The organism is Pseudomonas mercuritolerans (assembly GCF_025706525.1).
In the GTDB taxonomy this organism is placed as follows: Bacteria; Pseudomonadota; Gammaproteobacteria; order Pseudomonadales; family Pseudomonadaceae; genus Aquipseudomonas; species Aquipseudomonas mercuritolerans.
Window position 1 is genome coordinate 173015 of sequence record NZ_JAMSHA010000011.1, and the last position, 57671, is coordinate 230685.

The 57671-nt window shown below is 59.2% G+C and carries 44 protein-coding genes, 1 tRNA gene and 2 pseudogenes (2 of these 47 running past the window's edge); 17 read left to right on the forward strand and 30 right to left on the reverse strand.

Annotation, left to right across the window (positions count from 1 at the left end):
* The 9 genes and pseudogenes from ND528_RS26355 to ND528_RS26395 form a co-directional block, all read right to left on the reverse strand.
* Nucleotides 1-1441 carry the 5' portion of a putative bifunctional diguanylate cyclase/phosphodiesterase gene (locus ND528_RS26355; RefSeq protein ID WP_263471573.1) on the reverse strand. It extends 641 nt beyond the left edge of the window, so only the first 1441 of its 2082 coding nucleotides appear in the window; it begins with the start codon at nucleotides 1439-1441; its stop codon lies beyond the left edge, outside the window.
* A gap of 1636 nt (nucleotides 1442-3077) precedes the next feature.
* Entirely contained in the window at nucleotides 3078-4547 is a 1470-nt protein-coding gene (locus tag ND528_RS26360) for an efflux transporter outer membrane subunit (RefSeq protein ID WP_263471574.1), read from the reverse strand.
* A complete protein-coding gene (locus ND528_RS26365) occupies nucleotides 4544-7651 on the reverse strand; it encodes an efflux RND transporter permease subunit (protein WP_263471575.1) in 3108 nt (1035 codons plus the stop codon). Before ND528_RS26365 ends, ND528_RS26360 begins: the two co-directional genes overlap by 4 nt.
* Before the next feature lie 136 nt (nucleotides 7652-7787).
* On the reverse strand, nucleotides 7788-10889 hold the full coding sequence (locus ND528_RS26370) for an MdtB/MuxB family multidrug efflux RND transporter permease subunit (protein WP_263471576.1): 3102 nt from the start codon (nucleotides 10887-10889) through the stop codon (nucleotides 7788-7790).
* Nucleotides 10886-12190 (reverse strand): MdtA/MuxA family multidrug efflux RND transporter periplasmic adaptor subunit, encoded by a 1305-nt coding sequence (locus tag ND528_RS26375; RefSeq protein WP_133337943.1) that lies wholly within the window; start codon nucleotides 12188-12190, stop codon nucleotides 10886-10888. The genes ND528_RS26370 and ND528_RS26375 overlap by 4 nt, the downstream gene beginning before the upstream one ends.
* A 174-nt stretch (nucleotides 12191-12364) precedes the next feature.
* The gene (gene tpx, locus ND528_RS26380; protein ID WP_016774621.1) at nucleotides 12365-12865 is read right to left on the reverse strand and encodes a thiol peroxidase; all 501 of its coding nucleotides are present in this window, start codon (nucleotides 12863-12865) and stop codon (nucleotides 12365-12367) included.
* Between the two features lie 288 nt (nucleotides 12866-13153).
* The gene (locus ND528_RS26385) at nucleotides 13154-13831 is read right to left on the reverse strand and encodes a DUF3313 domain-containing protein (RefSeq protein WP_076563101.1); all 678 of its coding nucleotides are present in this window, start codon (nucleotides 13829-13831) and stop codon (nucleotides 13154-13156) included.
* A 129-nt stretch (nucleotides 13832-13960) separates the two neighbouring features.
* Nucleotides 13961-14935, reverse strand: a complete 975-nt coding sequence (locus tag ND528_RS26390; RefSeq protein ID WP_137213506.1) for a hypothetical protein — start codon at nucleotides 14933-14935, stop codon at nucleotides 13961-13963.
* Between the two features lie 429 nt (nucleotides 14936-15364).
* Nucleotides 15365-15857, reverse strand: a pseudogene (locus tag ND528_RS26395) (hypothetical protein).
* Between the two features lie 197 nt (nucleotides 15858-16054).
* Between ND528_RS26395 and ND528_RS26400 the strand changes: the two are divergent.
* Nucleotides 16055-16747, forward strand: a complete 693-nt coding sequence (locus tag ND528_RS26400) for an aspartate/glutamate racemase family protein (RefSeq protein ID WP_263471577.1) — start codon at nucleotides 16055-16057, stop codon at nucleotides 16745-16747.
* A gap of 1 nt (nucleotide 16748) precedes the next feature.
* On the opposite strand, the gene ND528_RS26405 is transcribed toward ND528_RS26400, so the two are convergent.
* On the reverse strand, nucleotides 16749-17267 hold the full coding sequence (locus ND528_RS26405) for a GNAT family N-acetyltransferase (RefSeq protein WP_263471578.1): 519 nt from the start codon (nucleotides 17265-17267) through the stop codon (nucleotides 16749-16751).
* A gap of 303 nt (nucleotides 17268-17570) precedes the next feature.
* Between ND528_RS26405 and ND528_RS26410 the strand changes: the two genes are divergently transcribed.
* A complete protein-coding gene (locus ND528_RS26410; RefSeq protein ID WP_263471579.1) occupies nucleotides 17571-19601 on the forward strand; it encodes an Ig-like domain-containing protein in 2031 nt (676 codons plus the stop codon).
* A gap of 653 nt (nucleotides 19602-20254) precedes the next feature.
* Nucleotides 20255-20614, forward strand: a complete 360-nt coding sequence (locus tag ND528_RS26415; RefSeq protein ID WP_129999035.1) for a DUF6124 family protein — start codon at nucleotides 20255-20257, stop codon at nucleotides 20612-20614.
* A gap of 285 nt (nucleotides 20615-20899) precedes the next feature.
* Here the strand turns inward: ND528_RS26415 and ND528_RS26420 are convergent, their stop codons facing one another.
* The 10 genes from ND528_RS26420 to ND528_RS26465 form a co-directional block, all read right to left on the reverse strand.
* Entirely contained in the window at nucleotides 20900-21880 is a 981-nt protein-coding gene (locus tag ND528_RS26420; protein WP_263471580.1) for a LysR family transcriptional regulator, read from the reverse strand.
* Between the two features lie 439 nt (nucleotides 21881-22319).
* Entirely contained in the window at nucleotides 22320-23261 is a 942-nt protein-coding gene (locus tag ND528_RS26425; RefSeq protein WP_263471581.1) for a peptidylprolyl isomerase, read from the reverse strand.
* The gene (locus ND528_RS26430; protein WP_263471582.1) at nucleotides 23258-23728 is read right to left on the reverse strand and encodes a YbjN domain-containing protein; all 471 of its coding nucleotides are present in this window, start codon (nucleotides 23726-23728) and stop codon (nucleotides 23258-23260) included. The genes ND528_RS26425 and ND528_RS26430 overlap by 4 nt, the downstream gene beginning before the upstream one ends.
* 17 nt (nucleotides 23729-23745) lie before the next feature.
* A complete protein-coding gene (locus tag ND528_RS26435; protein ID WP_110599522.1) occupies nucleotides 23746-24375 on the reverse strand; it encodes a DNA repair protein in 630 nt (209 codons plus the stop codon).
* Nucleotides 24376-24392: 17 nt separating this feature from the next.
* Nucleotides 24393-26090, reverse strand: coding sequence for a putative porin (locus tag ND528_RS26440; protein ID WP_122704456.1), 1698 nt, complete (start codon nucleotides 26088-26090; stop codon nucleotides 24393-24395).
* Nucleotides 26091-26129: 39 nt separating this feature from the next.
* Nucleotides 26130-26834, reverse strand: a complete 705-nt coding sequence (locus tag ND528_RS26445) for an energy transducer TonB family protein (RefSeq protein WP_263471583.1) — start codon at nucleotides 26832-26834, stop codon at nucleotides 26130-26132.
* A 3-nt stretch (nucleotides 26835-26837) separates the two neighbouring features.
* A complete protein-coding gene (locus ND528_RS26450; protein WP_003201710.1) occupies nucleotides 26838-27263 on the reverse strand; it encodes an ExbD/TolR family protein in 426 nt (141 codons plus the stop codon).
* Between the two features lie 11 nt (nucleotides 27264-27274).
* Complete coding sequence (locus ND528_RS26455) at nucleotides 27275-29074, reverse strand: DUF2341 domain-containing protein (protein WP_263471584.1); 1800 nt, start codon at nucleotides 29072-29074, stop codon at nucleotides 27275-27277.
* Between the two features lie 12 nt (nucleotides 29075-29086).
* On the reverse strand, nucleotides 29087-30685 hold the full coding sequence (locus tag ND528_RS26460) for a ShlB/FhaC/HecB family hemolysin secretion/activation protein (RefSeq protein WP_122704462.1): 1599 nt from the start codon (nucleotides 30683-30685) through the stop codon (nucleotides 29087-29089).
* Nucleotides 30686-30739: 54 nt separating this feature from the next.
* Nucleotides 30740-31342, reverse strand: coding sequence for a transposase (locus ND528_RS26465; protein ID WP_408005066.1), 603 nt, complete (start codon nucleotides 31340-31342; stop codon nucleotides 30740-30742).
* Between the two features lie 385 nt (nucleotides 31343-31727).
* On the opposite strand from ND528_RS26465, the pseudogene ND528_RS26470 reads away from it, so the two are divergent.
* The 4 genes and pseudogenes from ND528_RS26470 (at nucleotide 31728) to ND528_RS26485 (ending at nucleotide 35871) form a co-directional block, all read left to right on the forward strand.
* Nucleotides 31728-33352 (forward strand): annotated as a pseudogene (locus ND528_RS26470) (NADP-dependent glyceraldehyde-3-phosphate dehydrogenase).
* 102 nt (nucleotides 33353-33454) lie between these two features.
* A complete protein-coding gene (locus ND528_RS26475) occupies nucleotides 33455-33811 on the forward strand; it encodes a DUF3302 domain-containing protein (protein ID WP_130912428.1) in 357 nt (118 codons plus the stop codon).
* A gap of 2 nt (nucleotides 33812-33813) precedes the next feature.
* The gene (locus tag ND528_RS26480) at nucleotides 33814-34773 is read left to right on the forward strand and encodes an HlyD family secretion protein (protein ID WP_263471585.1); all 960 of its coding nucleotides are present in this window, start codon (nucleotides 33814-33816) and stop codon (nucleotides 34771-34773) included.
* A 57-nt stretch (nucleotides 34774-34830) separates the two neighbouring features.
* Complete coding sequence (locus tag ND528_RS26485; RefSeq protein WP_263471618.1) at nucleotides 34831-35871, forward strand: FUSC family protein; 1041 nt, start codon at nucleotides 34831-34833, stop codon at nucleotides 35869-35871.
* A 3-nt stretch (nucleotides 35872-35874) separates the two neighbouring features.
* Here the strand turns inward: ND528_RS26485 and ND528_RS26490 are convergent, their stop codons facing one another.
* A complete protein-coding gene (locus ND528_RS26490) occupies nucleotides 35875-36768 on the reverse strand; it encodes a DMT family transporter (protein WP_263471586.1) in 894 nt (297 codons plus the stop codon).
* A 148-nt stretch (nucleotides 36769-36916) separates the two neighbouring features.
* Here ND528_RS26490 and ND528_RS26495 point away from each other — a divergent pair, with 148 nt between their 5' ends.
* On the forward strand, nucleotides 36917-37354 hold the full coding sequence (locus ND528_RS26495) for an Lrp/AsnC family transcriptional regulator (RefSeq protein ID WP_263471587.1): 438 nt from the start codon (nucleotides 36917-36919) through the stop codon (nucleotides 37352-37354).
* A 57-nt stretch (nucleotides 37355-37411) separates the two neighbouring features.
* A complete protein-coding gene (locus ND528_RS26500) occupies nucleotides 37412-37741 on the forward strand; it encodes a YceK/YidQ family lipoprotein (RefSeq protein ID WP_129998645.1) in 330 nt (109 codons plus the stop codon).
* 65 nt (nucleotides 37742-37806) lie between these two features.
* On the opposite strand, the gene ND528_RS26505 is transcribed toward ND528_RS26500, so the two are convergent.
* Nucleotides 37807-38478, reverse strand: a complete 672-nt coding sequence (locus ND528_RS26505; RefSeq protein ID WP_008006561.1) for a Bax inhibitor-1/YccA family protein — start codon at nucleotides 38476-38478, stop codon at nucleotides 37807-37809.
* Between the two features lie 123 nt (nucleotides 38479-38601).
* Between ND528_RS26505 and ND528_RS26510 the strand changes: the two genes are divergently transcribed.
* The 3 genes from ND528_RS26510 to ND528_RS26520 all read left to right on the forward strand — a co-directional run bounded on the left by ND528_RS26510 (nucleotide 38602) and on the right by ND528_RS26520 (nucleotide 40742).
* Nucleotides 38602-38689: transfer RNA gene (locus ND528_RS26510), tRNA-Ser, on the forward strand.
* Nucleotides 38690-38919: 230 nt separating this feature from the next.
* Entirely contained in the window at nucleotides 38920-40359 is a 1440-nt protein-coding gene (locus ND528_RS26515) for an ATPase domain-containing protein (RefSeq protein WP_263471619.1), read from the forward strand.
* A gap of 23 nt (nucleotides 40360-40382) precedes the next feature.
* Nucleotides 40383-40742, forward strand: coding sequence for a response regulator (locus ND528_RS26520; protein WP_016774585.1), 360 nt, complete (start codon nucleotides 40383-40385; stop codon nucleotides 40740-40742).
* Here ND528_RS26520 and ND528_RS26525 read toward each other — a convergent pair.
* Nucleotides 40737-41693, reverse strand: coding sequence for a fimbrial protein (locus ND528_RS26525; RefSeq protein ID WP_130909798.1), 957 nt, complete (start codon nucleotides 41691-41693; stop codon nucleotides 40737-40739). The genes ND528_RS26520 and ND528_RS26525 overlap by 6 nt on opposite strands.
* 329 nt (nucleotides 41694-42022) lie before the next feature.
* On the opposite strand from ND528_RS26525, the gene ND528_RS26530 reads away from it, so the two are divergent.
* Nucleotides 42023-42607: a hypothetical protein gene (locus ND528_RS26530; RefSeq protein ID WP_056785683.1), complete on the forward strand. Its 585-nt coding sequence runs from the start codon at nucleotides 42023-42025 to the stop codon at nucleotides 42605-42607.
* 38 nt (nucleotides 42608-42645) lie between these two features.
* Here the strand turns inward: ND528_RS26530 and ND528_RS26535 are convergent, their stop codons facing one another.
* The 6 genes from ND528_RS26535 to ND528_RS26560 form a co-directional block, all read right to left on the reverse strand.
* A complete protein-coding gene (locus ND528_RS26535; RefSeq protein WP_263471588.1) occupies nucleotides 42646-44274 on the reverse strand; it encodes a methyl-accepting chemotaxis protein in 1629 nt (542 codons plus the stop codon).
* Nucleotides 44275-44388: 114 nt separating this feature from the next.
* A complete protein-coding gene (locus ND528_RS26540) occupies nucleotides 44389-44850 on the reverse strand; it encodes a hypothetical protein (RefSeq protein WP_073474637.1) in 462 nt (153 codons plus the stop codon).
* A gap of 308 nt (nucleotides 44851-45158) precedes the next feature.
* Nucleotides 45159-45536, reverse strand: coding sequence for a type 1 fimbrial protein (locus ND528_RS26545; RefSeq protein ID WP_016774580.1), 378 nt, complete (start codon nucleotides 45534-45536; stop codon nucleotides 45159-45161).
* Between the two features lie 102 nt (nucleotides 45537-45638).
* Entirely contained in the window at nucleotides 45639-49271 is a 3633-nt protein-coding gene (locus tag ND528_RS26550; RefSeq protein ID WP_122507243.1) for a transporter substrate-binding domain-containing protein, read from the reverse strand.
* 7 nt (nucleotides 49272-49278) lie between these two features.
* Nucleotides 49279-49986, reverse strand: coding sequence for a response regulator transcription factor (locus tag ND528_RS26555; protein WP_122603605.1), 708 nt, complete (start codon nucleotides 49984-49986; stop codon nucleotides 49279-49281).
* Nucleotides 49987-50159: 173 nt separating this feature from the next.
* The gene (locus ND528_RS26560) at nucleotides 50160-51380 is read right to left on the reverse strand and encodes an EAL domain-containing response regulator (RefSeq protein ID WP_263471589.1); all 1221 of its coding nucleotides are present in this window, start codon (nucleotides 51378-51380) and stop codon (nucleotides 50160-50162) included.
* A gap of 320 nt (nucleotides 51381-51700) precedes the next feature.
* Here ND528_RS26560 and ND528_RS26565 point away from each other — a divergent pair, with 320 nt between their 5' ends.
* The 3 genes from ND528_RS26565 (at nucleotide 51701) to ND528_RS26575 (ending at nucleotide 55778) form a co-directional block, all read left to right on the forward strand.
* Nucleotides 51701-52303: a fimbrial protein gene (locus ND528_RS26565; protein WP_101159472.1), complete on the forward strand. Its 603-nt coding sequence runs from the start codon at nucleotides 51701-51703 to the stop codon at nucleotides 52301-52303.
* 68 nt (nucleotides 52304-52371) lie between these two features.
* Entirely contained in the window at nucleotides 52372-53121 is a 750-nt protein-coding gene (locus tag ND528_RS26570) for a fimbrial biogenesis chaperone (protein ID WP_263471590.1), read from the forward strand.
* A gap of 197 nt (nucleotides 53122-53318) precedes the next feature.
* Complete coding sequence (locus ND528_RS26575; protein ID WP_263471591.1) at nucleotides 53319-55778, forward strand: fimbria/pilus outer membrane usher protein; 2460 nt, start codon at nucleotides 53319-53321, stop codon at nucleotides 55776-55778.
* A 140-nt stretch (nucleotides 55779-55918) separates the two neighbouring features.
* Here the strand turns inward: ND528_RS26575 and ND528_RS26580 are convergent, their stop codons facing one another.
* A complete protein-coding gene (locus ND528_RS26580; RefSeq protein ID WP_130909794.1) occupies nucleotides 55919-56824 on the reverse strand; it encodes a LysR family transcriptional regulator in 906 nt (301 codons plus the stop codon).
* 118 nt (nucleotides 56825-56942) lie between these two features.
* Between ND528_RS26580 and ND528_RS26585 the strand changes: the two genes are divergently transcribed.
* A protein-coding gene (locus tag ND528_RS26585) for an alpha/beta hydrolase (protein ID WP_263471592.1) crosses the window boundary here: on the forward strand, nucleotides 56943-57671 show its 5' portion. 198 nt of this gene lie beyond the right edge of the window; only the first 729 of its 927 coding nucleotides appear in the window; its start codon is at nucleotides 56943-56945; its stop codon lies beyond the right edge, outside the window.

A 57671-nucleotide genomic window follows, 5' to 3' on the forward strand; every position in this document is an offset into this window, starting at 1 on the left:
TGCCATGCAGCGGATGCTTCCAACGCAGCAGCGCTTCGGCACCGACCGGACGGCCATTGGCGGCGTCGAATTTGGGCTGGTAATGCAGGCAGAACTGGTTGTGCTCGATGGCCGCGCGCAGGTCCTGCAACAGTTGCAATTGCTTGCGCGCGTTGGTGTTCATCGATGCATCGAAGAAGCTGTAGCCGTTCTTGCCGCCGCCCTTGGCGTGGTACATCGCGGCGTCGGCGTTCATCAGCAGTTCCTGGGCGTTGGCGCCGTTGCCTGGATACAGGGCGATGCCGACGCTGGCGGAAATCTGCAGGTCATGCTCGGCGACGCGGAACGTGCGACCGATCAGGCCGACCTGACGCGCGGCCAGGCTCAAGGCGTCATTGGGCTCGCTCAAGCGCACCAGCAGAACGAATTCATCGCCACCGATCCGCGCCAGGGTGTCCTGGCTGCGCAAATCCTCACGCAGACGCGCGCCGACTTCGCGCAGCAATTGGTCGCCCATGTGATGGCCGAATGCGTCGTTGACCGGTTTGAAGCCGTCGAGGTCGATGAACATCAAGGCGAAGCAGCCGCCCTGCTCTTCAACTTTTCTGATTGCCTGATTGATGCGGTCGTCGAGCAACATGCGATTGGGCAGGCTGGTCAGCGGATCGTGCAAGGCCAATTGGGTGAGTTCGCGATTGGCCACCGTCAGCGAGTGCGCCAGATCAGCCGTGCGCGCTTCGAGGCGGGCGTCGAGGATCGAGGTCAACAGGGCAATCGACAGCACCGCCAGCGTGGTGACCACGACCAGACTGTCGAGGCCATTGCCCTTCAAGCCATTGAGTGTCGCGCCGCAGAAACTGCCGTCAGGAAACTGCGCCGCCGCCATGCCGGTGTAATGCATGCCGACAATCGCCACACCCATGATCACCGCCGCGCCGGCACGAATCAGCCGCACATAGGGCGAATGCTGGCGCAGGCGAAAGGCGATCCACAATGCCGCTGCCGACGCGCCGACGGCAATCAGCAAGGAGGCGCTGAACAATGTCGGGTCGTAATCTATGCCCGGGGTCATGCGCAGCGCAGCCATGCCGGTGTAGTGCATGGCGCTGATGCCTGCTCCCATGATCAACGCACCGAAGGCCAGTTGCACCAGTGGCAACTTCGGTTGGCTGACCAGCCACAAGGCAAAGCCGCAGGACAGCACCGCGATCAGCAGCGACAGCGCAGTGAGGGCGAAGTCATAGCCCAGGTCGATCGGCAGTTTGAAGGCGAGCATGCCGATGAAATGCATCGACCAGACGCCAACGCCCATCGCCAACGCCCCGCCCGCCGTCCAGAAATGCACAGCCCGGCCTTTCGCCGTGGCGATGCGCCCAGTCAGGTCGAGCGCCGTGTAGGAGGCCAGAATGGCCACGCACAACGAAATCAAAACCAGAGTGAAGGAGTAGCTGCCGATGAGCATGGACGTTCTCGTGACAAGCCGAAACCGTACTGCTTCCATTCTCGGTCGGGCAAATGCGGCGATTGTACTGATTGCGCGGAAGAACGCACTGACAAAGTAATCAAATTGCCATCAAGCCGATGAAACGCTTGTTCGATCGTCCTACAAGGCTCTGCGGTGGGCTTTAAGCACACCTTGTGAAAGTGTCTCACGCCAGACACAAATCCATGTGGGAGCGAGCCTGCTCGCGAAGGCGCAGGTACAGCCACCATCGTAGTTGCCTGACCCACCGCTTTCGCGAGCAGGCTCGCTCGCACAATTTTCAGCGTCCAGCCACCCTTCACCCTTCGAACGCGAATCCCTGTGGGAGCGAGCCTGCTCGCGAAGGCGTCGGCACAGCCACCATCGTAGTTGCCTGACCCACCGCTTTCGCGAGCAAGCTCGCTCCCACAATTTTCAGCGTCCAGCCACCCTTCATCATTCGAACGCGAATCCCTGTGGGAGCGAGCCTGCTCGCGAAGGCGCAGGTACAGCCACCATCTTAGTTGCCTGACCCACCGCTTTCGCGAGCAAGCTCGCTCCCACAATTTTCAGCGTCCAGCCACCCTTCACCCTTCGAACGCGAATCCCTGTGGGAGCGAGCCTGCTCGCGAAGGCGCAGGTACAGCCACCATCGTAGTTGCCTGACCCACCGCTTTCGCGAGCAGGCTCGCTCCCACAATTTTCAGCGTCCAGCCACCCTTCACCCTTCGAACGCGAATCCCTGTGGGAGCGAGCTTGCTCGCGAAGGCGCAGGTACAGCCACCATCGTAGTTGCCTGACCCACCGCTTTCGCGAGCAGGCTCGCTCCCACAATTTTCAGCGTCCAGCCACCCTTCACCCTTCGAACGCGAATCCCTGTGGGAGCGAGCTTGCTCGCGAAGGCGCCGGCACAGCCACCATCGTAGTTGCCTGACCCACCGCTTTCGCGAGCAGGCTCGCTCGCACAATTTTCAGCGTCCAGCCACCCTTCACCATTCGAACGCGAATCCCTGTGGGAGCGAGCCTGCTCGCGAAGGCGCCGGCACAGCCACCATCGAGTTGCCTGACCCACCGCTTTCGCGAGCAGGCTCGCTCCCACAATTTTCAGCGTCCAGCCACCCTTCATCATACGAACGCGAATCCCTGTGGGAGCGAGCCTGCTCGCGAAGGCGCCGGCACAGCCACCATCGTAGTTGCCTGCCCCACCGCTTTCGCGAGCAGGCTCGCTCGCACAATTTTCAGCGTCCAGCCACACTTCACCCTTCGAACGCGAATCCCTGTGGGAGCGAGCTTGCTCGCGAATGCGTCGGCACAGCCACCATCGTAGTTGCCTGACCCACCGCTTTCGCGAGCAAGCTCGCTCGCACAATTTTCAGCGTCCAGCCACCCTTCACCCTTCGAACGCGAATCCCTGTGGGAGCGAGCCTGCGCGAAGGCGTCGGCACAGCCACCATCGAGTTGCCTGACCCACCGCTTTCGCGAGCAAGCTCGCTCCCACAATTTTCAGCGTCCAGCCACCCTTCACCCTTCGAACGCGAATCCCTGTGGGAGCGAGCTTGCTCGCGAATGCGTCGGCACATTCAACATCTCGCTCGACTGACCCACCGCTTTCGCGAGCAAGCGCGCTCCCACAGGTTCAGCGATTATCACTGACGTCCAGTTGCCCATCCCAGCCGCCGCCCAGTGCGGCGATCAGTTGCACGCTGGCAATCAATCGACTCTGCAGAATATTAAGCACACTACGTTCGTTACTCAGCGCCGTGGCCTGCACCACCACCACGTCGATATAGGCAATCAGCCCGGCCTTGTACTGGTTTTCCGTCAGGCGCAGGGAATCGCGGGCGGCATCCAGCGCTTCCTGGCGTACCGCCGCTTCGTCTTCATAGACCTTGAGCTGGACCAGGTAGTTTTCCACCTCGCGGAATCCGTCGAGCACGGTCTGCCGGTAGCGGGCTACGGTTTCGTCGTAGGCCGCCTCGCTGCGGTCGACCTCGGCCGAACGGATGCCACCGTCGAACAGCGGCAACGACAGCTGTGGGCCGACCGACCAGAAACGGTTCGGCAGGCTGATCAGGTTTTTCGAGGTACTGCTGCTGTAGCCGCCGCTCAGGCTCAGGGTCAGGTCCGGGTAATACGCGGCTTTCGCCACGCCGATGTTGGCGTTGGCGGCGATCACAGAGCGCTCTGCCGAAGCGATGTCAGGACGGCGTTCGAGCAATTGCGAAGGCAGGCTCAACGGCACTTGCGGCAGATTCGGGATGTTCTGGGTTTCGGCGATGCTGAAGTTGGCCGGGGCTTCGCCAGTGAGCACGGCAATGGCGTTTTCAAACTGTGCGCGCTGCCAGATCAGGTCGACCAGATCGGCCTGGGTGCTTTTCAACTGGGTTTGCGCCTGCGCCACCGCATCACGCCCGGAAACTCCGGCGCGGTACTGGTTCTGGGTCATTTTCAGCGAGCGTTCATAAGCGGCAACGGTGGCCTCGAGCAAACGCTTCTGCTGATCGATGACCCGCAGTTGCAGGTAGTTCTGCACCAGTTCCGACTGCTGGCTCAAGCGCATCGCCGCCAGATCGGCAAAACTCGCCTGGGCGCTGGCCTCGTCGGCCTCCAGGCCACGGCGCAGTTTGCCCCAGACATCGGCTTCCCAACTGACGCCCAGTTGCGCGTTGTAGGTGTCGCGGATGCCGCTTGAGGAACTGCTCAGGCTCGAACTGCTGCTACCGGTGCCCTGGCTGGAGCGGGTCTTGCCCAGACTCAGGTCGACGCTGGGGTAAAACGCCCCACGCGCGCTGCGCACCAAAGCCTGCGCCTGACGAAACTGCGCTTCGGACTGGGCGACGGTCTGGTTGGAGCTGTTGAGTTTTTCGATCAAGGCGTTGAGCTGTTGGTCGCCGTACAACTCCCACCAGGCGCCACGGGCCAGCGAGTCGCTGGGATTGGCCTGACGCCAGCCCTCGGCTTCTTTGAACTGAGCGATTTCGGCAGTTTGCGGACGCTGATAGTCCGGGCCGACTGCGCAAGCGCTGAGCAGCGCCACGCACAGCGACAGGCTCAACAGGCGCGAGCCGCGGACGGTGGCCAATTGGATAAGCGAACGGTCAGTCATAGCGGAGTTTCCAGAGCGGCGTCAGTGCGCACGCCACGCCATTTATTGAAACGATGGCGCAGCTTGTCGAGATAGAGGTAAACCACCGGGGTGGTGTAAAGGGTCAGGACCTGGCTGAACACCAGGCCGCCAATGATGGTCAGGCCCAGCGGCTGGCGCATTTCCGCACCCTCGGCGCGGCCGAGCAGCAACGGCAAAGCGCCGAGGATCGCCGCCAGCGTGGTCATCAGAATCGGCCGCAGGCGTTGCAGGCAGGCGCTGCGGATCGACTCCAGCGGCGACAGGCCCTCATGCCGCTCCAGTTGCAGCGCCAGATCAATCATCAGAATGGCGTTCTTTTTCACCACGCCGATCAGCAGGAATATCCCCAGCAGGGAAATCAGGCTGAACTCGCCGCCCAGTGCATAGATCGACAGCAATGCGCCAACCCCGGCCGAGGGCAAGGTCGAGAGAATGGTCAGCGGGTGGATGTAGCTTTCATACAGCACACCGAGCACCAGATACACCGCAAGCAATGCACCGAGGATCATGAACGGCTGGCTCTTCTGCGTGGCGGCGAAGGCGTCAGCGGTGCCGGCCATTTTCGCGATCACATCCTCCGGCAAACCGACCTTGGCGATCGCTCGTTCGATGGCGGCACTGCCCTGCTCCACGGTCACGCCTTCAGCCATGTCAAAGGAAATGCTTTCGGACGCGAACTGGCCTTCATGACTGACCCGGTCGTTTTCCAGACTGTTTTCGTAATGGGCGAATGTCGACAGCGGCACCCGCGCACCGTCAGCGGTGATCACCTCGACCTGCTTGAGCGTCACCGGATCCTGGGCGTATTTCGGATTGACCTCCATCACCACCTGGTACTGGTTGAGGCTGTCGTAGATCGTCGAAATCTGCCGCTGGCTATAGGCGTTGTTGAGCACGGCGGTGACCATGTTCATGTCGACCCCCAGGCGTTTGGCCTGATCCCGGTCGACAATCAGCGTCACCTGCTGCGCCCCGGCACCTTCGCGGGCGTCGATGGCAGTCAGCTCTGGCAACGCACGCAGCGCGGTCACCACTTTGGGGAACCACTTGCGCAGCTCGGCAAGATCGCCGCTTTGCAAGATGTAGGTGTATTGCGAACTGGTCTGCTCGCGACCTCCGCCAAACTGCAGGTCTTGGTCGGCCATCAGCATCAACTGCGCCCCTGGCACCTTGGGCATTTCCTTGCGCAGGCGTTCGATGACTTTCTGCGCCGACAGCTGGCGTTGCTTGATCGGTTTCAGGCGCACGATCATGAACGCGTTGTTGGTGCCGTTGTTGCCGCCGATGAACCCGGCCACGCTTTCCACCGCTTCGTCCTTGAGCACGGCGCGGCGGAAGGTTTCCATTTTCGGCTGCATGACGTTGAACGACAGACCGTCGTCGCCACGCACGAAACCGATCAACTGGCCGGTGTCCTGCTGCGGCAGGAAGGTTTTCGGCACCACCACATACAGCGCAATGTTGACGCCAACGGTGAGCAGCAGACTGAGCAAGGTCAGACGTCGATGACGCAATACCCAGTCGAGGCTGGTGGCGTATTTGCCGACCATCCAGTCGTTGGTCTTGTGGCTCCAGCGTTGCAGGCGGTTTTCCTGGCCCGGGGTGTGCGGCTTGAGCCAGCGCGCGCAGAGCATCGGTGTCAGCGTCAGGGACACCACCAGCGACACCACGATTGCCGCCGCCAGGGTGATGGAAAATTCGCGAAACAAGCTCTCGACCAGCCCGCCCATGAACAGGATCGACAGGAACACCGCCACCAACGAGACGTTCATCGACAGCAGGGTAAAGCCGACTTCCTTGGCCCCGAGGTACGCGGCCTGCATCGGTTTGACGCCTTCGTCGATGTGCCGGGAAATGTTTTCCAGCACCACGATGGCGTCGTCCACCACCAGACCGGTGGCGAGAATCAGCGCCATCAGCGACAGGTTGTTCAGTGAGAAGCCGTACAGGTACATCACCGCAAAGGTACCGACCAGCGACACCGGCACCGCCAGCGTCGGGATCAGCGAGGCGCGGAAGTTACCCAGAAACAGGTAGACCACCAGCACCACCAGGGCGACGGCGATCAGCAAGGTCATCTCGGCTTCGTGCAGCGTGGCCTTGATTACCGGCGAGCGATCCATGGCCAGATTGAGTTTGACGCTGGCCGGCAGCACCGCTTGCAGCGCGGGCAACTGCGCCTTGATCTCGTTGACCGTTTCGATGATGTTGGCGCCGGCCTGGCGGTTGATCACCAGCAGCACCGCCGCGTCGTCGTTGAAGAAACCGCTGTTGTAACGGTCTTCGACGCCATCGCTGACTTTCGCCACATCCCTGAGACGCAATGCGGCGCCGTCGGCGTAGTGAATGATCAGCGACTCATAATCCTTGGCTTTCTCCAACTGGTCGTTGGCCTGGATCTGCCACAAGCGCTCGCCGTCCTCGACCGAACCCTTGGGCCGGCGCACGTTAGCGTCGGCAATGGTCTTGCGCACATCGTCGAGGGCCACGCCGTACTGGTTGAGGGCCTGCGGTTCGAGCTCGATGCGCACCGCCGGCAGCGAACTGCCACCGATCTGCACTTCACCGACGCCCTGCACCTGCGACAGGCTTTGCGAGAGGATGGTCGAGGCCAGGTCGTAGAGCTGGCCTTTTTCCAGCACGTCCGAAGTCAGCGACAGCACCATGATCGGCGCCTGCGACGGGTTGACCTTTTTATAGGTCGGCATGCTGCGCATCCCGCTTGGCAGCAGATTGCGCGAAGCATTGATCGCCGCCTGCACTTCCCGCGCCGCGCCGTTGATGTCGCGGTCGAGGTCAAACTGCAGAATCACCCGCGTCGAACCCTGACTGGAACGGCTGCTCATGGTATTGACACCGGCAATCGCACCGAACGACCGCTCCAGCGGCGTCGCCACCGTTGAAGCCATCACCTCGGGACTGGCGCCAGGCAGACTGGCCTGGACCACGATCACCGGGAAGTCCATCTGCGGCAATGGCGATACCGGCAACAGACCGAAGCTGACGCCACCTAGCAACATGATTGCCAGGGAGAGGAGCATGGTTGCCACGGGGCGTTTGATGAAAGGGCCGGAGAGGTTCATCGACTCTTGTTCTCACCGCATACTTCTGTGGGAGCGAGCCTGCTCGCGAATGCGCCCTTACCTTCAACTTTGGCAGTGACTGACCTACCGCTTTCGCGAGCAGGCTCGCTCCCACAGGGGAGATATATTCCGACCGTCATACCGCGACCTCTTCACCTTCGGCCTTGGCTTTGCCAAAGCGCCTTCCGAGGCGGTCGAAGTACAGGTAAATCACCGGCGTGGTGAACAGCGTCAACACTTGGCTCACCAGCAAACCGCCGACCATCACCAGACCCAACGGCTGACGCAGTTCCGCGCCAGACCCCGTGGCCAGCATCAGCGGCACTGCGCCGAACAACGCCGCCAGCGTGGTCATCAGAATCGGCCGGAAGCGCAGCAGCGCCGCTTGATAGATCGCCTCTGCCGGGGCCATGCCCTGGGTGCGTTCGGCGTCGAGGGCGAAGTCGATCATCATGATCGCGTTCTTCTTGACGATACCGATCAGCAGGATGATGCCGATGATCGCGATCATGCCCAAGTCGTTGCCACTGAGCAGCAACGCCAGCAAGGCACCGACCGCTGCCGACGGCAAGGTCGAGAGAATGGTGATCGGGTGGATGTAGCTCTCGTAGAGCACGCCCAGCACGATGTACATGGTCACCACCGCCGCCAGAATCAGCAGCAAGGTACTCGACAGCGAAGCCTGGAACGCTTGCGCCGCGCCCTGGAACTGAGTCTGCACGCCGACCGGCATGCCGATGTCCTGCTGCACCTGCTCGATGATGTCCACGGCATGCCCCAACGCCACGCCCGGCGCGAGGTTGAACGACATCATCACCGCCGGGAACTGGCCGATGTGGGTGATCGCCAATTGCGCCTGACGTTCTTCGACATGCGCCAGACTCGACAGGCGTACCTGCGCGCCGTCGGTGGTCTTGACGTGAATCTGATCCAGCGCCTGCGGGCCGATCTTCTCCCCGGCCTGGGCTTGCAGCACCACGCGGTACTGGCTGGCCTGGGTGTAAATGGTCGAAATCTGCCGCTGGCCGAAGGCGTCGTACAGCGCATCGGTGATATTCGCCACCGACACGCCGAGGCGCGATGCGGCGTCGCGGTCGATCACCAGATAAACCTGCAAGCCTTTGTCCTGTAAGTCACTGGCCACGTCGGTCAACTCCGGACGCTGCGCCAGGGCTTCGACCAGACGGCCACTCCACTGGCTGAGCAATTCCGAGTCCGGCGAGGACATGCTGAACTGGTACTGGGTGCGGCTGACCCGATCCTCGATGGTCAGGTCCTGCACCGGCTGCATGAACAGCCGAATGCCGACCAGTTTGTCCAGTTGTGGTTGCAGGCGTGCGATCACTTCGCTGGCCGTCAGATCGCGCTCGCCGTGGGGCTTGAGGTTGATCAGCAAGCGGCCGCTGTTGAGCGTGGCGTTGTCTCCGTCGACGCCAATGTAGGACGACAGGCTCTGCACCGCCGGATCTTCAAGAATGATCTTCGCCAGTTGCTGCTGCCGCTCGCCCATCGCCGCGAAGGAGATCGACTGCGGCGCTTCGGAAATACCCTGAATCACGCCGGTGTCCTGCACCGGAAAGAAACCCTTCGGCACGATGACGTAAAGGAATACGGTCAACGCCAGCGTGCCGATGGCGACCAGCAAGGTCAGCGGCTGATGCTTGAGCACCCAGCGCAGCATCCGCCCGTATTCCTTGATCATCCAGTCGATGAACGCACCGCTGGCGCGGTAGAAACGGCCTTGCTCGTGTTCCTGCGGTTCACGCTTGAGCAGGCGCGCGCACATCATCGGCGTCAGGGTCAGCGACACCACCAGGGAAATCAGGATCGCCACCGCCAGGGTGATGGCGAATTCGCGGAACAGGCGCCCCACCACGTCGGCCATGAACAGTAGCGGAATCAGTACGGCGATCAGCGACAGCGTCAGGGAAATCAGGGTGAAGCCGATCTGCTTGGCGCCCTTGAGCGCGGCCTGCATCGGGCTGTCACCCTCTTCGATGAAGCGCGAAATGTTCTCGAGCATGACGATGGCATCGTCCACCACGAAACCGGTGGCAATGGTCAGCGCCATCAACGTCAGGTTGTTCACCGAGAACCCGGCGAGGTACATCACGCCAAAGGTGCCGATCAGCGACAGCGGCACGGCCACCGAGGGAATGATCGTCGCACTGGCGCGGCGCAGAAACAGGAACGTGACCATGACCACCAGCGCGATAGCGATCAGCAGTTCGTGTTGCACGTCGGTGACCGAGGCACGGATGGTCTGGGTGCGGTCTGTGAGCACAGTGACGTCGAGGCCGGCCGGGAGGTTGTCGGTGATACTTGGCAGCAAGGCCTTGATGCGGTCGACCACTTCGATAACGTTGGCGCCCGGCTGACGCTGGATGTTCAGCAACACCGCCTGATTCTGGTTGGCCCACGCGGCCAGACGCTCGTTCTCGGCGCCATCGACGATTTCCGCGACGTCCTTGAGCCGCAACGGCGCGCCGTTCTTGTAGGTCAGGATCAGATTCGCGTAGTCCTCGGGCGAGGTCAGTTGATCGTTGGCATCGAGCATCGACACCCGGGTCGGGCCATCGAAGTTGCCTTTCGGCTGGTTGACGTTGGAGGCACCGATCAGCGTGCGCACGTCCGACAGGTTGAGGCTGTTGGCCGCCAGCGCTTCGGGGTTGACCTTGATTCGTACCGCCTGACGCTGGCCACCAGCGATACTGACCATGCCGACGCCGCTGATTTGGGCGATCTTCTGCGCCATGCGCGTATCGACCAAGTCATTGAGCTTGGGCAGCAGCATGGTTTTCGAAGTGATGGCCAGGGTCAGCACCGGGGTGTCCGCCGGGTTGACCTTGTTGTACACCGGCGGCGCCGGCAGGTCGGTGGGCAGCAGGTTGGTCGCAGCGTTGATCGCGGCTTGCACCTGCTGTTCGGCGACGTCCATGTTGATGTCGAGGCTGAAACGCAGGGTCAGCACCGAAGCGCCGCCGGAGCTGGTCGACGCCATTTGCGTCAGGCCCGGCATCTGCCCGAACTGGCGTTCAAGCGGCGCGGTGACGGCGCTGGTCATCACGTCCGGACTGGCGCCGGGGTACAGGGTCATGACGCGGATGGTCGGGTAATCGACCTGCGGCAGGGCCGAAACCGGCAGCAGGCGATAAGCGATCAGGCCGGCCAGGACAATGGCCAGCATGCTCAGGGTGGTGGCTACCGGACGGAGGATGAACAGCCGCGAAATGTTCATGCGCCCTTCTTGGCCTTATCGGCTGTGGTCGCATCGGGATTGGCGGCAGATTTGCCTTGCAGGTGTTCGGTCGGCGAGGTCGGCACTTCGCTGCTGTCATTGACCACTTCGACTTCGCTGCCTTCCTTGAGGCGATCGGTGCCTTCGAGCACCACGCGATCACCTGCGGCGAGGCCTTCGGTGACCACGGTGTTGTCACCGTCGCTGGCACCGATTTTCAGTTGGCGAATGGTGACTTTCCTGTCGCCGTCCAGCGCATAGACGAAGGTGCCGTTGGTACCGAACTGGATCGCTGCCGACGGTGCCAGCACTACACCTTTGAGCGTGTCGGCCAGCAAATGGACGTTGACGAACTGGTTGGGAAACAGCGACTGGTCGCGGTTATCGTAACGCGCCTTGAATTTCAGGGTACCGGTTGCAACGTCGATCTGGTTGTCGAGGCTTTGCAGCACGCCGGTGGCTTGCAGCTTGGTGTCGCCGCGATCCCACGCTTCGGCAGGCAACTTGGCGCCGCTGCGGTAACGGGCCAGCACGGTGTCGAGGCTGTTCTCCGGCAAGGTGAAGGCCACGCTGATCGGTTGCGTCTGGGTGATCACCGCGAGGAACGTGGTGTCGTTGGCGGCGACGAGGTTGCCGACGTCGACCTGACGCAGACCGACGCGACCGGCAATCGGCGCGCGGATCTTGGTGAATTCGAGATTGAGCTTGGCATCGTTGACCGCTGCCTGATTGGTCTTGACCGTGCCCAAGTATTGGCCGACCAGCGCTTCGGCGGTGTCGAGGGTCTGTTTGGCGATGCTGTCTTCTTTATACAGCCCACGATAACGCTCGACGTCGACCTGGGCGTTTTTCAGTTGCGCCTGATTCTGCAGCAACGTGCCTTCGGCCTGGAGCAAAGCATTCTGGTAAGGACGCGGATCGATCTCGGCCAGCAGGTCGCCCGCCTTGACCATCTGGCCTTCTTCGAAATGAATCTTCACCAGCTCGCCGCCCACCCGGCTGCGCACGTTGATGGTATTGAGCGCGGTGACCGTGCCCAGTGCCTTGTAATACAGCGGGAAGTCGCCCTTCACCGCCGGCGCCACACGCACCGGAATCGGCCCGGTACCGCCGCCGAAGCCCGGCCGCATCATCCCCGAGCGCCCGGTATGGCCGGCGGCCGCTTTGTCGCCGCCCGCCTTGTCAGCAGAGCCGGCGGGCCAGAACTTCCAGCACAGGACAGCGATGACCAACAGGACCAGCAGGCTGATCAGCCAGCGACGGGATTTGCGGGGGGACGATTGCATGGAGTTATTGACCATTGGGCGCGTGGGCTTCTATTACGGGAGGCTGAACGATAAGCACTGAGTGGATTTAAGCAAAGCAGCTTTACCGGCAATTTACCTTCCACTTACGTTTCAAGGTGTGAGGCAAAACCCTGATACACAAATGAAAACGGCCTGAACAGGGCCAGGCCGTTAACAATTGTAAAAGCCTTACTTGAGAACGGACAGTGCCGCTTCGTAGTTAGGCTCTTCGGCGATTTCCTTGACCAGTTCGCTGTGCAGGACGGTGTCGTTTTCGTCCAGCACCACAACGGCGCGAGCGGTCAGGCCTTTCAATGGGCCGTCAGCAATGGCTACGCCGTAGTTTTCGATGAACTCGCTGCCGCGCAGGGTCGACAGGTTCTGTACGTTTTCCAGGCCTTCAGCGCCGCAGAAGCGCGCCTGGGCGAATGGCAGGTCAGCGGAGATGCACAGCACCACGGTGTTGCTGATGTCGTTGGCCTGGGCGTTGAACTTGCGCACGGAGGTGGCGCAGGTCGGGGTGTCGACGCTTGGGAAGATGTTGAGGACTTTGCGCTTGCCGGCGAAGTCTTTCAGGGTGACGTCGGACAGATTGCCGGCTACCAGGGAAAAGGCTGGCGCCTTGGAACCGGCTTGTGGCAACTGGCCGTTGACTTGAACCGGATTGCCTTTGAGGGTGACTTGAGCCATGACTTGAGTCCTTCTGTTTTTTGATTGAAAAGCATGCAAGAGGCGGAAGTTAACCACGAAATCGGCTGACGACCTATGCCCTGTTTGAAATTGTTGGGTGCTGAGCGGTGACATTGTATACAACCCACCGCAGCTTCCCTGTAGGGGTGAGCCCGCTAGCAAAATCGCTGTGCCAGGCAGCACATTCGAAACTGATACAGCGAAATGCGAGCAGGCTCACTCCCATACTGAATACGAGTCCAGTGTGGGAGCGAGCGTGCTCGCGAAAAGGCAACCGGCCTTACTGCATCATTTGGCTTCAGATTTGAGTTTCAGATACGACTGATGCAGATCGCTTGCCCAGCCATCGATCACCGCTTTCATGTCGTCGGCTTTCATCACCTGGGAAGAGTTTTCCAGCGGTTTGCCGGTACCTTTGCGCACTACCTGCGCGATGACATGATTGGTCGCGCCGTCCATGAATACCGCTTCGGTGGCCAGCGTGGTTTCCTGGTCGCGGATTCCAGTGGCCGTGCTTACTGCTGCGGCGACCAGTGCGATCGGGATCACTTCATAGACTTGCAGGCCTTCGGTCTTGCTGCTGACTGCTGTAATCGCCGGACGCACCACAATTACGCCCGGCCCGGGACCTGCGGCCAACGGCAGCGATTTGCCGAGTTCGCGCTTGAGCGCCTGATCGTAATAACTGGTGATGCCGTTGAGAGTCTGCTGGGGGATTTTCTCGGTGGCTTGCGGCTTCGGGTAGAGCTGGCTTGGCTCTACGTAAACGCTGGTGAATTTATTGATGTCGAGTTTCGGGTCCATCCAGCGCATCACCTCGGCACCAGAGGGTGACTTGGCCTCCTTCAGCTGGCTGTAATCCTTGAGAAAACCGGAATACTGGTCAGGCTCGACGGTTTTGCTGGAACAACCCACCACGCCAAGGGTGGCAATGCACAGCGTGCCCATCACGACGGCTAGCTTCATGCTGTAATTCCTTTGAGAAGGCCAAGACATTTTGCATAGGGGAGATACAGGTATAGCCAAAACCCCGGCAAATGCGATGGCCAATTGCAAAGTTCACATCCGACAGCGCGTGTGCCTCGCCAACCGGTATTACCAGGACGATGTTTCGCCACTGCGCAACGCCATCTCTCGCCGGCTATTGGCGCGCATCGCCTTGATCAGCGATACCGTTCCCACCAGCAGAATCGCCGCACCAAACAAGAAGTCGATGTTGTATAGCTGGAAATCTTCCACCGGCCCGATCAGCAATGTGCGCACCACCGCAATCCCCACCAGCGTCGCGAGAAAGTCGATCCCCGGCTCATCGCGGTAGAACACCAGCATCAGCGGCAGGCACAGCACCAGCAAGAGCAGCAACACCACGACCTTGAACGAGCCTTTGCGCTCGACGCTGAACGCGCACTCATGCGCCCCGTACGGCTTGTAGTCCTCATCGCGGATCATCGAGTTTTTCTCGTTGATGTAGTCGGCGCGGTTGTACTTCTGGATCGGCGTGAAGGTGTTGGACATCTCCATCAGCGTGGTGATGTTCTTGAAGCGCAAGTCGATGCGCTCGCTGCCCTTGAGGTAATACAGCACCGGTTTGTAGCCGTAGCGATAGGTATCGAAGGGGAACGCCGCGGTCTGGGCGTGCACGCCGATCGGCCGTGGCTCAAGTTCGGCGAAGGCGCTTTTGTTGGTCGACGAGAGGTTGCGGCTCAGCGGCTGCACCTTGACCTGCTCGAGGAAGATCGGCGTGACGCCGAACGACCACTGCAACGGTTCCAGACGCAGGCGCAGTTCGTTGCGGCTCAGGTCGTAGCGGTTGAAGGTGCGTTCGGAAACCACCAGCGAACCGCCGACCATGAACTCGCCGCGCAGGTTGTTGGTGACGCGCAAGGTCAGTTGATCCTTGCCCAGCAACGCCGCTTCCGTGGTCGGTGGGGTGCCGCACCACGCGGTGCTTTCGCCGACACCGCCAAGCTGGCCGTCGCGGTTTTCCTTGAATACATAAAAGTAACTGGCCCACAGCGTCAGCAGCAAAAGCGACGCCGTGAGACCGAGGATTTTTTTGCCCGGACTCACTGATCAGACTCCCTTCTTCGGTTCCATCGTCCAGCCGAAAACCCGCTGGCGACGGCGACTCTACCAAAAGGCCATCAGTGACCCAAGGGAAAATGCCGGATCGGCACCGAACCTAAGGGTTTCCCCGGTCTACGCCTCACTCCTCCTGCGGATGTGGCGCTGGCCCAGCGTCATGCTCAGATTGCTTGACGGCTCAGGTGATGGAGATGCTTTTTGATGCGCTGGGCGTGATGTTTTTGTGGCTGGCGGCGGGCTGCCCTCACCCTAGCCCTCTCCCCGAGGGAGAGGGGACTGACCGAAGTGTTTGTAGGACTCACGTCGACCTGAAATATCGCGTCGAGCTCAAGTTTTGAACATCACTCGGTCTGCCCCCTTTCCCCCTCGCCCCCTTGGGGGAGAGGGCTGGGGTGAGGGGGTAAGCTTTTGATCTTAACCGCGATCTCGAGGTATCAGGCTCTGCAATTGCTGAGCAAGGAAATCGGCGTCGAAGGCAAACGTATCCGGATCCTTCAACCCATTGGTCTTGCGCCACTGCCACGCGCCATCCGTCAAACCGACCAGCGAAATACTCCCATACCGCGCCGCCGTCAGCCCCATCACCGCCAGCGAAATCTGCCCGCCGCTGCCCATCACATCCGGCACAAACTCCACCGGTTTGCCGGCAATGACAATGCTCATTTTTTCCGTTTTGAAGGTCGAGGTCTCCACCGGCACGCTCGGCCCCGATGCGACATACGCCTCGCGACTCACCTCCAGCAGATTCGGCGCCTTGACCGGTTCAAGCCATTGCTCGATCTGGTCGAACAGCGCGCCAATCCGTGTTGCCCATGTCAGCTGATTGCGTAGTGAACAGTTGCTTCTTGTGCGCTTCGCTTTCGGCATAGTGGCGAAGCATCTCGCCCAGTTGCTGTACGTCGTTCATTGCGGTGTGCCTCGGAAAGGACCTGCGAAGGGTGATAGTGGCAGATCCCCGGCGCGGCGTACGTTTAGTTCTTGCAGATGCACAGTTGCGGGAAAGATCGGCGGTACAGTCAGTCGGTACTGGCGTCGAGTCTCGAACAGAAGGTAACTTCGGGCAGCCCTGAATGCTCGACACTGACATTTGCTTGAGGAAGTCCAATGCGCACCATCGGCCTTATCGGCGGCATGAGCTGGGAATCCAGCGCCGAATACTATCGCCTGATCAACCAACAGGTCCGCGACCGCCTCGGGCCGTTGCGCTCGGCGCAGTTGTTGATGTTCAGCGTCGACTTCGGCCCGGTCGAACAGGCCCAGCACGCCGGGCGCTGGGACGATGCAGCGGCGATTCTGGTGGATGCCGCGCGCAGGCTCGAAGCCGGCGGCGCCGATTGCGTGGTGCTGTGTACCAACACCATGCACAAGGTCGCCGGGCAGATTCAGGCCGCCATCAGCATTCCGTTCCTGCACATCGCCGAACCCGCCGCGCAGGCGGCATTGGATATCGACGCGCGCACGGTCGGGCTGCTCGGCACCGCGTTCACCATGGAGCAGGACTTCCTCAAGCAGCGACTGATCGCCCAAGGCCTGACCGTACTGGTGCCGGATGATGCCGAGCGCAAAGAGGTGCACCGGATCATCTACGACGAACTCTGCGTGGGCGTGATCAGCGAACAATCGCGACAAATCTACCAAGGCGTCATCGAATCCCTGACCGCCCGTGGCGCCCAGGCGATCATCCTCGGCTGCACCGAAATCGGCCTGCTGATCAAACCCGAACACAGCGCCCTGCCCCTGCTCGACACCACCGAACTGCATGCGCAGTCAGCGGTGGCGTTCGCACTGGGCGACTGACTCAGGGTTTCGACGAACCGCGCAGACGGGCCATGCTCAACGTGTCGACCCACTGCCCGTCGCGCACCGCGTAATCACGCAACAGCCCTTCGGCCTCGAAACCGAACTTGCGATAAAGCCCGATCGCCGCCTCGTTATCGGCGTACACCGTGAGTTCGACGCGGTGCAGATTCATCCAGTTATCGGCAACGTCCAGCGCCGCTGCCAACAACATCGATCCCACGCCTTTGCCCTGCCAGGCTACCGCGACTGCCATGCCGAAACTGCCGGCGTGGGCGCGGCGCATCCTTGAATAGGCTTCCAGACCGAGATTTCCGATCACTACGCCTTGGTGCAGAGCAACCAGTTTCAGCGCACGCTCGTTATCTGCCTGAAGTCGCTGACGCCAGACCTCGGTGGATTGAAATGGCATCTGCAGCACCTGCCGCGCGACGGCGGGATCGTTGTAAAGCGCAGTGATGCCTTCGAGGTGGAATTCGTTGGAGCGTTCGAGATGGATCGTGGGAGTTGGCTCTGACATGGGATCGGTCCGTGATCGGCGTGTGGCTGGTCACTCTAAACCGCTGATCTGGAATCTGGCGAGATGAAATTGTGGGAGCGAGCCTGCTCGCGAAAGCGGCGTGTCGGTCAATGAATTCGTAGCTCGGGTTGTCGCATTTGCGATGCAGGCTTACTCCCGTCAACGGACGCATAAACAACGGGTAACAAGACCGCTCGTCTGAAAAACGCTTTTACCTGTCAGATCTGACAGGTGTTTTTTTCTTCAGATTGGCATCAGATGGGTCACGCCTCAGCCAAAGCAAAACTCTCAAGGAGTGACCTCATGGATATCCAGTCTTCGGCGTTCGACAAGCTTTTTGTTTTATACCCGATCATCATTCAAGGCTGGGTAACCCCCGTGAAACCAGACGGCGTTGCTGACGGCGGTATCCCCAAGTCGCTTTACGATGATCAGCCGCAAGGCCTGGAAATCCTGATCGACCCCTGGACAGAGATGAAACACGCCGGCTGGACCATGGCGATCGATGACCGTGTGGATCTGTATATCAATGACAGTCCAACTCCCATAACCGGCACAACAATAAAGCCCGGTGAAGAAAATCAGCGCTGCCGCCTACTCTTGGTCCACGGACGGCTGATTCAGGGCCCCAATCGCATTTATTACATCGTCACCCGTGCGGGCAGCGGCAATGAACAACAGTCTCGGGATCTGTTCGTGCTGTACCACCGAAACCTGCCTGATACGCTAAAGCTGGTCATTCCGCCCCATGTAATCGAAAACGGGGTCGGGCCAGAGCAAGCGGCGCAGGGTGTCAAGTTCGGTTTCAGTTACAACAATCGGCGGCAGTTTGATCGCATCGAATTTGCTATAGGCGATACAACAGTTTTCTTCGACACGCCTACCCCGCCGACCGCCATCACTCACACACTGTTTACCGACGCCTTTCTGCGTGCAGGGGATAATCCCAGTGCAATTCTGAAATTCAGTGTGTTTGACCAACTGGGCAATTTTGTCGATTCCTCGGATGAACGTCTGGATATCCACCTCGGACGCCTGACCCTCGAACCACCGACCGTGCGGGGCATGAATGGCAACCAATTCAGTCCCACCAATCCAGAGATCCGTATGCTCGTGCCGCAGGGGTCGTTACTGCCCACTGACACATTGTGGGTGAAGTGGCAAGGCGCGACGGCTGTGCCGGAGGGCTCTCACACCAGCCCCGCAAGATTGGTCAGTGCCGGTCTGGAATTCGCAGTACCGCGCTCGGTGCTCGCATACAGCCTTGGCCAGCAGATCAAATGCACTTATTTCACAGAGCGTGACGGCAAGCCCATAGAATCGGCGGCCTTGCTGCTGGACATCCTTCCTCTACCGGCAACCGCTTTGATTACTCCAAAAATCGTCGAGGCCGACACCAATAACTTTCTGGACATCACAGCACTGGGAACCAAAGACGCAACCATTCATGCGCTGCTGCACACCTTGATTGAAGCCGAACAGCCTTGCTGGTTACGGCTTGAGGGTAAAAAAGCTGACGGCACCGCGCATAACCTGACGGTCTGGGAGGGGTTGCCGGCAAGGGTTAATAGTGTATGGATCAACCAGGGATTCTGGCCTCAGACGCTGGCGAACAGTTATGTCGTGGAACTGGGGCATGGTACGGCATTAACCGTCAAATACCTGGTTGGTGTGGCCAAGAGCAATATAGAAGCCAATGCAGTGAAATTCCCTGACCGGGTTTACACAATCAACAACGTACCAGCACTGGCTATTGATGATTCACAGATGCTCTTGCACGGGATCAAGCTCCTTCAAAATTATGGTTGGGAAAGCAAGGAAGTCGATGGAAATGTCGCTACTCGGGAGCCTACCGGCGGAAGACGTCCCTATAGTTACCGACCGGATGACCCAGCAGTGGTTTCAGTTTCCAAAGACGGAAAAGTGGTCGGACTAAAAAATGGCACAACGACGATCCATGTAACTGATGACGCTGGTTCGACAGTTTCGTTTGCCGTGGATGTGAGGAATATCTTTCGCGTGAATGTTGGTACAGCGACATACCCGGGAAATCTGGAAGGGGACGTAAATGCTCAGCGCTGGATCTACAATCAAGGAGGTGTGAAGTTAGTTGACTATCACTCTGCAATTTTTGCCAATTTCACGAATCCGTACGGTTCCATATTTCAGGGAACCCCTATTACACTTTCGAGAGGTAAGTGCTGTGTGGCGTCTGCCATCCCGCCTTCGGCCTACTATGGCACCTGGATTGGAATGCACGTCGATGGTACGTTCTGGTACTCGAATGGATCAATACTGCAGGAAGCAAGGGCAATCGCCTTTGTGCCTACATAAACTCTAGTCAATTTTTATGCGGGTGTGAACAACATATTGGGATGTGGCAATTGACGGGACCTTTCAGTTACGTTACTGCCGGATTTCTTGGGTGTGGGGTACTGCCAGTTCCGGCGCTCCCTTGACTGCTGATTCGGAGCCTTAGAGAAACCGTTTACGTAATCGAACTGAGCGGGGCTGAGTATGTGTTTCTTGGAAAAAAGAGGAAAAAGGGGACGCATTTATCTATCGGCCCCAACCACATACGCCGAACTCCAATAAAGTGCGGAGTTCCCTGATGGTGCCCATACTCGCGCTCCGACAATCATCGAGTCCTTCGAATTTTAAACTCAAGCGTTTAAAAGACACCTCCAGACACGCCTTCCAAACTACAAATTCTTGCGCCATTGCCTACAGCTACGCCAGAATCCGCCGGCTTGTGCGCTTAGGGGGCGGATTCTATTGTGGTGCGGTCGCTGACGAATCAGCGATCGGGTCTCGCAGCCCGTCGATCTCTGGACGCACAACACCCGCTGTTTTTATGGCGGCTGTACGTGGGAGACCTTCGGGTCTGCCGGTTCTAGAGTCCCGGTCTGCGACCCGCGTATAGCTGCCACCAACCATTTCGTATCGCAGCGAAAGTTGGCAGCTCCATCGACTCTAGGAGCTTTACCATGATCAAACCCACACCCAACCCACCCGAAACCGACCCCACCTCCCCCTACGAATCCCTCGATTCAAAAAAACTCCACCAAGCCGCCGACCGCGCCCTCGACCACTACCTCTGCCCACCCGGCTCAACCCCACCGCCGTTCAGCCCCCGCGCCATGTACGCCGTCACCGCCGACACCAAAAATGAAGACCTGCTGGCCAACGCCTGCGAAACCCTCGCCTCAGCGAAAACCATCGCCCAGGAATTCGCCGGGCTGGTGAAGCCGTCGCAGCGGCGGACGTTGATGGGGATTGCGCAGTTGATCATGCTCGGGGAACTGGCGGTGAATCGGGTGCTGGATAATCTGGAGTTGCCGCGGTAGCTGGCCCCGCTATAGGGCTCTGACTCAGGCGCCGGCAGTGCCGACGCCTTCGCGGGCAAGCCCGCTCCCACAGGGAATTTTTGTCGCTCACGCGGCTGCGGTTACACCGCTGAATTTGTGGGAGCGAGCTTGCTCGCGAAGGCGGTGGGTCAGTCACTGTAGCTTCGACTGGCGGATTGCATTCGCGAGCAGGCTCGATCCCACTGTAGATACGGTTTGTTCAGTTGCGGGTGTGGGGGCTGGGCTGGCGCTATCGCGAGCAGGCTCACTCCTACACGGGGCGGGTCAAGGCTGGAACCATTCGTGGCGTTCGTTGAAGGTTTGCTGGATGAGGTCGGTGAGGGCTTTGATTTCGGGTGCGTTTTGTGAATCGGCGTTGATCGCCAGCCACGCGTGTAACTGCATCGGTTCGGCGAATAATCCGGGCAATGCGATGAGGCCTCGGTCGAAGCGGCTCATGTATGTCGGCAGCAAACCGATGCATGCGCCGCAGCGGATCATCTCCAGCATGAGTTCATAAGATTGCATCTGCACTACTCCGGCCAACCGCTGCTCGACCAACTCATTCCACGGGCGAAAACTCGGAACCTGTCGATCATGCTGCCACTGCACCAGCATGAAGTCCGCCAGATCATCCGGCGTTTCCGGTCGCGCTGTCACCCGCGAATAGCGCTTGGCGATGTGCGGCAGATACGCAATCCGCGCGATGTGTTGCGGTTCGCTGATGGCAAATGCTGGGCCGGGATTTAGGCTCTCCCCGGGTGCGAGCCACAGGACAATGTCGGCGCTGACCGCACGCAATGCCAGTTCGCTATCCAGCGCGATAATTTCCAGACGCAGGCTAGCGTTGCGCCGCAGCAATGCGATGAGGTCGCGGCCGAGGATGTCGTGGAGAATGGACTCGGCGATGGCGAGGCGGATCAGCGGTTGTTCGATGACCGGGAGTTTGCGTTGGTGGGCCAGGGTGCTGAGTCGGGCCTGCAACTGTTGGCCTTCGCGGGTGAGCGTTAGGGCGCTGCCCTGGAAGCTGAACAGGCTGTGTTGCAGTTGTTGTTCGAGTTGCGCGAGTTGTTTGCGCAGCAGCGTCGAGCGCACATTGAGGCTGCGCGCGGCTTGCATGAAGCAACCGCAGCGGGCGCTGACGAGGAAATATTGGGCGACTTCGCTCTCGATGGTCGCGGCCTGGTTGAGCCAGGGCTCGGATCTGGATTGCGGCGATTGATAATCAGCGGTGCCCGGGCGTCCTGCGGGTTCGGTGAATGACATTGATGACTCCCTGTCGATCTAATGTGGTGATCGTTACGCAAATCTTGTAGGAGCTGCGGCACGCTGCGATCTTTTGATCTTTAGAAGCAAGGTCAAAAGATCGCAGCCTCGTTTCACTCGACAGCTCCTACAGGTTCGATGTGTGTAGGAGCTGCGGCACGCTGCGATCTTTTGATCTTTAAAAGCAAAATCAAAAGATCGCGGCCTCGTTGCACTCGACAGCTCCTACACGGTCGATGTGTGTAGGAGCTGCGGCACGCTGCGGTCTTTTGATCTTTAGAAGCAAGATCAAAAGATCGCAGCCTCGTTGCACTCGACAGCTCCTACATGGTCGATGTGTTTAGGAGCTGCGGCGCGCTGCGATCTTTTGATCTTTAGCAGCAAGATCAAAAGATCGCAGCCTCGTTGCACTCGACAGCTCCTACAGGTTCGGTTTTTGTCAGTTGCCTATTATCTTGTTGAGTTCGGCGCCGTCGATGCTGAGGGTGGCGGTGTTGAGCATGCCGTCCAGATACGCCTGGGCGATCTGTTCCTGGCGTTGCGCGCGCAGGGCCTGGGTCAGTTGGTCGCGCAGTTCCTCCAGCGTCGCGGTGCGGGCCGGTTGTTGTTCGGTGAGTTTGATCACGTGGAAACCGGCGGCGCTTTGCACCGGATCAGACACGGCGCCCACCTTGAGCCGCGCCACGGCGCTACGTACTTCCGGGACCAATTGCTGCAACGGTTGCAGGCCGGTATCACCGCCCCGCTCTGCCGTGACGCGATCCTGCGAATATTGCGTAGCGAGCGCCGCAAAATCAGCCGGTGCTGACTGCGCCTTCTTGCTCAATTCAGCGGCTTGTTTGCGCACTGTTTCCACATTCGCTGCGTCACTGACGCCAAGGAAAATCTGACTGACCCGGTACAGCGCCGGCGTCTGCCAATTGGCCTTCCCCGCGTCGTACGCCTGCTGCAACTCAACCGCGCTCGGATATTCCGCCGGCACCTGACTCACCGAGCGCAAATAATCACGAAACACGATTTGCTCAGTCGCTGCGCGAGTCTGCCGGGCGACGTCTGGCCGCTGCGCCCAACCCTGTGCGTCAGCCTGTTCCAGCACGGCTTTTTCTGCCAGTCGCGCACGAATCCAGCGCTCCAGCGCCTCACGGTTGCCGCGCAGTTGTTCGCGGGTTTGCGCCGGGACAGTGGCCAGCAGCGCCTGCAATTCCTCTGGCGAAACCTGCTGATTGCCCAACCGCGCGACCGCTGGCCCGGCTGCAACCGCCATCACCGGCGAGGGCTGCTGAGCGGCGACCGGATCACTGCCCGGCCGCAGCACCAGCGCCACGGCCAACACCAACAACGCCAGCGCTCCGGCGCCGATCACCATGGCAGGCTTTTTCACAGCGCGACTTCCTCTTGTTCGGCGACAGCGGATTTGGCGGTGTGCGTAGCAGCGGTCTGGCTGAAGTCGCGCAGGTACACGATGAATTCCTGCAACAGGCGATCCCACAACTCCAGGTTGCCGCGCAGGTGCTCGTTGCTCACGCCAGCAGCCACGACCACGTCCATCTCCATGACCAGAAACTCACCCTGCAACGACAACCGTGCAAAACGTCGAGTAGCGTTCCACTGCTCTGCGACTCCCTCAGGCAACTCACCCTGCACGCGCAGCGCACAGCTGAAGGTGAAATCGACGAAGCTGCCCTGCTCCACCGCCGGGTTGCCGAACCGCACGGCGTAGCCGATGCCCTGACTGGCGCTGAGCAACTGGACGATGCCGTTCTGTTCGCTCGGATTGACGCGGTAACCGGCGGCTTGCAGTACCTCGGTCAGCGATTGCGGGGAAACGTGGGTGATCAATTGAGTCATGACTTTCTTCCTTGTTATCAGTGAGCGATCGCGGCTTGCGGCGCGTCGAATTGGGTTTTGTACAGCTCGTCGCCAAAGCCTTGCGCCAGCTCATCGAACTTGACCCGGGCGCTGCCGGCGAAGGGCTGGCGGATCTTCATCACTTCGGCGACGTCGATGTTTTCGTAGGCCGTGAGGATCTGTTTGGCGACGCCGTACATTTGCTGATTCTTGGCTGAACATTGCTGCACTTGTGTGTCACGTTCCGCCAGTTGCGCTTGCAGCTTCGTGCGTTCGGCTTCTTTGCCGCGAGCGAGGACCAGCAATTCGTCATAGGCTTTTTTGAACTTGCCGGTCTGCTCGGCACTGGCCGCCACTTGTGCCTGCGCCTGGCTGTGCAGGCTCTGTTGTTGTCCGGCCAGTTGCTCGGCGAGGCCTTTGGCTTTGGCCAGTTCGGCAGTCAGCTGCTTGATCTGCGCTTGCGCTGCCTTGGCTTCGTTCTGCGCCGCCAGTTGCGCGGCGCTGGCCTGGGCCTGCTGACTTTGCAGGGCCTGCAATTGCTGGGTGGTGCTGCGCAATTGCGTGCGCAAGCGCTCTTCCATGCCTTCGCCGTTCGCCCCGGTGGCAATCAACAAACCCAGGCCCAGCGCGAGAAAACGCGTGTTCATAAAGCTCTCCCGGCGCCTTAGAAGCGCGTGTTGATCTCAAGCTGCAAGACGTCGATGTCGAACGGCGCGCCGTACACCGCTTCGGTGCTCATCCAGCGACCCGTGGCGGAAACGTTCTTCGCCAGGCCGTAGTTGCCGCCCATGAAATAGCCCTTGGCGTTGGTGCCGCCGAGGTGGAACGACGAGTCGTTGAAGCCGTCCGGCAAGGCGTCCGGCTGGATGTACTTGTAGCCGGCGAACAGGTTCCAGTCGCCCTTGCGCTTGAGGTCCAGCGCGTTGCCGAGGGTGAACTGCACCATCCATGCATTGGCGCCGCTTTCGATCTCGCCGCTGCTGTCGAGGTTGTTGACGATCTGCCCGGCGGAACGCTTGCGCATGTCGCCTTCGTCGTAGCTGAGGTTGTGGATGTAGTTGCCTTGGCTGCGCAGTTTGAAGTCCTGCGGCAGGTCGGCATCCCAGACCACGTTGAGATCGAGCAGGTTGAACTCGGACGCGAGGCCGACGAATTGCGGCTGCGGCGTGGCGCTCGGGTTGAGCGGGTTCGGCGTGATGTCGCGCAGCAGGAACACGCTGTTGCCCTTCTGCATGAACGCCGCGCGAGTGCCGTCGCTGTCGCAGCCCGGCGCGCCGGCCCACGGTTCGCAGGGGCTGGAGCGCTGGCCCTGAATGTCGTCGAAGCGGTAATAGGCCAGCGCGCCTTTGAGGCGGTTGTTGCTGTTGATCGCCCATTTCGCGCCGAGCTGAGCGCCGTAAAGCCACTTGTTGTCGCTCTCTTCCTTGTCGAAACCGTTGCTGCTGGAGGTGTCGTTGGTGTAGTCCACCGGGAACGCGCCGACGGTGCCGAACACGCCCCAATCGCGGTTGAGCTTGTGATCGAAAATCGCCGCCACACCGTCGAAATTCAGGTCGTTGGAATAGAGCATGTCGGTGGACATGAACGGGTTGGCGAAGCGCCCGCCGGTCAGGGTCAATTCGTCCATTGGCTTCCAGGTCAGGTAGCCCTGATCGAGCCAGATGTCCTTCTTGGCAAAGCCGCCGCCGAGGTTCTGCGTGGTCGATACCGGGTTGTTGTCCGAACCGGTGCCGATGCGAATGCCGGCGGTCCATTCCTCCGAAATCACCGCTTTCATGCCCAGGCGAGCGCGCAGGCGAAAGAGGTTTTCGCGGTCTTCGCGGGTGTTGAGCAACGGCGGCAGGCTGGTGCTGCTGTTGGGATTTACGTCGTACGGGCCATTGTTGTTGAGCTTGGCGAAGTCGACAATTTCGTTGCTGTTGTTGCCCGAGTAGTAACGCGATTCGTCACGCAGGCGAATGTCACCGTCGAAGCTGATGCGCGAGGCCCAGTCCGGGAAGGTATTCGGCGCTGCCCAGTTTTCCTGTTTGGCGGTGGCCATGACCTCGGCTTTGACCTGATCGCGGATCTGGTCGCGCACTGCTGCCGGTACGTACTGCACGCGCACATCCCCCGGCGCGGCGACCGGTCCGGCCGCGACTGCGGTGGACGCGGCAGCCTGTTTCGCCTGCGCCGCTTCGTTCTGCGCCTGGGCGATCAGCGCGTCGGCCTTGTCCTGCTTGAGAATGCCCTGCTCGACCAGCAAGCGGATCAGATTGATCGTGGCGTTTTCCGAGGGCGCAGGCGCTGCCACGGCCTGACCGACCAGGGTCGCAATGACCATGCCGACCGCCAGGGACAATCGATTCACGTTGGAAATCATCTGCACACAACTCCTTTTGCCGAAGCTTGAATAAGTGAATTAACCCGGACGCCGCCCCTGCAGGGACAGGCGCACGGGCAAAGTGATGGAGGCCGGAGGCCGTTCGCTGAGGGCTGGCGCACCACGTAATGCGGCCAGCACCTGGGTATCGATTTGCGGGTTGCCGCTGGACTTGATCAGCTCGACACGGGTGATCTCGCCGACGCTGCTCAGCCAGACATCGGCCTGCAGCGAGAATGCGAGGTTGCGCAGCTCGGGGTTCTCGCGCAGCAAACGCTGGAAGGTGAACGCGAGAAACTGGCTGTACGTGCCCGTACCCAAACGCCCACCGCCGGCACCGGCCATGCCGCCGCCCTTGCCCGCGCCGATGTTGAAAGCGTCGCTGCCGGCCTGCGCGTCGCCGTCCATTTGCATCGGGTTGGCCAGATCGTCGGCCGGCGATGGCGGCGCCTCTTCTTCAGGCTTGACCTCCTCCGGCTCCGGCGTTGGCTCGGGCTCGACGACTTTTTCTTCCACCGGCGTTTCCGGCTCTGGCGGTTTCTCCGGCGGCGGTGGTGGCGGTGGCGGCAACGGAATGATCGTCGGCACCTTCGGCGCTTCGCGACGCACGCCGGCCATGTCGTTGGCCCACTGCCAGAGGAACCACGCGGCGAGCGCGGCGACCAGCAGTCCGGCGCCCCACTTCACATAGCGCAACGGCGACTTTTTCACGGGCGGCGGATCAATCGGGAGTTGTGCGGTCATGACTCAGCCCTGACTCGGTTTGCCGGTAACGAGACCGACCTGGGACAGTTCGAGCCGGCGCAGCAGGTCGAGCACTTCGATGACTTTCTGGTACTGCACCGTCGCATCGCCACGCACGATCACCGGGAAATCCGGGCTCTGCGCTTTCTCGATGCGCAGGCGTTCTTCCAGCTCGGCCAGCGTCACGGGATAGGCATCGAGGAACACCTGGCCGCCGTCGTTGACCGAGATCGCCTTGGTCTTGGCTTCCGACAGCGACACCGACGCGCTGGCCTTGGGCAGGTTGATCTGGATCCCGGAGACCTGCGCGGTGGCGGTGAGGATGAACATCACCAGCACCACCATCAGCACATCGACCAGCGGGGTGATGTTGATGCTGTCGACGGCGGCATCGTCATCATCGTCATGAGAGGCATTTACGGACGCCATGACAGTGCTCCTCAGGCCGGTACGGAGTGGTTGGCGTGATGGCCGCGCTGGTGCGACGCCTCACTGAACTGGCTCTCGCCGTGCATTTCCGCCAGCCGGGTAATGAACTCGTCGACGAACACGCGCATGTCGGCGCTGACTTCCTTGTTGCGAGTGATCAGGCGGTTGTAGCCGAACAGCGCGGGGATCGCGACGAACAGGCCCATCGCCGTGGCCAACAGCGCGGCGGCCATACCGGGAGCGATGGCGTTGATGTTGACGTCGCCGGCCATTGCCGTGCCGAGGAACACCACCATGATCCCCAGCACCGTGCCGAGCAGGCCGATGTACGGGCCGCCGGCGATGGCGTTGGACAGGGTCGAGAGTTTCGAACTCAGTTGCTGGTTTTCGCGGGTGCGCACGCCGTCCATCGAGCAGCGGATGGCTTCGATGGTCGCCGCTGAAACCGAGGAGGTATCGGCGCCCTGCTCGCGGCGGGTGCGAATCTCTTTGACTGCCACCAGATACAGGCGCCACAGCGACGAATGCTGCAGGCGTTGGGCGAGTTGCGCGTCGTCGGCGAACATCTCCAGACGTGTGCCGACCTTGGCGAATTGCGCGCGGAAATCTTCGTTGGCAGCGGTGACGCGGCTGAGGCTGCGGTTCTTGCGCAGCATGATGATCCACGACTGGAACATCATCAGTACCAGCACGGCGATGATCACCCAGGCGTCAATTGGCACCGCGTTAAGCAGGAAGCCAAGGCTGCCGAAACCGAAGCCGGACTGCTCTTCATCGACGCCGTAAGCGACCAGTTTCGACTCGGCGCCTTGCGAGGTGGCATCGGCCAGCAACAGCGCTGCCGGACGAGCAACTTTCGACAAGCGCAGTTCGTCGATGGCGCCGGTGAACGGCTGGAACGCACCTTCATGCAGATCAGCCCCGATGGCCATGACCGAGTTGAACGCTGGCATCGCCTGAGCCAGTGCAGCGCTCTCGCGACCGTTGATGTACAGGGTGACTTTCGAGCCTTCGGCGGTCAGCGCGAGGTGCTGCCATTGCGCCGGCGTCAGCGCTTGCGTGGCGGCGGCGCGCTGACCGTCGATTTCCACGAACGGCAGGCCTTGGCTGACGCCGATGAGCAGACTTTGCGTGCCCTCGCGACGCGCCAGGATCACTTGTTCGCCGCTGGCCTGATCCAGACGCAGCCAGGCGCTGAAAGTGAACGCGCTGCCAGCGTTGTGTTGCAGCGACGGACTGGCCGGCAGCAACAACGGCTGGCTGCTGAACTGCAAGGCGCGCCCGACGACGCCATCGATCGCTGTGCCGGTCGCGCTTTGCGCGGTGTTGCCGTACGCCGTGGTGTCTTTCGCCGGGGTGCCGGTGGCGCCGTCGAAGTGATACAGCGCGGTGTAGTTCGGATCGAAGGTGAGTTGGCCGTTGCCGGTGGCCGGGGCTTTCTGGTTGCCGTAGTACATCCAGATGTCCTGACGCTGACCGCCCTCTACATTCGGCACATCAACCCAGATCAGCGCCATGCCCATCAGCGCATCGAAACTTTCGATCTGGTGGTTGAGCACGGTTTTGTCATCGGCGGCGACAAAGCGCAGATCCGAGCCGTCCTCTTTCACACCGTCGAAGGTGAAGTTGCCGGTGTGCAGGCGCACCAGCAGCGCGGTGCGGCCGAGGGCCTGATTGATCGCCGCGCCTTGAGGCGTGGTGTCGACGGCAATCTGTTTGCGGTAATGCCAGTCGTCCTGCCACCAGGCCTGAGCCGTGGCCGGGAGCACGAAGCCCAGGCAGATCAACAACGAAAGGAAGAGGCGTTGCATGGACGTGCTCCGTTAGAAAGTGGCTTGAAGGTTGAAGTGCAGGCGCGATTCCTGCTTTGAGGTGTTCGGCCCTTCGAGTAGCGGGTAGCCCCAGTCGAGGCTGCCGGACAGCCATTTACTCAGGCTGGCGCGGGTGCCGAGGCCGACGCTGGCCAGGGCGTAATTGGCGTCCTGGTCCGGCAGTTCATCGCGCAGGTACAACTGCGCGCCCTCGGCGAAGGCATAGAAGCGCCAGTCCTGCATCCACGTGCCGGCGAATTTCGCCAGCGACGGTGTGCGCAATTCCTGGCTGAGCAGGTAACCGTCATCGGCGGTACGTTCAGCCGCGAGATAGCCGCGCACCGAGGTGGCGCCACCGGCGGAGAATTGTTCGTTGGAAACCAGCGGCCCCGAGGCGAGTTGGAATGCGGCTTTGCTTGCGCTCTGCCAGTCGCTGTCGAAGGTCCAGGTGTAGTTGGTGTCGCCCTTGAGCACGGCGAAACTCGGTTTGGCGCGATAGCGTTTGTAGTCGAAGTCTTCGTCGTCGCTGCCGTAGCCGAATACGCTGCGGGTGGCGGCAACCAGGCTCAGGCCGAGGCCGAGCTGGCTCTTTTCGCTGTAGCGATAGCCGTTGTAGGCGAAGGTGAACGGCGCGTATTTGAGCGGCACCTTGTCGCTTTCGCCGGACAGGCTCAGGCGCTCGTCGAAGTCCTTGAAGTCGATACCGGCGGACAGCGAATTCGACCAATTGCCGCTCGAGGGCAATGTGTAAATCGCCGCGACGCCGTAGCTGTGACCCTTGCCGAGCACGTTGCTGCCGCCGATGGTGGCAACGTTGCTGTCGGACTGGTAACCGGAGAACTGCACGCTCCAGCGCTCGCTCAGCGGCGCGGTGTAGGAACCGGACCAGACCTTGGCATTGTCGGTTTCCTGCGGCGCGGTGAAGAACGTCAGGTTGACGCTGTGGCCGAGCTGCCAGAGGTTGTTGTAACCGAGGCTGGTGACGCTGCGCAGCTTTTCGGTGTCGGCACTGTAATCGTTATTGAGACCGACGCTGGCCGTCCACGGGTTCTGGTCTTCGACCTGCAAGTCGACATCCATGGTGCCGGGCCGCTGACCTTCGCGCACCAGCGGCATGACCTGGCGACCGGGGGTCTTGTTGAGCTGCGCGAGTTCGCCCTGGACTTTGGCAAAGTCCGGCACCTCGCCTTCTTTCAGCGCCGGTACGTTGTCGCGGATGTCCAGCGGCGAATAGTGTTTGGCGCCGACCACGCGCACCCGGCCGACTTTGGTTTCACTGACTTGCAGATAAACGATGCCATCGGCCACGGCCTGCTCGGGCAGCTCGACGAACACCGATTGATAGCCGCGTTCCTGATAGGCCTTCTGCAACGCATCGCGGGCGCCTTCGATGTCGCTCAAGGCTTTCTGCGGGCCGAGAAACGGGTACACCGCTTCTTCGATCGCCCGGGCATCGAGCACGGTATTGCCGCGCACGAAGTATTCGTTGACGTCGACCAGTCGCTGCGCGGCGGGCGCTTCTGTGCCCTCCTCGGCCAGCGCCGGCTGCGCGCCCGCCGTCACCAGCAGCCAGCCCCACAGCGCCAGCCGTGACGTGAAAATCCGTTCCACATTACCCCCTGAAATTCGCGATGACCTGTGGGCGTTAGCGCCCGGTGTGCTGCGTCAATTGCTGATCGTTGTGGCGCAGGCGTGCTTGCCCAGCCAGGTGTGCAACAGCGCAAAGTTCAGCGAGAACTCGGGCATTTGCAGCAAGGCACCGCAGAACACTTCGCCGATGATTTTCTGAATCAGCAGCACCGCGCGCGGCTCGTTGAGCAACGTGGTGATGTCACGGCTGAGGGCGGTGAAGCTCCAGACTTTCTGGTTCAGGCCGAGGCCGACGAACCAGCGGAACAGCAGGTTGTAGTTCAGCTGTTCATAGAGCTGCTGTTCGCTGGGCACCGAATAGAGCAATTGCAGGAGCAGGATGTGCATCACCGTCTGCGCGGGAATGAGCATGCCGGGCACGGCATTGAGGTCGTGCAGCAGGTCCTGATGGGCGTCGAGCAGATCGTCGATCTGCGGGCGCAGCAACACCAGCGAATGGCCCGGCGGAATGTAGCTGGACACTTCTTTCAGAGCGCCCTGCCAGTCATCCTGCGAGACGATCCAGACCCACGGCGCGCCGTAGCGATACACCGAAACCGGCTTCTTGCGCGCGGCTTCGACGATCTTCGACAGGCGTTGATCGAGCTCCTGCATGCCCACTTTCGAATAACGTTCCATAGTCCCCATTGCCTCACTCCCGGCGTCCCGCCCCGACTCGCAAAGTGCGCCCCGAAAGGCCCCTCAAGCGCGTTACACAGGCATGACCGGACTGGCAAAGGGCTACCGAACTTTTGTCATAAAAGCTTCATTACCGAAGACAGACTGACTAATTTGCACGATCGACCGTGGGAGCGAGCCTGCTCGCGAAAGCGCTGCGTCAGGCAATGAGGATGTTGGATGTGCCGCCGCCTTCGCGAGCAGGCTCGCTCCCACAGGGTGGACTGCGGTTGCACCGCTGCGTGACATTCGCGTGACATTCACGGGGTTAAATCCCGGCCCGTTCAGGCGTATAACCTTCACAAGACTTTCAATCGGCACGCCGACTTCAACACAGGGTAGTGACATGACCACAGCAAACATCCTTGGCAACCTGTTCCCTTCGGTCAGCGACATCCCGGAAAAATATCGCCTCGACGCTCAGGTCGAGCAGCGTGAATATCTGGTCGATGGCCAGTTGCGCCGCTGGGACGGCCCGCTCGCGCAGGTGCGCAGCCCGGTTTATCTGAAAAGCGAAAACGGTGAAGAACAGTGATCCTCGGCAGCACGCCGCTGCTGGATGCCGACACCGCGCTCACCGCCCTCGACGCTGCCGTTCGCGCTTATGACCGAGGTCAGGGCCTGTGGCCGACCATGCGCGTGGCCGAGCGCATCCAGCATGTCGAAGCATTCCTCGGCCGCATGCGCGAGCAGCGCGAGGCCGTGGTCAAGCTGCTGATGTGGGAAATCGGCAAGAACCTCAAGGACTCGGAAAAAGAGTTCGATCGCACCTGCGATTACATCGTCGACACCATCAATGCCCTGAAAGAACTCGACCGCCGTTCCAGCCGCTTTGAGCTGGAGCAGGACACCCTCGGTCAGATTCGCCGCGTGCCGCTCGGCGTCGCCTTGTGCATGGGGCCTTACAACTACCCGCTGAACGAAACCTTCACCACGCTGATTCCGGCACTGATCATGGGCAACACCGTGGTGTTCAAACCGGCCAAGCTCGGCGTGCTGCTGATTCGCCCGTTGCTCGAAGCCTTCCGCGACAGCTTCCCCAGCGGCGTGATCAACGTCATCTACGGCAGCGGCCGCGAGACCGTCAGCGCTCTGATGGCCAGCGGCAAGATCGACATCTTCGCCTTCATCGGCACCAACAAGGCTGCCAGCGACCTGAAGAAGCTGCACCCGAAACCACACCGCTTGCGCGCGGCTCTGGGTCTGGACGCCAAGAACCCGGGCATCGTCCTGCCCGAAGTCGATCTCGACAACGCCGTCAGCGAAGCGGTTACCGGTTCGCTGTCGTTCAACGGTCAGCGCTGCACCGCACTGAAAATTCTTTTCGTGCATGAAGACGTGGTCGACAGCTTCATCGAGAAATTCAACGCCAGACTGGCCACGCTGAAACCGGGCATGCCGTGGGACAGCGGCGTGGCGCTAACGCCGCTGCCGGAGTCGGGCAAGGTCGATTATCTGCACGGTCTGGTTGCTGACGCGCAAAGCAAAGGCGCACAGGTGGTCAACCCGAATGGTGGCGAATCCCACGCGTCGTTCTTCTACCCGGCAGTGCTGTATCCGGTGAATCCGCAAATGCGCGTGTATCAGGAAGAACAGTTCGGCCCGGTCGTGCCCATCGTGCCGTACCGCCACCTCGATACCGTGATCGACTACGTGCTGGAATCCGACTTCGGCCAGCAGTTGAGCATCTTCGGCACCAACCCGGTGGCGGTCGGCCGGCTGGTCGACACTTTCGCCAACCAGGTCGGGCGGATCAACCTCAACGCCCAGTGCCAGCGCGGCCCGGACACTTACCCGTTCAACGGTCGCAAGAACTCCGCCGAAGGCACGCTCTCGGTTCACGATGCCTTGCGAGTGTTTTCGATTCGTACGCTGGTGGCGACCAAGTTCCAGGAGAGCAACAAGGATCTGATCAGCGAGATCATTCGCGGGCGGGATTCGAGTTTCCTGACCACCGATTACATCTTTTGACGGGTGATCGGCAGGATTGAATGATCCTGCCGATCCGTCAGCCCCCCGGCGATTCAGTGACTACACTGAGCCCAGCATTGCTGGATGCCCGGGAGGCTGACCATGCTCGACTACTTCGCGTTGGGTTTGCTGGTTTTTGTCGGTCTCGTGCTGTTTTACGGGATCATCGTGCTGCATGACATTCCGTACGAGATCGCCGTTCACCGCAACCATCCGCATCAGGACGCGATCCATGCCACTGGCTGGGTCAGCCTGTTTACCCTGCATGCGCTCTGGCCGTTTCTGTGGATCTGGGCAATGGCCTATCGCGAGGATCGCGGTTGGGGTTTCGGCGATGGCAAACCCGTTCAGAACCATGTCATCCGGCTCGAGCAGCAGGTCATTGAGCTGCAAGCCCGGATCGAGCGACTCGAAGCGCAGTCGCCGGTTGCGCCTCACTCTGACAGCGGGGGGATCTGAGCATGGATCTGTTGCTCATCCTCACGTACGCCGCACTCTGCGTCGCCATCTTCAAGATCTTCCGCATTCCGCTGAACAAATGGACGGTGCCCACCGCTGTCCTGGGTGGCGTGCTGATCATCGGCGCGCTGATTTTCACCATGAACTACAACCATCCCTATTCCGAAGTGGCGCGCTCCTACTTTGTCTCGGTGCCGGTGATTCCGATCATCAGTGGCCAGGTGATCGACGTGCCGGTAAAGGGCAACGAACCCTTGGAAAAAGGCGACGTGCTGTTCCGCATCGATCCCACGCCATTCCAGAACCGCCTGAAATCGCTGAAGGCGCAACTGGTTGCGGCTAAGGGTGACCGCTACCGCATCACCGAACTGATTCGCCGCAACTTCGGCACCCAGCGAGAACTGGACGCGGCCATTGCCCGCACCGACGATCTGCAGGCGCAACTCGACAATGCGCAGTTCGAGTTGGACAACACCGTGGTTCGAGCACCGAGCAAAGGCTTCGTCACCCACGTTTCGCTGCGCCCGGGGATGATGGCGACCAAGCTGCCGCTGCGCCCGTCGATGGTGTTTATTCCGCAGGAAGGTCAGTACTTCGCCGCTTGGATGCGTCAGAACAGCCTGCTGCGTCTGACCGTGGGCGACGAGGCCGAAGTCGCCTTCGATGGCATTCCCGGCAAAGTCTTCGCGGGGCGAGTGAAAAGCGTTATCGGGGTGATCGCCGAGGGCCAGGTGCAACCTTCCGGCACGCTGATCAGCTACACCGGCTCGCCACCGGCCGGACGGGTGCCGGTGATCATTGAAATCACTGACCCGGCGTTCGCCGAATACAGCGCGCTCATGCCGGGCGGCGCCTACGGGCAAGCGGCGCTGTACAGCCAGCACTTTCATCACATCGGCGCGATGCGCAAAATCCTGCTGCGCATGTCCGCCTGGATGAATTACATTTTCCCCTTCCATTGATTTGACTGACTCACGAGGTTCGCACTGACTACTTACAGCACCCACCGCCTGCCACCGCTGTTGCGCCGTATCCTGCGTCCGCTGCTGGACCCGTATCGGCGCTACCGTCACGCCCGCCTGATCCATTCCGTGCGGGTCGCGTTGGGGTTGCTGGCGACGATTCTGCTGACTACTGGCATCAACCTGCCCCACGGTGAATGGGCATCGGTGACCATGCTGGTGGTGATCGGCGGTTTGCAGCACCACGGCAACATCGGCAAAAAAGCCGCCGAGCGCGCCATCGGCACCCTGATCGGCGCGGGGGTAGGCCTGGCGTTGGTCGCGCAACACGCCTGGCTGGACATGCCGTGGCTGACCTACTTTTCCATGGCCGTGGTGTGCGGTTTTTTCTCGTATCACGCGATTGGCAAGGGCGGCTACACCGCCCTGCTCTCGGCGATCACCGTGTTCATCGTTGCCGGGCATGGCGACAACCCGATCACCGATGGTCTTTGGCGCGGCGTCGACATCCTGATCGGCATCGCCCTCGCCCTGGCGTTTTCCTTCGCCCTGCCGCTGTATGCGGTCTACTCGTGGCGTTACAACCTCGCCGATGCCTTGCGCGATTGCGCCACGGTGTACGGGCGCATCATCAACGGTGAAGCGGTCAGCGCCGACGAGCATGTGCGGCTGATGAGCAAGGTGGGTGCGGTGATGGTGCAGTTGCGCTCGCTGATGCCGTCGGTGTCCAAGGAAGTGAAAATTTCCATGACCGAGCTCGACGCTATACAGCGCAACTTGCGCATGTGTATCAGCACCCTGGAGATTCTCGGCAATATCCGCCCCAACCTCAGCGACCCACAGGCCATGGCACATCTGCAAACGGCGCTGAAGGCTGAGCACCGGCAGATTCGCGTGCAGCTGATCGGCATGGCTCGCGCATTGAAAACCGGGGCCTCGCAACGGCTGGAGCGACCGATGGAGCTGCCAGCAGCGGACCTTGATGCGCCAGTCGCCAATACGCTCGACGGCTACCGGATGCTGACCCGACAACTGGCGGCCAACATCAGCGAGATGCGCCAGCGCCTGGCAGCAACCGCACCGCGCTGGAACATCTGATCCTTATTGCGTTGCCAGCCGCCGGGCTTTCCAGCCCCAACCTTGTTGCATGCCGGCGGCGGCCAGCAGGATCGCTGCGACGCCTATCCATTGCAGCAATTCGAGGCGATGGCCGAAGGCGAACCAGTCAACGAAGATCGCCGCAATCGGATAGATAAAGGACAGCGCGCCGGTCAATGCCGTCGGCAATTTCTGAATCGCACCGTACAGCAAAACGTACATCAGACCGGTGTGCACAATCCCGAGAGTCAGCAGACTGGCCCAGGCTTCGACGCCTTGCGGCAACGCATCGAAATGCGCGAACGGCGCGAGCAACAACACACCTGTGCAGACTTGAATCAGCGCGATCAGATGTGGCGGCGTGCCGGTCAGGCGCTTGATGATCAGTGCCGCGATCGCATACAGAAACGCCGCGCCCAACGCCAGGGCAATCCCCATCAAGTAATCGTTACCCTCCTCGCTTTGCGTGCCATGGGCGCTGACGATCGCCAGCATGCCCATGAACGAAATCGCCAGCCAGAACAGCTTCTGCAGGGTAATTTTCTCGCCGAGAAACAGTGCCGCCAGACCGACCAGCATGAATGGCTGCACGTTATAGACTGCGGTGCCGATGGCAATCGAGGCGCGGGAATAGGACGCGAACAGCAGCACCCAATTGCCGACAATCGCCCCACCACTGAGCACGGCGAGAAGAAACGTAGTGCGGGTGAGAATCCCTGGGCGCAGGAAGCCAAACCCGGCGCAGATCAACAGCAACGTGCCGGCGCCGAACACGCAGCGCCAGAACACAACGTCCAGCACCGGTTGCCCGGACACCAGCACAAACCAGCCGATCGTCCCGGATATCAGCATGGCGGCGGTCATTTCCAGCGAGCCGCGGCGAATTGGGTTGTCCATTATTGTTCTCCTGAGGCTGTGAGCGAAGCGTGGCAAAAGTATGCCAAGCGCACCTCGGGCTGCTCCAGCGCATAAAGCAGGCTAAACTTGGTTTTCGCCTTTTTTATCGAGGGTTATTTGCGCCCTTTGCCTAATCCGGAGTTTGAATGTGACTGACGATATCGATCAGATCCTTATCAGCGCGTTGATGGAAGACTCGCGGCGCTCACTGAAAGCGCTGGCGCAGATCAGCGGTTTGTCATCGCCCAGCGTGGCCGAGCGGTTGCGGCGTCTGGAAGAAAGCGGCGTGCTCAAGGGCTACACGGTGGAGATCGATCCGAAATGCTTCGGCTATCAGTTGCAGGCGATCGTCCGTGTACGGCCGCTGCCAGGGCAACTGCAGGAGGTTGAGCGGCAGATCATGTCGATCCCTGAGTTCACCGAGTGCGACAAGGTCACCGGTGACGACTGCTTTATTGCCCGCCTGCATGTGCGCTCGATGGAGCAGCTCGATACCCTGCTCGACCGACTGAATACGTTGGCTGAAACCAACACCGCGATCGTCAAGAAGACCCCGGTGAAACGGCGGCTACCACCGATGGCGTAGATGTCTTTTGGGAATGATCAGGTAGATTGTGTTTTTTCGCGGCTAAGGAATGGCGGTATGAAAATTCAGGCAATGCTGCTGGCGGCCCTGCTGATCGGCGGTTGTGGCACGATTCAGACGGTGGCGCGTAGTGATCAGGCTGCCGTGAACGGCCTCAAGGAGCAAAAAAGCTATTGCGGCGCGGTACCAAGAATCTACAGCGGCCTCGCCTATGATTTCTGCACGCTGAACGCACCGCTGGCCTCAGGCATCGATCCCGATGACCACCGCAACGCGGCCATTCCGGTGGTGCTGGTGGACGCCGTGGTGTCCGGCGCGCTCGACACCTTGCTCCTGCCCTACACGATCTATCGTCAGCAAGTGGACGGCAGCATCGTCATCAACTGAACGACTACTTTCTTCCAGACAATAAAAAACCCGCAGAAGCGGGTTTTTTATTGCAGCCATTACGATCAGTCGTCGCGGCTCATGATGCCGAACAGTTGCAGCAGGCTGACGAACAGGTTGTAGATCGATACATACAGGCTGATGGTCGCCATGATGTAGTTGCGCTCGCCGCCGTGGATGATCGCGCTGGTCTGGAACAGAATGCAGACCGACGAGAACAGCACGAAGCCGGCGCTGATCGCCAGTTGCAGGCCGCTGATCTGGAAGAAGAAGCTCGCCAGCGTAGCGCCCAGCAGGACAAAGAAACCTGCGGTGATGAAGCCGCCAAGGAAGCTCATGTCCTTGCGGGTGATCAGCACGTAGGCCGACAGGCCACCGAACACCAGTGCGGTCATGGCGAAAGCCGAGCTGACCACTTCAGCGCCGCCCTGCATGCCCAGGTAACGGTTGAGGATCGGGCCGAGCAGGAAACCCATGAAACCGGTCAACGCGAAGGCGGACACCAGGCCCCACGCGGAATCACGGAGTTTGTTGGTGAGGAAGAACAGCCCGTAGAAGCCGATCAGCACCACGAAAATGTTCGGGTAGCCGACACGCATCTGCTGGGCTACGAAGGCCATCACACCGCTGAATGCGAGGGTCAGAGCCAAGAGACCATAAGTGTTGCGCAGGACGCGGCTAACCTCTAGCTGCTCAGCCTGCACGCTGTTATTAACTGCGTAATCCTGTTCGCGCATGGCGACACTCCTGTTGGTTTGAAACGTTCAGTCGCAAAGATCATAACAGACGCTCTGTAACAAGCCATGCAGAGAGTTTGACAGTGTGTTTCATTCAGGTATTATGGCGCCCGCAACGCAAACGGAGGTGTGGCCGAGTGGTTTAAGGCAACGGTCTTGAAAACCGTCGACTGTAACAGGTCCATGAGTTCGAATCCCATCGCCTCCGCCATCTTATGTACGACAAAGCCCTGATTATTCAGGGCTTTGTCGTTTCTGGCGTTTGAAAATCGAATCTTCCCGTTTGCGGGTTGTCCCTATTCTTCGATCGCTCGCAGCCACTCTCCAGCCGTCAATTTCCAAGCTACTTTGCCTTCACCGCAATGGCCCCGAATTCAAATTGGCGTTAGCATTTCATCCATCCGGCTTAACAAGCCTGTTTATTCAGATCAGGGTCGCATTGTGGAAAAGCTAAAACGCCTTCAAAGCGGGATCGAAGGGCTCGACGCGCTGCTTCAGGGGGGCTTTGTCGCCGGTGCCTCGTACATCATTCAAGGGCGTCCGGGCTCCGGCAAGACCATCCTTGCCAACCAGCTAGGGTTTCACCATGCCCGTAATGGCGGTCGTGTGCTGGTCGCCACGTTGCTGGCCGAGTCCCACGACCGTCTGTTCCAGTTTCTGTCGACCATGAGTTTCTTCGACGCCTCGCGAGTCGGCGCGGAAATTCAGTTTGTCAGCGCATTCGATACGCTGGAAAACGAAGGCCTCGATGAAGTCGTGAAGCTGCTGCGACGCGAAATCACCCGGCAGAAGGCGACCGTCATGGTCGTCGACGGCCTGCTCAATGCACGCTCCAAAGCCGACTCGCCGATCGACACGAAAAAATTCATCTCTGAACTGCAAGGCCATGCCGCATTTGCCGGTTGCACCGTGCTGTTCCTGACCAGCTCGCGCCTGGACGACGGCAGCCCCGAGCATACGATGGTCGACGGCGTCATCGAAATGGGTGAAGAGCTGTTCGGTACCCGTTCGGTGCGCCGCATTCATTTGCGCAAGACTCGCGGCAGCGGCGCGTTGACCGGTCTTCACGAATGTGAAATCACCGATAACGGCCTGGTCGTCTATCCGCGCCTCGAAAGTCTTTACAAGCGCCCTTCCGCCCCTGACAGCGCGGACATGACGCGCATTCCAAGCGGCATTGCGTCGCTCGACGAGATTTTCGGTGGCGGCTTGCACAGCTCCAGCGTCACGCTGGTCATGGGTCCTTCCGGCATCGGCAAAACCACGCTGGGCCTGAAGTTTCTCGCGCAATCTACGGCCGAAGCGCCTGGCCTGCATTTCGGTTTCTATGAAAGCCCGCAGCGCCTGCGCCTGAAAGGCCGTTCGCTGGGCATTGATATCGAACACATGGAACACAGCGGCGCATTGAGCATTGCCTGGCAGCCAACAACGGAGGGTTTGCTCGATGGCCTCGGCGCACGCCTGCTGAGCCTGGTCGATGAGAGAGGCATCAAGCGCCTGTTCATCGATAGCCTGAGCGGCATGACACGGGTGTCAACCACACCGGAACGCATCACCGACTTTTTCAGTGCATTGATGAACGAACTGCGGTCCAGAGGCGTGACGGTCTTTGCCTCCTGGGAAATGCGCGATTTGTTCGGCTCCGAGGTCAGCGCACCGAACTCTGACCTGTCCAGTATTGTCGACAACCTGATCCTCATGCGGTTCTTTGAAAATCACGCTGAACTTCGCAGGACGCTTTCCATTCTTAAGGTACGCGATAGCTCCTACAACCCGTCGCGGTTCGAGGTGGTTGTACGCGATCAAGATGTGTTCCTGGAAAAGGCTTTGAAAAATGAACCTTCAGTCGCAGCTGAGTCATTGCCTGGTTCAATTTCGTAAGTCTTCAAGCGGGTTGAAATAACATGACCACCATTCTGGTAGTCGACGACGAGTATCTGATTGCTGACATTCTTGGCTTTGCGCTTGAGGATGAGGGCTTCATGACTGTGACCGCGAGCAATGGCAAGAAGGCTCTCGAAGTGCTGGAAAGAGAACGTCCAGCCCTGGTCATCACTGACTTCATGATGCCGGTCATGGACGGCCTCGAATTCGCCGAAGCCGTGCGTGCCCAGCCGTCCGTCAAACACTTGCCGATCATTCTCATGAGTGGCGCGCAAGCGCACATCGGCATGCAGCGTTCGGATCTGTTTGATGTGGTGGTGCCCAAGCCGTTTGATATTGCGGTGATTGTGGCTGAGGTAAAGAGGCTGTTGGGCTCATAGATACTCGACGACAAAGGCAATTTCGGCATTGGCATCGCCCGCTCGCATTTGCGCATTGGAAGGCTCGATGCGCACGAAGCGGGCTTGCAAGGAAACGGATGCATTACCGCCGCTCGATGTTGGCGCTTTCATTATGTAATTCTGGTTCAGCTTGAGTATCGTCCTGTCACTGAAGCGCATTTGCAATGCCAGCCCTTTGGCAGTGGAATTACTGTTGAGGTGTACCACGCCGGTATCAGCGCTCCATGCAGGGCTGCCCGCAGTGGGCGAAAAGGAGTACCTGAAGTTATTGATTCCGGGAGGACAGTTTTTCATATCAAGAAAGAAGTATTTCTCCTTCGCATAATCACCGTTCTGCAAAAAATCGCTCATGGTGTAGCTGCCCATATCCACTTTCACATCAGGTGTTTCACAAGACTGCGAGACGATCCGCGTGCCATTTGTATTCATTGCCAGAGGCTCGATCTCTGCAGCGACGAAGGTCCCAAGTTGGCCTGAGGGTATCGTCGCACTGCCGGAAATAGTTCCCGTCTTTACAAAACGCAAGATGTGCTCAGAACCATTCCAACCCCAACCGCCAGCAGTGTCGGTAGTTCCTGGAAAGCCTTTCCACGCTTTCCCCGATGGCGGTCGGACCCATTGCCAGCCGATTCCGGTATTTCCGATAGGAAAAATCTCCGCGCCCGGCTGAGTAACGCCGACAGTATTGCGTACACCTTCGTTGTGTACCGCAGAGCACCTGAATGAGCTGGGTATGGCGCCCAGGGTCACGATCGGGCTTTCATAGATAACCGTGCCGTTGGGCGTGTCACGAGGCACCGAGATCGTGGCTGGAAGCACCACCCTGACACTGCCCTTGGAATGGTCGGGATAAAATTCGCAAATTGCAGCCATTGCGTTAAATGGCAGTAAATACAAAAAACCGACAATTAAAACATGGGAAAACTTCATAGCAATCTCTCTGGACTCGCCGTGTTTGCAAACAATTGAATGGCGGACGATTGCGTAAACTATCAGCAGTAACGCCACCAAAGCGGCAGCAGACGATAATGAAAAAAAGGAGCTTGAGCAAAAAGTTTATTTATTCGCAAACAAGACAATTCTCATGGACCCACAAGAAACTTTAGATAGTCGGTTTAAACAATAAACCTTCTGCGAATTCTTTAACAAATGTTAGCCGTTATCGACATACGCAAATAGAGCACAATTTAAGACTCGTCTTAAAGGCCCAGCGAATCGAGGTTATTACACTGTCTACTCTTGATAGGAGAAACGATTCCGTGAGAGCCCTCGATACCCTCAATAGCTCAAAACCCCAGAGCAACGCCGCCATCTACTGCCTGACCATTCTTGCGCTGGCACTGATCGCCATGACTGTGGTCGCCGGCTACCAACTCAATGAACTGTTTCCACTGAAGGCTGTGGTGCAACAACAGGAGGTCCAACTCACCCAGCGCGCCGATGCAATCCAGTCGATGAGCGCAGAACTGAAGCGCCTGGCGGAACAGAAACAGGTTTTGGAAGCCGACCTGCTTAGCGCAAAGGAACAGGCGAAGGCCGCTGAGCACGCAAAAACCGAACTCGAAAACAACCGACAGGCAGCCCTGACCAGCGCGGCGTTAGAGGATGAAGATTCACTGTGCGCGATCATCGAGCAAAACATCCGACTTGTTGCGGACCAACTCAATCGCGACGATTTCTTCCGCCTGCGTGATGAGCGCGAAGCTGAAGCCGAAGCGGTACTTGAAAGCTATGAAAAACAACTCGCCAGCTGCATTGAGCAGTTGACAGCACAAACCGCATCGCCAGCACAAACTGACTCTGCACCCCATGCGCAAGACTTTGCTGCGCCGATCGAGCGCTGATCAAAAAGCCCTGGTAGCCAGGGCTTTACGTTTACTGATTAAAGTTTGAATTCCTTGGTCAATTTGTTCAGCGACGCCGCCAATTGCGACAGCTCCGCCGATGCGACTGCGGTCTGTTTCGATCCCTCAGCGGTTTCACACGAAAGGTCGCGAATGCTGATCAGGCTGCGATCCACTTCACGCGCAACCTGAGCCTGCTCTTCTGCTGCGGTTGCCATCAGCAGGTTTCGCTCGTTGATGAGATTCAGCGAGCCAGTGATGTCGGTCAGCACTTCGCCGGCGATATTGGCCATTTCGAGCGTTCTCTCGGCCTGATCGCGGGTGTGGCTCATGGAGGAAACTGCGCGGCTGGTGCCCGACTGAATGGAGCTGACCATGGACTCGATGTCCTCGGTCGACTTCTGAGTACGCTGCGCCAGCCCTCTCACCTCATCGGCAACCACGGCAAAACCGCGACCCGCCTCCCCCGCCCGCGCCGCTTCGATCGCTGCGTTCAAGGCAAGCAGATTGGTTTGTTCGGCAACCTCTCGGATAACGTCCAGCACGCTGCTGATATCGCTCGCCATGGTCGATAGCGCCTGCACCTCAGCCGAGGTGCTGTGCACGCTGGACACCATCAGGTTGATTGCGGCTACCGTGTCGCTGACCTGACTTCGACCGGCAATGGCTGCCGCGCTTGATTCCGACGTCAGCTGCGAGGTCGATGCGGCGTTGTCTGCAACCTGCTCCACCGCTGCACTCATTTCAGTGACGGCGGTGGCGGCCATTTCGATTTCATGGCTCTGACGTTGAGTGATACGCGAGATATCTTCAGTGACGCCGTGCATGACCTCCGAGGTCTCGGCCAACTGCGTGGACGAATCACGGATCATGATCAAGGCATCTCGCAGACTGGTTTGCATCGCCGCCAATGACGACAGCATTTGCGCCGCCTCATCGGAGCCATCCAGCGCAATGGTTTCGCTCAAATCATTGGCGGCGATGCATTCGGCCACCCTTAGCGAGCCTGCAATGGGTACCGTCAGGCTGCGGGTATACAACACGGCCAGGGCCAACGAAGCACCGATCGCGATGAGAATGAACACACTGACGATCAACAGCGTGTGCTCATAGACATTGTCGGCCTGCTTGCCCGCCTCATAAGCTTCTATCTCGTTGAGAGCAATCAACTTCTTGAGCGCGACCTGTACGCCATCCGACGCCGCACGCATCTGATTCCTGGACAGCGCAATGGCCGCTTCAAGCTGCCCGTTCGCCACTGTTTCAAGGTATTGATCCTGCGCCTGATCGTTGACCTTCTGTGCTTTGGCAAACTCCTCGAACGCCTCGCGCCCGGCGTCAGTCGCCAGCAGGTCAATGAGCGCACGCTGATGATTTTTGATCATCTGACGCGACTGCTGGATGTCAATCAGGGCCTGCGCTTTGCGCTCACTCGTTTCAATGGGATTGCGCAAGCGAGCGTTGTTGCCCTTGATTTCGACGAACTCTCGATCGAGTTGGCCGAGCAGCTTGATACTCGGCACGATCGTCGTCTCGACGTACGTTTCTGCCTTGTTGAGCAAGTCGACTTGCTGCAGAGCGATCAATCCGATCGCGATAATCATGAGACAGAACAAGCCGAAACACAGCGCCGAACGCGGCGCGAGATTGAGTTTACGAAGCAGCATGATGCCTTACCTTAGAGTGTATTCAAGACAATGGGGTAAACGAGTGGGCAGCAGAGCGGCGCTGCGGTATAGCGCCTCGGCGCATACCTGGATCAACGCGGGAAGGTGCGGTAGCTAGCGGTTGGCGCACGGAGAGAGTGTGGAGTTGGTCGAGGCCGGCTCCGCAATTTCCTTGAGCGCCGGGTCGGCCAGCATCAGAAAATCTGCCAGTCGCGGCAGATTGATTTTCGAGACCAGGCGCATCCAGCGTTGCGGATGCGGGTTGAAGAAGGTCTTCGACCACTGGTGATCATCGTTGGGATTGAAAATCAGCAGATGACGAATCAGCGGGTTTTCCCCGAAAAAGTCGAGCGGATCCATCGCCATTTCGCTGAGCAACTCAGCATTGACGACGACCAGGCTCAACCGTTGAGGGCAGTAATACGTCAGTATTTTCAGGTCACGATAAGTGCAAACGTTCAAGACGCTGAGACAGCCCAGCTTATTGAACTGCTGTTCGATCGACTGGCCTCTTCGCACGTCGCTGTCGGCGATCAGGATCCGCAAGGATCGACTGCGGTTATTTTCAAGAAACATCGGACACCTTTGGCAGCTCCATTCTTCCTTTCAAGAAAATAACCAAGGGCCAACCTGCCTGATATGAGACTTGTCTCAAAAATGAACGCAGGGATAGATGATAAAAAGCCACACCTTGACGACAGCCCACGCGATCGGCGCATGGTCTGGCTCAGAAAGTGTTGAAGGAGGGATTTTGCAACGCAGGGGAGTCGCGACGAGCCAGAAGCGCGGGACGGTTCTGTGCGAACCAGACAATTCTCATTATTAACGCCCCTTTTTGTCAGTAACCTTGAAACAAGGGGCGCAGACTCATTCTTTCCAAGCCATCAAGGCAGCGTCATCGTCACTACGTAATTACCGCTCGTTATCTGGTGACCCTTGTTGTCCGTGAGCAGCAAGCGCTGGTCGTAATAATCGTCCTGCTCATGAGTATCGGCAATCACCTTCACAAACACCTGCTGGCGCGACTCACCTCGCCCTGCCGCACTGACGTTGTTCACGGTAAAAATCTGCCCGGTGCTTGCCTGGGGGCAATCAAGCAACTCGACAGAAGAATGGCTGGCGCCACTCGCAATGCAACTTGCCTCGACAATTCGACCGCTGAAGCGAATCACTCCGCTGACCGGCGCAGACTGGGCTGCGCTGACGGTGTCAAAACCGAGCAGGCAAAGGCAGGCAATCAATAAAGGACGTCGAATGATCATCGCGAAACTCCATGGTTATTAACCAAGGTATCGCCCGCTGCAAAATGATCTTTAACGTCAGCTTCAATGCAAGGCCAGTCGGATGGTCATGAGCCGATACGTTTACAGCTCGATCCGTTTGATTTTCTTGATCAGATCAGCCTGTGCATGCTCCAGCTTCAATGCACTGCGATTGAGGTCCAGCGGATCGATAACAGGCGCCTCGCACTCGGCCTCAAGCTCGTTACACGCCTCAATGACCTGATGCTCGGCAACAATGCGCGCCGCCCCCTTGATGCGGTGCGCCAGGTCAGCCAACAGCCCGGGATCGCTTTCGGGTATTAGCGAATGCAACTCCTCCAGATCCTTTTCGCAACTCGACAGCGCCTCGCGCAGAAGTTCTTTCATCATGTCGAGATCGCCCCCGGTGAGCTCGTCAAGACGCTCGCGAATCGAACCCAGCTCCTTGATAGTCGCCGCAGGCGGGCTTTCAAATGGCTGGGTTTCAACATTTTTTTCCCAGCCTGCAAGCATGATCGACAAGGTGCCGAGACTGATCGGTTTGAACAGGCAATCATCCATCCCGGCCTCCCGGCATTTCACTTTTTCTTCCGGCTGCGCGTTGGCCGTGAAGCCCAGTACGATGCACGGCGATCCACCACTTTCGCGTTCGTCCTGGCGAATGGTGCGGGCCAGCTCATAGCCGTTCATGACCGGCATGTTGCAGTCCGTGATCACAATGTCGAACGGCTCCGAGCGCCACAGCGCCAATGCCTGGGCACCGTCGGCGGCATCACGCACCGCCTGGCCAAGGAAACTCAGCTGCTGCGTCAACAGCAGGCGGTTGGCGCTCTGGTCATCGACTACGAGAATCCTGAGTGTCGGTACCGGTTTGTCCTGAACAACCGAAACAGGCAGCACTTTGCCGCCAAGCGGGCTGAGAATATTGAAGAAGAGCGACACTTCCAGGCAGGTGCCTTTGCCAAGCGTACTGGTAATGTTCAGCCGCCCGCCCATCAATTCGCACAATGAACGGGAGATCGCCAGTCCCAGACCGGTGCCGCCTCTGCTGGAGGGACCATGATTGGCTTGGGAAAACGGCTGGAACAGATTCTGCAGATCGGCGCTGGAAATGCCGATACCGGTGTCCTCGACCTTGAGGTCGACCTGTAAGCGTTCGTCAGCGAGACGTTGGCCGCGAATCGAGACGCTGACATGACCGGTGTCGGTAAACTTGATCGCGTTGCCCACCAGGTTCGAGAGCACCTGCTGGAAGCGCATCGGATCAACCAATACGTCACAGCCGACAGTGGCGTCGATGTCGAGCTTCAGCACCAGACTCTTCTGCCTGGCCAAGCCGTCGAACACCCGCGCCACGGATTCGACCAATTCGCGCAGGTTGGCACGTTTCGGCGAAAGGCTGACATGGCCCGATTCGATGCGTACCACATCGAGGATATCGCCGATCAGTTCCAGCAGACCTTTTGCCGAGTCGTATGCCACTTCAATCGCCGGCCGATCGAAGTGTCCCTGCTCGGCACGCTTGAGGGTAAGTTCGAGCATGCCGATCACGGCGCTCATCGGCGTACGGATTTCGTGGCTCATGGTCGCCAGGAACGTGGTTTTGGCGCGGCTCGACTCGTCAGCCAGCTCTTTCGCCGAACGCAACTCCTCGATGAGTTCACGGCGTTCGCTGATATCGATCCAGCCGCAGATCACGCCTCTGACTTCACCCGCCGTGTCGTGATACGGCTGGATCCAGTGGTAAATGATCAGCCGCGTATCACCGACATGCAGCGTGCGATCCACCTCGTAAGGTTCGTCCTGCTCGATGACGCGCAGGTAGTCGTCGTGAAATTGCAACGCCTCCTGACGATTGCGCTTGCCGCTTTCGAGCACGGTCTTGCCGATCACGTCCTTTTCCAGCAGGCCAAATGTTTGCAGATAATTATTATTGCAGGTGACAAGCCGACCTTCACGATCACGTACGTAGATGGGATGCGGCGTGCCGTTGATCAACGCGCCCATGAACTTCAACTGATCGCCCAGCAAGCGCTCTGCCCGGCTGCGTTCGCGGATCTGCCGGCGAATATAGAAATTCCACGCCAGCGATCCCAGGATAATCAGGAACGCGCCAGCGCTGATCTGGTAGATCAGCGCCTTGTAATCGCGCCACGACAAACCCGAAAACGCTGCAATGGGACGCCACCTGTTGAGAATTACGTCCAGCTCATCCGGCGGAATGCTCAGCAGCGCCTTGTTCAGAATGCTGACCAGTTCGGTATCGGCACGCCGCGCGGCGAAAGCGAGGAAGCCTTTGTTCATGCCGACGATGTTGGAGATACGCAAGCTGTCGCTGTAGATGTGGGCGATGTAGTAGCGCGCACTGTGCAACGTGGTAATCATCGCGTCCGCTCGACCGTCCTTCACGTCAGCCAAGGCGCCCAGAACTGTTTCGTTATCAACGATCTCGATGTCGGGGTAGTCCTTGAGCAGCTCACGCTCAGCCGAACTTTCGGGCACTGCGACGCGCTTGCCGCGCAGCTCCTGCAGGCTTGAAGGCGCGCCTGCGTCCTTGGTGGTGACGATCACAAAGGGGCTGGCAAGGAACGGATGAGTGAAACGCATGCCGACTTCCCGCGAGACCGTTGGTGTCAGCAGAGAAATATCCGCGCTGCCATCCAGCAGACGCGTGCTCAGACTGGAAAAGCTGTCGGTGCGCTCGACATTGATCTGCAAGCCGGTACGCCGCTGGATGAGCTCGAGCAGATCAGCGCCGATCCCGCCAAAGTTGCCGTCACCATCAAAGAATGCAAACGGTGCCTGATCGTCATTGATCACGAACCGCGCGACCGGATGCAGCTCAAGCCAACGTGCTTCGCCGGGTGTCAGGTCAATGCGTTTGGGCGTCAGCGCCCCGCCGCCGCCCGACCAGCGCTTGGTAATTTCGGCAATCTTCGCATCACCCAGCGACTCGAGGGTCGAATCGATCAGACGCAGCAATTGGTCGTTGCCCCGGCGCAAGGCAAAGCTGAAACCGCTGGTTTGGGTTTTGACGAAAGAGTGCAGCCGCACATAGTTGAAGTAGTTGAGGTTGATCAGGTAATTGCTCGACACCGTATCGCCGAGAAACAGGTCGACCTTGCCAAAAGCCAGCGCAGCCAGTGCCAACTCGTTCGATGGAAAAAGCACGAATTCGGCGTTGGGGTATAACGCGTGTAATTGACTGGAAGGCAGGTAATCGTCGGCAACCGCAATACGCAAACCGGCCAGATTGGCCGGCATCGGTCGTCGATCATCGCCGCGCATGAACATCGCCGGCACGTCTTCGACATAAGGTTTGCTGAGCGTGACGAGGCCATCGATCAATTCGAAACTGTTGGAACTGCCCAACATGTCAATGTCACCGCGCTCAAGTGCGGCCATGGCGTCACGCCGGTCAGGGTAAGCCTTGACGGTAATCTCAACATGCAGTGCCTGACCGATAATGCACGCGATATCGGCGGCAATCCCCTCATAGCGCGTACCGCTGGCGGTCATGACATAAGGCGGGAAATCCGGAAGCGCAGAACCCAATATCAGGCTGCGCTTTTGCCGCAGCCAACTCCAGTCTTCATTGGCCAGATCGACTTGCAGCTCCTTGCAGTCCGAGCGACCGAACACCTGCAAGGTGCGCGGCTCTGCTGCCAACAACACACCACTACTGAATACGAAAAGCACACTGATTAGCAAAACACCGCGCAACAGATGAAACATAAGCGTGTTATCCCTGGTTGTCGGCTGTCAGGCTGTGCTGCAACTTGAACAGCTCTGCGTCACCACGAATGCCAAGCTTTTTGAAAGCGGCCTGTTTTTGCCCACTGATGGTTTTGCGACTGCGCGAGAACTTCAAGGCAATCTGCGTCACCCCCATCCCCTCGAGACAACAGCGCAAGACTTCTTTCTCTTTAGGTGACAGCAGAGGATTACTGAGGAAATCGTCGCTGTGCGCCGAGCTCTCGTCTTTGGCACCGGCGGGCTCTTCGATCGATGCTGGCAACACGTCAAGCTCAAAGGCCATGGTGGGAGACAGGTACAACTGGCCGGACGCTGCACAGCGAATGGCAGTAATCAGGTCATCGACCGACTGTGACTTGCCGAAGAATCCACTGACGCCCGCCCCGACCGCCATGTTCACCACTGCCGGGCGCTCTTCTGAGGAAGAGACGAGGATGCGCATGCCCGGATATTGCTTGCGCAGCAGGCGGATCAGATTGAGCCCGTCCAGCTCCCCATCGTGCAGTTTGTAATCGAGTATCAGCAGGTCAATGTCGATTTCGCGCAATCCGGCGAGCAACTGCGCGCTGCTGCCATACACACCTACGACACTGAACTCGGCTTCGCGCGTCAGCCGCGATTTCATCGCCAGACGTATGAGCGAGTGATCATCAAGGATGGCAACGCGTAACGGATTCACGACTGACCAATGCATGAACAGCTCCATGATGAAGAGTGTTGGAGGACCATCAGCACTTGGCAACCGCAGCAAATCCCGGGCATCACCGAAGCATTCAGGTGCATCTGATTGATTTCTCGGCACATGATGAGTGTTTTAAAGGCGTGACGAAATAGGGCTTTGTCCCAAAAGTCAGAATGCCGCTTGCATCAACGATCGAATGTGCCTATTGCGCGGCGCCAGGATGACTTCTGACCCTCGAAACGCCAGTCGACCAAATGCGCCCAATTCATCGGGCGAGCATAGAAGAAGCCCTGCCCCCACTGACAACCAAGCCGCGCCAGATGCTGAACCTGATCTGCGGTTTCAATACCCTCTGCCACCACGCGCATGTCCAATTCCCGCGCCAGGGCCAACGCCCCGTGGATGACCGCGCTGTAGCGCGCCTGATGGAAATTCTGCACGAAGCCGGCGTCGAGTTTAATTTCGTTGAACGGCATCTGGCACAGCCGCTCAAGTGAAGAATAGCCGACACCGAAATCATCGATTGCCAGACTGAAGCCGAGCATGCGCAGACGCACCATGTTTTCCATGCTGATCTCGGGCATCTGCAGCAGGCCGGTTTCCGTGAGCTCGAAAATGAGCCCAGCTGGCGAGGCGCCATGGATGCGCAACAGCGCCTTGATCCGGTCGACAAGATTCGGATTGGCCATCTGCGTCACGTCGAGATTGAACGCCAGCTTGAACGGCTTGCCGTGAGACTGGACGAAGCGCTGCAGACTCAAGCCTTGCGTGAGCAGGCTGAAAAACATCTCATCGAGCAGACCGCAACGCTCGATCGTCGGCAAGAACATGCCTGGCGAGAGCAAGCCGCGACTGGGGCTCTGCCATCGCACCAGCACCTCGGCGCCATCCACCTCACCACTGCGCAGATGAAACTTGGGCTGGAAATAGGCGCGAAATTCCTGACGGCGTATCGCTTCGAGCACTTCGTTCTCCGAAGGCTGATCGAGATGACTTTCCACCACTTTGGCATCGCCCGGAGTGTGCGGCCGATAACGCGCCAACAATGGCCCCAGCACATCGACCATCAGAGGCTTGCCGACACTGCCAAGCAATTCCAGCCCCTGCAACGTGACAATCCGGTCAACCGTGCGCAACAAGTCTTCAGGCAGTGAACTGCAGATGATCACTGCACGAATCAAACCGGCCTCTCTCGCCAGGCGCAAGAACGTCAAACCATCCATCCCGGCCATGCTCAAGTCACACAATGCAACGTCCACGCCTCCAGCCTGGGATATCACAGCCAGCGCATCCTTGCCGTCAGCCGCCTGAAAGATATTTTTGTACCCCAGACTATTAAGCGCACTGACTGCCGCCGTGCGCTGAAAGGCGTGATCTTCCAAGACCAATATACGAAGCGTGTTCACAAACCTGGAACCTCTTTCTATCAGTCGTTAATAGCGAAAGTCTGAATAATCTTTCAAGCAGGACGCCCGCTCACAAACTTTGCGTTGACTGAGAATTTCTGCATCCGCGAATACTAGCCAGACAAAGACCGCACGACTTTGAGAATTGTCTCATTTGGTTCGCTGCACCATTACCGCAAATATGAATACGCCACTGCCATATTACTGACTGGCTCGCACCTTTATCGCTTTAAGACAAATCCCAAAGACCCGCCACCACCGCACACCTAATATGGCCTGGCATTTCAATGCAGCACTTCACAATAACTTCGGATATAAACATGAAAAAGTTCGCTTTCGCAGTACTCACTCTTTCCGTACTGGCTGCCTCCACTGGTGCAGTGGCTGAAGAAGCCGCCAAAGCTGTAAAAGGCGGCAGTGGTCAAATCAGCTTCACCGGCGTTATCAATAACGACGCTTGCTCGGTAGATGGCGCCTTGGGTAACGACAAGATGATTGCCGTGGACATGGGCAGCGTGTCGATCAAAGACATGGGCACCGACTCCGCTCCGGGCGCCGGTCGTGTGGCCGCCAACGATTTCAACCTGAAAGTGAACTGCAACGCTGGCACCAAGGTTTCGATGCTGTTCAAACCAACCGTAAACGGCGGTTCGGGCCTGGTTGATGGCAAGAAAGTTCTCAAGCTACAGGGTGCAGACGCGGCCAAAGGCGTTGGTATCGCACTGCTGGACAGCAATGGCCAGTTGATCGACCTGAGCTCCGAAGCCACTGCCAAAGTGCAGACCAACCTGACTGGCGACGCAACCACAGGCGGTGACGGCACCCTGTCGTTCGCAGCCGCTTACGTCACCACCGGCGACAAGACCACCGCTACTGCCGGTACCGGTAACGCCACTCTGCCGTTCGTTCTCGAATACGAATAAGCAGCCCGCAATACCTGGACGGGGCCGCTGTGCCTCGTCCTTCCCGACCAGATTAATCGGTGAAATCTATGTTAAGTCGCTACTTTCCGCTTTGCCTGGGGCTTGCCGGGGTGTTGATGACGCACTCGGCATTCGCCAGCATCTCCTTGAGCTCCACCCGGATTATCTTCGATGGCGCGCACAAAGAGGCGAATGTCACCGTGCGCAACGGCGGACAAACCATTCTGGCGCAATCGTGGCTGGATGCCGGCGACACGGCTGGCAGCGCACCGCCTTTCGCAGTTACTCCACCACTGGCCAAACTTGAGCCCAATCAACAGCAATTACTGAGGATTCTTTATGAAGGCCGCGGCATGCCTGCGGACAAGGAGTCGGTGGTATGGCTGAACGTGCAGGAAATCCCCCAGGCCAGTGCTGCCGATGTCAACACGCTGCAATTGGCGGTACGTCAGCGTATCAAGGTCTTCTTCCGCCCGGACGGACTCACCGGTGATGCCGCAAAGGCACCGGAGCAACTTGCATGGCAATTGGTCACTCAGGCTGGCAAGTCGGTGCTGAAAGTAAAAAACCAAAGCAACTACCACGTGTCGCTGGCCGATCTGAAAGTCGTTGCAGGGAAAAAAGCGGAATTGGTAATTGATTCGACAATGATCGTTCCAGGGGAAGTTCGCTCATTCAATCTGAAAGATCTGCCAGCTGGTACTTCGCATTTGAGTTTTTCAGCAATTAACGATTACGGCGCACAACAACGATTCGATGTACCACTAAGCGTTGCCGAAAGCCATGCCGAGCGCGTGAAAGATGCCTCCGCCCAGTAAATCCCCCGCCCCACCCTGCCAACTTACAAGCTATTCACAAGTTCCGGACTCCGGTTGAAGCAACACGGACTGATAAGGCAAATTGCATGTTTTCCTCCCAACACCACACATCTGAAAGTTGTGTTAAGCATCATGTTGCGCGCCAGAAAAACAAAGCGGCGTTGGGCTGCCTGCATCCATTGTGCTTTGCTATCAACATGGCCATTTGCGGATTCGCCGTGGGCGCCGAAGCCCCGGCCGCAGTGGCGAGTGAATCTTTCAATACGCTGTTCCTTGAAGGTTCATCGGCGGTCGATCTGCAACCGTTGCTGAATGCCAACAGCGTCTTGCCAGGCCAATACCGCGTCGACGTGTTCAGCAACGGCACGCTGGTCGGGCGTCGCGATATCGATTTCGCGGCCAACCCGGTCAACGGCAAAGTCGAGCCACGCATCACCCTGGAACTGTTGCAGCAGCTTGGTGTGGACATGCGCAAACTGCGTGAGCAGGGTCTGGTTGACGAGCAACACCCTGCCGATCACTACGACCTGCCTGCAATGATCGAGCAAGCGAGTCTCAATTTCGATGCCAACCGCCTGCGCCTCAATATCAGTGTGCCGCAGGTCGCCATGGCGCGTGGCATGCGCGGCTATGTAGATCCAGAGCTTTGGGACCAAGGCGTGGCCGCCGGTTTCATCAACTTCCAGCTGAGCAGCACCCGCAGCAAAACCGATTACACCACGCAAATCTCCAATAACCTGGGGCTGCGCAACGGCATCAACTTTGGTGCCTGGCGTCTGCGCAACGAATCCAACCTGAGCAGCTCCACCGGCCGGCCCAATCGTTTTGTCAGCAACCGCACGTTCATCCAGCGCGACCTCACGGCGATCAAGGGGCAACTGAGCGCGGGTGAAATCTTTTCCGACTCGGATCTGTTCGACAGCGTGCGCTACCAAGGCGTCAAGATCGCTTCTGATGAAGGCATGCGTGCAGACAGTGAGCGCGGTTATGCACCGATCATTCGTGGCGTGGCGGAAACCAATGCGAAGATCGAGGTCCGCCAGGACAACTACATTCTCTACACCACCAATGTACCGCCGGGTCCGTTCGAGATCAGTGATATCTACCCATCGGGCTCCAACGGTGACCTGGAGATCACCATTGTCGAAGCGGATGGTCGGCGCAAGGTAACCCGGCAGGCGTTCTCCGCCCTGCCGACGATGGTGCGTGAGGGGCAACTGAAGTACAGCCTGTCGAGCGGCAAGTTCAACAACAACAGCGAGGACTATGACAAACCGGCTTTCCTTGGGGGCACTTTCGCCTACGGCTTGACCAGCAATCTGACGGGCATTGCCGGCATTCAGGCGAGCAACGGCTTCAAGGCGCTGTCCATCGGTGCGGCGAAGAACACCTCGATTGGCGCGATGTCCCTGGACGTTACGCAATCGTCCAGCAAGGCATTCGGCAAAACTACCCAGGGCAGCAGTGTCCGCGCGCTCTATGCAAAGACCTTCACCGGTACCGATACCAGCTTCACTCTCGCCGCCTATCGTTATTCGACCGAGGGTTACCGCACGCTGACCGACCATGTGCAGGACACCAGCGCTGGCGCTACGCGGCGCGCGGGCAATGCCAAAACCCGTACAGATCTCACGGTCAACCAGACCCTTGGCGAAGCGCGCCAGTTCGGCTCGCTTTATTTGAATGCCAGTGACCAGCGCTATTGGGATCGCGGTGGCTCGCGCAGCTTTTCCGCCGGCTACAACAACAATTGGCGCGACCTGAACTACAACATCAGCCTGAGCAAAACCCAGGAATTCGGCGCACGCGGTGACACCAGCAACGATACGCAATTAAGCGTTTCAATATCGTTCCCGCTCGGATCGACACCACGCGCACCGCGTGCCTACGTTTCCAGTAACCATCAGAACGCCGGTACCAGCACGCAAGCCGGGATCAATGGTTATCTGACCGAGGACAGCGACACCTACTATTCCGTGCAGACCGGGCGCAGCGTCCAGGGCGAGCGCTCTGGCTCGCTCAGTCTGAGTACCCGTACGTCGATGGGCGATCTGGGCTTTGGCTACAACCGAGGCAGCGGCTATGAGTCGCAGAACCTGAGTGCGGCCGGATCGCTGGTGGCTCATGCCGGCGGCATCAATATGGGCCAGACCGTCGGTGAAACGTTCGGCCTGGTGGAAGTCCCCGGCATGTCGGGCGTCGAAGTCAGCAGCTATTCGGGTGTGAAAACCGGCCTGAACGGCTATGCGGTTCTGCCTAACGCGCAACCGTACCGCGTGAACTGGGTAACGCTGGACACGCGTAACCTGGGCGGTGAGATCGAGCTGGACAATGCCACCCAGCAACTGGTGCCAAGACGAGGTTCGGTGGTTCTTGCACGCTTCGAAGGCAGCAAAGGCAGACGCGTCCAGTTTGAACTGTACGATGCCAACGGCCAGCCGATTCCATTCGGCGCGGTGCTGTTGGATAGCGACGGCAAACAACTGGCATTGTCAGATCCGACGGGCAAGGCCCTGGCGCTGGTGACCAAAGATCACGGTGTCATCACCATCAAGTGGCAGGGCAAAAGCTGCCCCGTGCCATACAAGCTGCCGGAAAAGGTCGAAGGTTTGAACTACGAGCAATATCGGTTGGCCTGCTCTTCGAGCGCGAAGTAGACCGACCGCGAGTTTGTCACTCTACGCCCCCTCAGCCAGAACACAGCCCTGATGATTCAGGGCTTTTCAATGCGCACAGTTTGGACATTGCCGTCATCAATAACATCGGAGTTTGCAAAACAGCTGCAATGACCAGGCAATCACTCCCAAGGCGCCGGTGACCACGCTTCCACCAGCCTGTCGATAAACAGCCGAATCTTCGGCGACAGGTGTCGCTTGCTCGGGTAAATCACCCGGATCGGCTCGGCAGCCTCGGCGTACTCTGCGAGCAACTGCACAAGCTTGCCACTGCGCAGGTCATCGTTGACCACATAGGATGGCAACGTCGCGATACCGAGGCCCGCCGCAGTCGCCTGATGCAAGGCTTCGGCGCTGTCCATTTGCAGCCGTCCGGCATGAATGACCGGCACAGGCTGACCATTGACGCGAAAATTCCACGCCAGCAATCGGCCGCCGCTGACGAAGTGCAGGCACGCATGCCCGGCGAGATCTTCGGGTGTCTGCGGTGCCGGATGTTCATTCAGATAATCGGGCGAGGCACAGGTGATCATTTGCTGGTAAGCCACCGTGCGCGTGAGTAGCCCGGAGTCTTCCTTGGGCGGACCGATGCGAATCGCCAGATCGAAACCCTCGTCGATCAGGTCGACCAGCCGATCGGAAAACGTCGCGTCGATGGCGAGCGACGGCCAGTCTCTCAGACAGCGCTCGATGTGCTGCACAACGTGCAGCCGGCCCAGTGCTACCGGCAGGCTCATGCGCAAGCGGCCGCTGGGCGTCGAACGGCGGAACGCCAAAGCCTCTTCGACCTCGTCCAGATCCTGCAAGATGCCCACACATCGCTCATACAGCACCCGACCATCGTCGGTCAGGCTCAGGCTGCGGGTGGTGCGGTTGAGCAGACGGACCTGCAGACGCGATTCGAGCCGCACGATCGATTTACCGACGGCCGAGCGGGTCAGCCCGAGTTGCCTGGCCGCCGCCGTAAAACTTCCAGTATCCACCGAGGCGACGAAGGCGGCGATGTCGTTCAGGTTATGCAGTTCCATGTGGCCTCCGGGTTTGGCATTCAGGCGGCTTGGCACCGGTTATGGGGAAACCTATTCCCCAATCATGAGCATACCATTTCGATTAGTTAAGCCATCACTAACGTCTGATCGAGGTCATATGAACATTGAAGTAAAAGCAGCTGTACAAACCTGGGCCAACAGCCTCAGCGATCTGGTGCCCGTGCTGAAGGGTATCGATACCACCACTAAGATGAGCGACATCCGCGATGCCTACGCAAAAATGCTAGGGCAGAATCAACCACCGGCTGGCGTGAGGTTTGAAGCAGTCGACATGGGCGGCGTGCCCGCTACGCTGGTGACTCCGGATGAACTCAAGACCGACGCGGTGCTGATGTACATCCACGGCGGTGCCTACATCGTCGGTCGACCTGACGGCTACCACGGCATCGGCGGCAACTACGCAAAAATGCTCGGCGCGCGGGTGTACATGCCGGATTACCGCCTCGCACCCGAGCATCAGTTCCCCGCCCCCATCGATGACACTTTGCGCGCCTATGAGTGGTTGCTTGAGCAGAACATCGCCGCCAGCAAGATTGCCTTCGCAGGCGAGTCGGCGGGTGGCGCGATGGTGGTCAGCGTGATGGTCGCGGCAAAATCCAAAGGCTTGCCCTTGCCCGCAGTGGGTTCGTCCATCTCGCCATGGGCCAACCTCGAACACACCGGCGTCTCCATGAGCAATCGTGAAGGCCTTGATCCGCTGAACTCCAAGCCCGTGCTGGATATCCTCGCGCGAGCCTTTCTCGGCGACACCTTGGCCAACCATCCGCTGGCGTCGCCGGTGTTCGCCGACGTCACCGGACTGCCACCGATTCTGGTACAGATCGGC

Excerpts from the sequence above, each read along its gene's own strand:
- ND528_RS26375 (WP_133337943.1), bottom strand. The coding sequence starts at position 12,190 with ATGGTCAATAACTCCATGCAATCGTCCCCCCGCAAATCCCGTCGCTGG.
- ND528_RS26550 (WP_122507243.1), bottom strand. The coding sequence starts at position 49,271 with ATGTTTCATCTGTTGCGCGGTGTTTTGCTAATCAGTGTGCTTTTCGTA.
- ND528_RS26410 (WP_263471579.1), top strand. The coding sequence starts at position 17,571 with ATGGATATCCAGTCTTCGGCGTTCGACAAGCTTTTTGTTTTATACCCG.
- ND528_RS26535 (WP_263471588.1), bottom strand. The coding sequence starts at position 44,274 with ATGCTGCTTCGTAAACTCAATCTCGCGCCGCGTTCGGCGCTGTGTTTC.
- ND528_RS26365 (WP_263471575.1), bottom strand. The coding sequence starts at position 7,651 with ATGAACCTCTCCGGCCCTTTCATCAAACGCCCCGTGGCAACCATGCTC.
- ND528_RS26465 (WP_408005066.1), bottom strand. The coding sequence starts at position 31,342 with ATGGAACGTTATTCGAAAGTGGGCATGCAGGAGCTCGATCAACGCCTG.
- ND528_RS26400 (WP_263471577.1), top strand. The coding sequence starts at position 16,055 with ATGCGCACCATCGGCCTTATCGGCGGCATGAGCTGGGAATCCAGCGCC.
- ND528_RS26420 (WP_263471580.1), bottom strand. The coding sequence starts at position 21,880 with ATGTCATTCACCGAACCCGCAGGACGCCCGGGCACCGCTGATTATCAA.
- ND528_RS26435 (WP_110599522.1), bottom strand. The coding sequence starts at position 24,375 with ATGAACACGCGTTTTCTCGCGCTGGGCCTGGGTTTGTTGATTGCCACC.
- ND528_RS26540 (WP_073474637.1), bottom strand. The coding sequence starts at position 44,850 with ATGTTTCTTGAAAATAACCGCAGTCGATCCTTGCGGATCCTGATCGCC.
- ND528_RS26565 (WP_101159472.1), top strand. The coding sequence starts at position 51,701 with ATGAAAAAGTTCGCTTTCGCAGTACTCACTCTTTCCGTACTGGCTGCC.
- tpx (WP_016774621.1), bottom strand. The coding sequence starts at position 12,865 with ATGGCTCAAGTCACCCTCAAAGGCAATCCGGTTCAAGTCAACGGCCAG.
- ND528_RS26570 (WP_263471590.1), top strand. The coding sequence starts at position 52,372 with ATGTTAAGTCGCTACTTTCCGCTTTGCCTGGGGCTTGCCGGGGTGTTG.
- ND528_RS26490 (WP_263471586.1), bottom strand. The coding sequence starts at position 36,768 with ATGGACAACCCAATTCGCCGCGGCTCGCTGGAAATGACCGCCGCCATG.
- ND528_RS26475 (WP_130912428.1), top strand. The coding sequence starts at position 33,455 with ATGCTCGACTACTTCGCGTTGGGTTTGCTGGTTTTTGTCGGTCTCGTG.
- ND528_RS26370 (WP_263471576.1), bottom strand. The coding sequence starts at position 10,889 with ATGAACATTTCGCGGCTGTTCATCCTCCGTCCGGTAGCCACCACCCTG.
- ND528_RS26405 (WP_263471578.1), bottom strand. The coding sequence starts at position 17,267 with ATGTCAGAGCCAACTCCCACGATCCATCTCGAACGCTCCAACGAATTC.
- ND528_RS26445 (WP_263471583.1), bottom strand. The coding sequence starts at position 26,834 with ATGACCGCACAACTCCCGATTGATCCGCCGCCCGTGAAAAAGTCGCCG.
- ND528_RS26440 (WP_122704456.1), bottom strand. The coding sequence starts at position 26,090 with ATGATTTCCAACGTGAATCGATTGTCCCTGGCGGTCGGCATGGTCATT.
- ND528_RS26575 (WP_263471591.1), top strand. The coding sequence starts at position 53,319 with ATGGCCATTTGCGGATTCGCCGTGGGCGCCGAAGCCCCGGCCGCAGTG.
- ND528_RS26450 (WP_003201710.1), bottom strand. The coding sequence starts at position 27,263 with ATGGCGTCCGTAAATGCCTCTCATGACGATGATGACGATGCCGCCGTC.
- ND528_RS26520 (WP_016774585.1), top strand. The coding sequence starts at position 40,383 with ATGACCACCATTCTGGTAGTCGACGACGAGTATCTGATTGCTGACATT.
- ND528_RS26505 (WP_008006561.1), bottom strand. The coding sequence starts at position 38,478 with ATGCGCGAACAGGATTACGCAGTTAATAACAGCGTGCAGGCTGAGCAG.
- ND528_RS26415 (WP_129999035.1), top strand. The coding sequence starts at position 20,255 with ATGATCAAACCCACACCCAACCCACCCGAAACCGACCCCACCTCCCCC.
- ND528_RS26555 (WP_122603605.1), bottom strand. The coding sequence starts at position 49,986 with ATGCATTGGTCAGTCGTGAATCCGTTACGCGTTGCCATCCTTGATGAT.
- ND528_RS26525 (WP_130909798.1), bottom strand. The coding sequence starts at position 41,693 with ATGAAGTTTTCCCATGTTTTAATTGTCGGTTTTTTGTATTTACTGCCA.
- ND528_RS26480 (WP_263471585.1), top strand. The coding sequence starts at position 33,814 with ATGGATCTGTTGCTCATCCTCACGTACGCCGCACTCTGCGTCGCCATC.
- ND528_RS26360 (WP_263471574.1), bottom strand. The coding sequence starts at position 4,547 with ATGACTGACCGTTCGCTTATCCAATTGGCCACCGTCCGCGGCTCGCGC.
- ND528_RS26455 (WP_263471584.1), bottom strand. The coding sequence starts at position 29,074 with ATGCAACGCCTCTTCCTTTCGTTGTTGATCTGCCTGGGCTTCGTGCTC.
- ND528_RS26500 (WP_129998645.1), top strand. The coding sequence starts at position 37,412 with ATGAAAATTCAGGCAATGCTGCTGGCGGCCCTGCTGATCGGCGGTTGT.
- ND528_RS26430 (WP_263471582.1), bottom strand. The coding sequence starts at position 23,728 with ATGACTCAATTGATCACCCACGTTTCCCCGCAATCGCTGACCGAGGTA.
- ND528_RS26580 (WP_130909794.1), bottom strand. The coding sequence starts at position 56,824 with ATGGAACTGCATAACCTGAACGACATCGCCGCCTTCGTCGCCTCGGTG.
- ND528_RS26545 (WP_016774580.1), bottom strand. The coding sequence starts at position 45,536 with ATGATCATTCGACGTCCTTTATTGATTGCCTGCCTTTGCCTGCTCGGT.
- ND528_RS26385 (WP_076563101.1), bottom strand. The coding sequence starts at position 13,831 with ATGAAGCTAGCCGTCGTGATGGGCACGCTGTGCATTGCCACCCTTGGC.